The organism is Gellertiella hungarica, from assembly GCF_014197145.1.
GTDB lineage: Bacteria > Pseudomonadota > Alphaproteobacteria > Rhizobiales > Rhizobiaceae > Gellertiella > Gellertiella hungarica.
In genome coordinates this window covers 1-56,188 of sequence record NZ_JACIEZ010000005.1, presented here as the reverse complement: position 1 = coordinate 56,188, position 56,188 = coordinate 1, and the positions used below count along the sequence as shown (strand labels likewise).

Annotated in this window: 53 protein-coding genes (1 of these 53 cut by a window edge); 33 read left to right on the top strand and 20 right to left on the bottom strand. The window is 63.1% G+C overall.

The features are described 5' to 3' along the window. Nucleotides 1-1,504, bottom strand: partial view of an excinuclease ABC subunit UvrC gene (gene uvrC / locus GGR23_RS13515; RefSeq protein ID WP_183366827.1) — the 5' portion only. It extends 533 nt beyond the left edge of the window; the window shows 1,504 of its 2,037 coding nt (coding positions 1-1,504); the start codon lies at nucleotides 1,502-1,504; the stop codon falls past the left edge of the window. Nucleotides 1,505-2,008: 504 nt separating this feature from the next. Between uvrC and GGR23_RS13510 the strand changes: the two genes are divergently transcribed. Next, nucleotides 2,009-2,647, top strand: coding sequence for an outer membrane protein (locus GGR23_RS13510; RefSeq protein ID WP_183366826.1), 639 nt, complete (start codon nucleotides 2,009-2,011; stop codon nucleotides 2,645-2,647). A 78-nt stretch (nucleotides 2,648-2,725) separates the two neighbouring features. Here GGR23_RS13510 and GGR23_RS13505 read toward each other — a convergent pair whose 3' ends face one another. The 3 genes from GGR23_RS13505 to GGR23_RS13495 form a co-directional block, all read right to left on the bottom strand. Next, the gene (locus tag GGR23_RS13505; protein WP_183367052.1) at nucleotides 2,726-3,325 is read right to left on the bottom strand and encodes a glutathione S-transferase family protein; all 600 of its coding nucleotides are present in this window, start codon (nucleotides 3,323-3,325) and stop codon (nucleotides 2,726-2,728) included. 23 nt (nucleotides 3,326-3,348) lie between these two features. Continuing rightward, nucleotides 3,349-4,077 carry a ribonuclease T2 family protein gene (locus GGR23_RS13500; RefSeq protein WP_183366824.1) on the bottom strand — a complete coding sequence of 243 codons (729 nt, stop codon included), beginning with the start codon at nucleotides 4,075-4,077 and terminating at the stop codon, nucleotides 3,349-3,351. 81 nt (nucleotides 4,078-4,158) lie between these two features. Continuing rightward, nucleotides 4,159-5,016: a 23S rRNA (adenine(2030)-N(6))-methyltransferase RlmJ gene (locus GGR23_RS13495; RefSeq protein WP_183366823.1), complete on the bottom strand. Its 858-nt coding sequence runs from the start codon at nucleotides 5,014-5,016 to the stop codon at nucleotides 4,159-4,161. A gap of 81 nt (nucleotides 5,017-5,097) precedes the next feature. On the opposite strand from GGR23_RS13495, the gene GGR23_RS13490 reads away from it, so the two are divergent. Beyond that, nucleotides 5,098-7,221, top strand: coding sequence for a molybdopterin oxidoreductase family protein (locus GGR23_RS13490; RefSeq protein WP_183366821.1), 2,124 nt, complete (start codon nucleotides 5,098-5,100; stop codon nucleotides 7,219-7,221). Next, the gene (locus tag GGR23_RS13485; RefSeq protein WP_183366820.1) at nucleotides 7,218-7,814 is read left to right on the top strand and encodes an NUDIX domain-containing protein; all 597 of its coding nucleotides are present in this window, start codon (nucleotides 7,218-7,220) and stop codon (nucleotides 7,812-7,814) included. The genes GGR23_RS13490 and GGR23_RS13485 overlap by 4 nt, the downstream gene beginning before the upstream one ends. Nucleotides 7,815-7,872: 58 nt before the next feature. Here the strand turns inward: GGR23_RS13485 and GGR23_RS13480 are convergent, their stop codons facing one another. The 3 genes from GGR23_RS13480 to purM form a co-directional block, all read right to left on the bottom strand. Continuing rightward, nucleotides 7,873-8,829, bottom strand: a complete 957-nt coding sequence (locus tag GGR23_RS13480; protein WP_183366819.1) for an omptin family outer membrane protease — start codon at nucleotides 8,827-8,829, stop codon at nucleotides 7,873-7,875. Nucleotides 8,830-8,932: 103 nt separating this feature from the next. Then, nucleotides 8,933-9,517 carry a phosphoribosylglycinamide formyltransferase gene (gene purN / locus GGR23_RS13475; protein WP_183366818.1) on the bottom strand — a complete coding sequence of 195 codons (585 nt, stop codon included), beginning with the start codon at nucleotides 9,515-9,517 and terminating at the stop codon, nucleotides 8,933-8,935. Next, nucleotides 9,514-10,587 (bottom strand): phosphoribosylformylglycinamidine cyclo-ligase, encoded by a 1,074-nt coding sequence (gene purM / locus GGR23_RS13470; protein WP_183366817.1) that lies wholly within the window; start codon nucleotides 10,585-10,587, stop codon nucleotides 9,514-9,516. Before purM ends, purN begins: the two co-directional genes overlap by 4 nt. A 187-nt stretch (nucleotides 10,588-10,774) precedes the next feature. Between purM and GGR23_RS13465 the strand changes: the two genes are divergently transcribed. From GGR23_RS13465 to ppx, 5 genes are all read left to right on the top strand, one after another. Then, nucleotides 10,775-11,332 (top strand): CDP-alcohol phosphatidyltransferase family protein, encoded by a 558-nt coding sequence (locus GGR23_RS13465; protein WP_210296974.1) that lies wholly within the window; start codon nucleotides 10,775-10,777, stop codon nucleotides 11,330-11,332. Nucleotides 11,333-11,371: 39 nt separating this feature from the next. After that, complete coding sequence (locus GGR23_RS13460) at nucleotides 11,372-12,505, top strand: AI-2E family transporter (RefSeq protein WP_183366816.1); 1,134 nt, start codon at nucleotides 11,372-11,374, stop codon at nucleotides 12,503-12,505. A 28-nt stretch (nucleotides 12,506-12,533) separates the two neighbouring features. Beyond that, a complete protein-coding gene (hdaA, locus tag GGR23_RS13455; RefSeq protein WP_183366815.1) occupies nucleotides 12,534-13,226 on the top strand; it encodes a DnaA regulatory inactivator HdaA in 693 nt (230 codons plus the stop codon). 104 nt (nucleotides 13,227-13,330) lie between these two features. After that, nucleotides 13,331-15,517: an RNA degradosome polyphosphate kinase gene (locus GGR23_RS13450; RefSeq protein ID WP_183366814.1), complete on the top strand. Its 2,187-nt coding sequence runs from the start codon at nucleotides 13,331-13,333 to the stop codon at nucleotides 15,515-15,517. 33 nt (nucleotides 15,518-15,550) lie between these two features. Beyond that, on the top strand, nucleotides 15,551-17,065 hold the full coding sequence (gene ppx / locus GGR23_RS13445) for an exopolyphosphatase (protein ID WP_183366812.1): 1,515 nt from the start codon (nucleotides 15,551-15,553) through the stop codon (nucleotides 17,063-17,065). Between the two features lie 16 nt (nucleotides 17,066-17,081). Here the strand turns inward: ppx and rnd are convergent, their stop codons facing one another. The 3 genes from rnd to GGR23_RS13430 form a co-directional block, all read right to left on the bottom strand. After that, nucleotides 17,082-18,227, bottom strand: coding sequence for a ribonuclease D (gene rnd, locus GGR23_RS13440; protein WP_183367050.1), 1,146 nt, complete (start codon nucleotides 18,225-18,227; stop codon nucleotides 17,082-17,084). A 94-nt stretch (nucleotides 18,228-18,321) separates the two neighbouring features. Further along, entirely contained in the window at nucleotides 18,322-19,719 is a 1,398-nt protein-coding gene (locus tag GGR23_RS13435; protein WP_183366811.1) for a multicopper oxidase family protein, read from the bottom strand. A gap of 123 nt (nucleotides 19,720-19,842) precedes the next feature. Next, nucleotides 19,843-21,078, bottom strand: a complete 1,236-nt coding sequence (locus tag GGR23_RS13430; RefSeq protein WP_183366810.1) for an MFS transporter — start codon at nucleotides 21,076-21,078, stop codon at nucleotides 19,843-19,845. Nucleotides 21,079-21,303: 225 nt separating this feature from the next. Here GGR23_RS13430 and aspS point away from each other — a divergent pair, with 225 nt between their 5' ends. Continuing rightward, the gene (aspS, locus tag GGR23_RS13425) at nucleotides 21,304-23,094 is read left to right on the top strand and encodes an aspartate--tRNA ligase (protein WP_183366809.1); all 1,791 of its coding nucleotides are present in this window, start codon (nucleotides 21,304-21,306) and stop codon (nucleotides 23,092-23,094) included. Between the two features lie 153 nt (nucleotides 23,095-23,247). Here the strand turns inward: aspS and GGR23_RS13420 are convergent, their stop codons facing one another. Then, nucleotides 23,248-24,426 carry a hypothetical protein gene (locus tag GGR23_RS13420; protein WP_183366808.1) on the bottom strand — a complete coding sequence of 393 codons (1,179 nt, stop codon included), beginning with the start codon at nucleotides 24,424-24,426 and terminating at the stop codon, nucleotides 23,248-23,250. 327 nt (nucleotides 24,427-24,753) lie between these two features. Here GGR23_RS13420 and parC point away from each other — a divergent pair, with 327 nt between their 5' ends. Next, nucleotides 24,754-27,009, top strand: coding sequence for a DNA topoisomerase IV subunit A (parC, locus tag GGR23_RS13415; RefSeq protein WP_183366807.1), 2,256 nt, complete (start codon nucleotides 24,754-24,756; stop codon nucleotides 27,007-27,009). A 380-nt stretch (nucleotides 27,010-27,389) separates the two neighbouring features. Here the strand turns inward: parC and GGR23_RS13410 are convergent, their stop codons facing one another. The 4 genes from GGR23_RS13410 to hemB form a co-directional block, all read right to left on the bottom strand. Further along, nucleotides 27,390-28,256, bottom strand: coding sequence for a DMT family transporter (locus tag GGR23_RS13410; protein WP_183366806.1), 867 nt, complete (start codon nucleotides 28,254-28,256; stop codon nucleotides 27,390-27,392). Between the two features lies 1 nt (nucleotide 28,257). Continuing rightward, entirely contained in the window at nucleotides 28,258-29,028 is a 771-nt protein-coding gene (locus GGR23_RS13405) for an arginyltransferase (RefSeq protein WP_183366805.1), read from the bottom strand. Between the two features lie 112 nt (nucleotides 29,029-29,140). After that, complete coding sequence (locus GGR23_RS13400; RefSeq protein WP_183366804.1) at nucleotides 29,141-29,617, bottom strand: RDD family protein; 477 nt, start codon at nucleotides 29,615-29,617, stop codon at nucleotides 29,141-29,143. A gap of 91 nt (nucleotides 29,618-29,708) precedes the next feature. Then, nucleotides 29,709-30,722 carry a porphobilinogen synthase gene (hemB, locus tag GGR23_RS13395; RefSeq protein ID WP_183366803.1) on the bottom strand — a complete coding sequence of 338 codons (1,014 nt, stop codon included), beginning with the start codon at nucleotides 30,720-30,722 and terminating at the stop codon, nucleotides 29,709-29,711. A gap of 126 nt (nucleotides 30,723-30,848) precedes the next feature. Between hemB and GGR23_RS13390 the strand changes: the two genes are divergently transcribed. The 7 genes from GGR23_RS13390 (at nucleotide 30,849) to GGR23_RS13360 (ending at nucleotide 37,336) form a co-directional block, all read left to right on the top strand. Beyond that, nucleotides 30,849-31,283 (top strand): DUF6163 family protein, encoded by a 435-nt coding sequence (locus GGR23_RS13390; protein ID WP_183366802.1) that lies wholly within the window; start codon nucleotides 30,849-30,851, stop codon nucleotides 31,281-31,283. Nucleotides 31,284-31,412: 129 nt separating this feature from the next. Further along, on the top strand, nucleotides 31,413-31,928 hold the full coding sequence (gene ldtR / locus GGR23_RS13385; protein ID WP_183366801.1) for a transcriptional regulator LdtR: 516 nt from the start codon (nucleotides 31,413-31,415) through the stop codon (nucleotides 31,926-31,928). A 354-nt stretch (nucleotides 31,929-32,282) separates the two neighbouring features. Then, nucleotides 32,283-33,587 carry a L,D-transpeptidase family protein gene (locus GGR23_RS13380; RefSeq protein WP_183366800.1) on the top strand — a complete coding sequence of 435 codons (1,305 nt, stop codon included), beginning with the start codon at nucleotides 32,283-32,285 and terminating at the stop codon, nucleotides 33,585-33,587. A 196-nt stretch (nucleotides 33,588-33,783) separates the two neighbouring features. Further along, on the top strand, nucleotides 33,784-35,079 hold the full coding sequence (glyA, locus tag GGR23_RS13375; RefSeq protein ID WP_183366799.1) for a serine hydroxymethyltransferase: 1,296 nt from the start codon (nucleotides 33,784-33,786) through the stop codon (nucleotides 35,077-35,079). Nucleotides 35,080-35,154: 75 nt separating this feature from the next. Continuing rightward, complete coding sequence (gene nrdR, locus GGR23_RS13370) at nucleotides 35,155-35,634, top strand: transcriptional regulator NrdR (RefSeq protein WP_183366798.1); 480 nt, start codon at nucleotides 35,155-35,157, stop codon at nucleotides 35,632-35,634. A 2-nt stretch (nucleotides 35,635-35,636) separates the two neighbouring features. Next, a complete protein-coding gene (gene ribD, locus GGR23_RS13365; protein WP_183366797.1) occupies nucleotides 35,637-36,719 on the top strand; it encodes a bifunctional diaminohydroxyphosphoribosylaminopyrimidine deaminase/5-amino-6-(5-phosphoribosylamino)uracil reductase RibD in 1,083 nt (360 codons plus the stop codon). Next, nucleotides 36,719-37,336: a riboflavin synthase gene (locus GGR23_RS13360; protein WP_183366796.1), complete on the top strand. Its 618-nt coding sequence runs from the start codon at nucleotides 36,719-36,721 to the stop codon at nucleotides 37,334-37,336. Before ribD ends, GGR23_RS13360 begins: the two co-directional genes overlap by 1 nt. On the opposite strand, the gene GGR23_RS13355 is transcribed toward GGR23_RS13360, so the two are convergent. Together GGR23_RS13355 and GGR23_RS13350 are read right to left on the bottom strand one after the other, a co-directional pair. Next, on the bottom strand, nucleotides 37,266-37,835 hold the full coding sequence (locus GGR23_RS13355; RefSeq protein WP_246365417.1) for a GNAT family N-acetyltransferase: 570 nt from the start codon (nucleotides 37,833-37,835) through the stop codon (nucleotides 37,266-37,268). The two genes, GGR23_RS13360 and GGR23_RS13355, sit on opposite strands and share 71 nt — an antisense overlap. Before the next feature lie 35 nt (nucleotides 37,836-37,870). Next, nucleotides 37,871-38,368, bottom strand: coding sequence for a cupin domain-containing protein (locus tag GGR23_RS13350; protein ID WP_183366795.1), 498 nt, complete (start codon nucleotides 38,366-38,368; stop codon nucleotides 37,871-37,873). Nucleotides 38,369-38,566: 198 nt separating this feature from the next. Here GGR23_RS13350 and ribH point away from each other — a divergent pair, with 198 nt between their 5' ends. The 4 genes from ribH (at nucleotide 38,567) to GGR23_RS13330 (ending at nucleotide 43,117) form a co-directional block, all read left to right on the top strand. Continuing rightward, nucleotides 38,567-39,022 carry a 6,7-dimethyl-8-ribityllumazine synthase gene (gene ribH, locus GGR23_RS13345; RefSeq protein ID WP_183366794.1) on the top strand — a complete coding sequence of 152 codons (456 nt, stop codon included), beginning with the start codon at nucleotides 38,567-38,569 and terminating at the stop codon, nucleotides 39,020-39,022. A 3-nt stretch (nucleotides 39,023-39,025) separates the two neighbouring features. Next, the gene (nusB, locus tag GGR23_RS13340; protein ID WP_183366793.1) at nucleotides 39,026-39,526 is read left to right on the top strand and encodes a transcription antitermination factor NusB; all 501 of its coding nucleotides are present in this window, start codon (nucleotides 39,026-39,028) and stop codon (nucleotides 39,524-39,526) included. Between the two features lie 21 nt (nucleotides 39,527-39,547). After that, entirely contained in the window at nucleotides 39,548-40,777 is a 1,230-nt protein-coding gene (locus GGR23_RS13335) for an MFS transporter (protein WP_183366792.1), read from the top strand. 201 nt (nucleotides 40,778-40,978) lie between these two features. After that, complete coding sequence (locus GGR23_RS13330) at nucleotides 40,979-43,117, top strand: sodium-translocating pyrophosphatase (protein ID WP_183366791.1); 2,139 nt, start codon at nucleotides 40,979-40,981, stop codon at nucleotides 43,115-43,117. 127 nt (nucleotides 43,118-43,244) lie between these two features. Here GGR23_RS13330 and GGR23_RS13325 read toward each other — a convergent pair whose 3' ends face one another. After that, on the bottom strand, nucleotides 43,245-43,751 hold the full coding sequence (locus tag GGR23_RS13325) for an outer membrane protein assembly factor BamE (RefSeq protein ID WP_183366790.1): 507 nt from the start codon (nucleotides 43,749-43,751) through the stop codon (nucleotides 43,245-43,247). A gap of 247 nt (nucleotides 43,752-43,998) precedes the next feature. Here GGR23_RS13325 and GGR23_RS13320 point away from each other — a divergent pair, with 247 nt between their 5' ends. From GGR23_RS13320 to GGR23_RS13285, 8 genes are all read left to right on the top strand, one after another. Beyond that, on the top strand, nucleotides 43,999-44,544 hold the full coding sequence (locus GGR23_RS13320) for a ubiquinol-cytochrome C chaperone family protein (RefSeq protein WP_183366789.1): 546 nt from the start codon (nucleotides 43,999-44,001) through the stop codon (nucleotides 44,542-44,544). 3 nt (nucleotides 44,545-44,547) lie between these two features. After that, nucleotides 44,548-45,111: a YceD family protein gene (locus tag GGR23_RS13315; protein WP_183366788.1), complete on the top strand. Its 564-nt coding sequence runs from the start codon at nucleotides 44,548-44,550 to the stop codon at nucleotides 45,109-45,111. Between the two features lie 100 nt (nucleotides 45,112-45,211). Continuing rightward, nucleotides 45,212-46,258, top strand: coding sequence for a phosphate acyltransferase PlsX (plsX, locus tag GGR23_RS13310; protein ID WP_183366787.1), 1,047 nt, complete (start codon nucleotides 45,212-45,214; stop codon nucleotides 46,256-46,258). 19 nt (nucleotides 46,259-46,277) lie between these two features. Then, nucleotides 46,278-47,249, top strand: coding sequence for a beta-ketoacyl-ACP synthase III (locus GGR23_RS13305; protein WP_183366786.1), 972 nt, complete (start codon nucleotides 46,278-46,280; stop codon nucleotides 47,247-47,249). Nucleotides 47,250-47,478: 229 nt separating this feature from the next. Next, nucleotides 47,479-47,817 carry an integration host factor subunit alpha gene (locus GGR23_RS13300; protein ID WP_183366785.1) on the top strand — a complete coding sequence of 113 codons (339 nt, stop codon included), beginning with the start codon at nucleotides 47,479-47,481 and terminating at the stop codon, nucleotides 47,815-47,817. 190 nt (nucleotides 47,818-48,007) lie between these two features. Beyond that, nucleotides 48,008-48,544, top strand: a complete 537-nt coding sequence (locus GGR23_RS13295) for a MerR family transcriptional regulator (protein ID WP_183366784.1) — start codon at nucleotides 48,008-48,010, stop codon at nucleotides 48,542-48,544. After that, on the top strand, nucleotides 48,544-49,035 hold the full coding sequence (locus GGR23_RS13290; RefSeq protein WP_183366783.1) for a GNAT family N-acetyltransferase: 492 nt from the start codon (nucleotides 48,544-48,546) through the stop codon (nucleotides 49,033-49,035). Before GGR23_RS13295 ends, GGR23_RS13290 begins: the two co-directional genes overlap by 1 nt. Before the next feature lie 29 nt (nucleotides 49,036-49,064). Next, nucleotides 49,065-49,454 carry a DUF1801 domain-containing protein gene (locus GGR23_RS13285; RefSeq protein WP_210296971.1) on the top strand — a complete coding sequence of 130 codons (390 nt, stop codon included), beginning with the start codon at nucleotides 49,065-49,067 and terminating at the stop codon, nucleotides 49,452-49,454. A 47-nt stretch (nucleotides 49,455-49,501) separates the two neighbouring features. On the opposite strand, the gene GGR23_RS13280 is transcribed toward GGR23_RS13285, so the two are convergent. Beyond that, nucleotides 49,502-50,572: an ABC transporter substrate-binding protein gene (locus GGR23_RS13280; protein WP_183367048.1), complete on the bottom strand. Its 1,071-nt coding sequence runs from the start codon at nucleotides 50,570-50,572 to the stop codon at nucleotides 49,502-49,504. 167 nt (nucleotides 50,573-50,739) lie between these two features. Next, the gene (locus GGR23_RS13275; RefSeq protein ID WP_183366781.1) at nucleotides 50,740-52,890 is read right to left on the bottom strand and encodes a bifunctional diguanylate cyclase/phosphodiesterase; all 2,151 of its coding nucleotides are present in this window, start codon (nucleotides 52,888-52,890) and stop codon (nucleotides 50,740-50,742) included. Nucleotides 52,891-53,361: 471 nt separating this feature from the next. Here GGR23_RS13275 and GGR23_RS13270 point away from each other — a divergent pair, with 471 nt between their 5' ends. From GGR23_RS13270 to GGR23_RS13255, 4 genes are read left to right on the top strand one after another with little or no spacing between them, the layout of a single operon-like run. Further along, entirely contained in the window at nucleotides 53,362-54,594 is a 1,233-nt protein-coding gene (locus GGR23_RS13270; RefSeq protein WP_183366780.1) for a tyrosine-type recombinase/integrase, read from the top strand. Further along, the gene (locus GGR23_RS13265; RefSeq protein WP_183366779.1) at nucleotides 54,594-55,079 is read left to right on the top strand and encodes a hypothetical protein; all 486 of its coding nucleotides are present in this window, start codon (nucleotides 54,594-54,596) and stop codon (nucleotides 55,077-55,079) included. The genes GGR23_RS13270 and GGR23_RS13265 overlap by 1 nt, the downstream gene beginning before the upstream one ends. Before the next feature lie 10 nt (nucleotides 55,080-55,089). Then, complete coding sequence (locus tag GGR23_RS13260) at nucleotides 55,090-55,350, top strand: helix-turn-helix transcriptional regulator (RefSeq protein ID WP_246365414.1); 261 nt, start codon at nucleotides 55,090-55,092, stop codon at nucleotides 55,348-55,350. Continuing rightward, nucleotides 55,347-55,928: a DNA N-6-adenine-methyltransferase gene (locus GGR23_RS13255; RefSeq protein ID WP_183366778.1), complete on the top strand. Its 582-nt coding sequence runs from the start codon at nucleotides 55,347-55,349 to the stop codon at nucleotides 55,926-55,928. Before GGR23_RS13260 ends, GGR23_RS13255 begins: the two co-directional genes overlap by 4 nt. Nucleotides 55,929-56,188: the final 260 nt, after the last annotated feature.

The window sequence follows — 56,188 nt, the reverse complement described above, 5'->3', positions numbered from 1 at the left end:
TGAGAAGCCGGGAAAAGCGCCGCGTCATCACCTCGCGCATCATTCCGAAGTCGTCACCGGGGGTGATGTCGGTCGATTTGATGTTGAACTTCCGGTACTGATTCTTCACGAAGCCTTCCGGCCCGGCGACCACCATGCCCCCGACCGCATTGGTGCCCATGATGTGGGAGTTGTCGTAGATCTCGATGCGCCGCGGCACGTAGGGCAGCTTGAAGGTTTCCGCGAGCCCCTTGAGCAGCCTCTCCTGCGAGGCCGTTTCGGCAAGCTTCCGGCCATGGGCCTCGCGGGCGTTGCCGAGGACGTGATCGACCACATCCTTCTTTTCGCCGCGCTGCGGCACGGTGATCGAAACCCGGTGGCCGGCGCGCTCGGAGAGCGCCTGCGCGAGCAGTTCCATCTCCTCCACCGTCTCGGACAGAAGGATCTGCCGCGGGCAGGGCTTGTCGTCGTAGAACTGCGCCAGAAAGGCGTTCAGCACCTCCGCGCCCGTCAGCTGCGGATCGGCCTTCGGAAAATAGGCGCGGTTGCCCCAGTTCTGCCCGGTGCGGAAGAAGAAGACCTGGATGCAGGAAATGCCGCCCTCGTGGTGGATGGCGAAGACATCCGCCTCCTCGACGCTGGCAGGGTTGATGCCCTGATGGCTCTGGACATGGGAGAGCGCGGCAAGCCGGTCGCGGTAGACGGCGGCCCGCTCGAAATCGAGATCTTCTGCCGCTTCGTTCATCGCGGCGGCAATCGTCTGCTTCACTTTCTGGCTGCGGCCAGACAGGAAATCACGGGTTTCGGAAACCAGCTGCGCATAGGCCTCGTCGCTGATCTCGTGGGTGCAGGGGCCGGCACAACGCTTGATCTGATAAAGAAGGCAGGGACGTGTGCGGGTCTCGAAGACACTGTCCGTGCAGGTGCGCAGCAGGAAGGCGCGCTGCAGCGAGTTGATGGTGCGCCCGACCGCGCTCGCCGAGGCGAAGGGGCCGAAATAATCTCCCTTGCGCGCTCTTGCGCCGCGGTGCTTGACGATCGCCGGCGCCCGATGGTCGCCCGTCACGAGGATGTAGGGAAAGGACTTGTCGTCCCGCAGCAACACGTTGAAACGCGGCCGCAGGCGCTTGATCAGGTTCGCCTCGAGCAGCAGCGCTTCGGTTTCCGTCCGGGTGGTGACGAATTCCATGTGCGCGGTTTCGCGCACCATGCGGGCGATCCGGTTGGAGTGAACCCGGCCCTGGGCATAGTTGGAGACGCGCTTCTTGAGACTGCGCGCCTTGCCCACATACAGCACGTCGCCCGCCTCGTTCAGCATGCGGTAGACGCCGGGTCCATTCGGCAGGCGCTTGACGAACTCGGCGATCAGATCCTGTCCGCGAAGGCCGTTCTCGGCAGCCGATCCCTCGTTCCAGTCGATGTCCAGCTGCGACGGCGACTCGGGCGCCGGGGAAATGTCTTCCTCGTCGTCCAGCGATTCGTCATCGAAGAGAATGCCGCCATCGGGCAGCTTCCGTGCAGTCATCTCGAACTCCGGCAGGGCAAATCACGCGTCCACACGCATCCCTCATTTGGGGCTTTCCGGGGCGGGTGTCAAAAAGAAAGAACAAAGAAAAAACATGGACGCTTCCATGTTTTACCGGTTTCTTTTCAAGTGCGGATTGCCCGCATTTTGCACTGCACACAGAAGGCAGACCTTGCCCTGTCTGGCAGAATACAGGATGCAACGGGGCAGGCGCGAAGCCGGAATAAATATAAAAATCCGGACAACTAAGTAAGCATAAAATTTAACCAGTCGTTTACCATGAATTATTGTTGTTAATGTTTCGGTATGGTTAACAAATATCCTGTGGCAAACAAGCAACGTCAAGATTCGGGCCGCTGAATGCCACATTTAAATCACAATTTCGCTCTTCCATTTCCCAAATTAGATAGCATTTTAACTTTCGAGCCACACAGGCAAACGGATTATCCTGCAGACGAGCGGCCCGCGATGGCTTCGGTTCCGCAGGATCGAAAGGAGAAAGAAATGCGTAAATTTGTAGTCTCTCTCATGGCTTCCTCGGTCGCTGCCATGACCTTCGCCGCTGCAGCACAGGCAGCTGATGCCATCGACTCGATCCCGGAAGCACCGCAGGCCTACGAACAGCCGGCCGCTACCGGCAACTGGGGCGGTGCCTATGTCGGTGGCGCTGCCAACTACAACTTCGGCCGCTTCGACAGCAACGGCTACGACGACAAGGCCTTCGGTGGTCAGGTCTACGGCGGTTACAACGTCCAGGACGGCCAGCTGGTATACGGCGGTGAAGCTGACCTCGGCTACTCCGGCAACGACAACGTCACCGCCGGCGTGAAGACCAAGCAGGGTGTCAACGGCTCGCTGCGCGGCCGCCTCGGCGTCGATACCGGCCCGGTTCTCGTCTACGGTACGGCCGGTGTTGCCGCTTCGCGCCTGAAGGGCTCGGATGCAACCTCGTCCGACACCCGCAACGCTCTCGGCTGGACTGCCGGTGCCGGTGCCGAAACCATGATCACCGACACGATCTCGGCCCGCGCCGAATATCGTTACACCGACTACCAGAACAAGAACTTCAACCTCGCTTCCGGCGTTGCCGAGCGTGGCTATGACGAGCACAGCGTGAAGCTCGGCGTAGGCGTCAAGTTCTAAGACGCGTTTCGCAAGGAACGATCCAGAAGCCGCCGGCTTGCGCTCTCGCAGCCGGCGGTTTTCTTTTGTCCGCTGTTTTCAGGGCTGCTGCGGCTTCATGGCGCCGTAATGGGGAAAGCGGTCGGCGAATTCGAGGGCCCAGGCGACCAGCTTCGGATGATCCTCTTCCCACTGGCCCGCAAAGCGCAGCCCGAGATAGCCGAGCGTCGCGGCAAGGGCGAAATGGCCTCCATGCAGCCTCTTGCCGATCTTCGGCGGGTTCTTCTCCAGCATGTCGAGCGCGCGCCGCGCCTTCTCCCACTGGCGCTCCGTCCAGGGTGCATGCTGCTTTTCCTCCGGGCGCATCCGCTTCTCGTAGACGATGGCCAGAAGGCAGTCGCAGATGCCGTCCGCAAGGGCTTCCAGGATTTCCGCCTCGGTGCGCTTGCGGTCTTTCTCGGGATAGAGCTTGCCGTCCGACTTGCGGTTCAGGAACTGCATGATGGCGCGGCTGTCATAGACGGCCTTGTCCTTGCCATGCAAAAGGACGGGGATCTTGCCCAGCGGATTGTTGTCGGTCAGTTCGGCGGGACCCGCCACCGTATCCACCATCACTTCCATGTAGCGGAAGCCGAGATGCCGGGCCGCCATGCGTACCTTGGCTGAATAGGGGGAGGTCGGGGAACACAGGATCTTCATCATGGCCATCGCCTTTCGCTCGTCTAGGATGGGGGAAGAACGGTGATTGTCGCCGAGCAGGAGCGCCGCGTTCCCTCGGGGCAGGGACGGCCCGAAAGCGAGGCATCGAGGCACAGCCGGATTTCCTTGAGCACGCCACCCTTGCCGCACTGGAGCGCGACTGCCGAGGTCGGCAGGCCCGGATTGGCCCTGGCGATCATGTCGAGAAGCCGGTTCCGCTCCAGGCGCTGGTCCCGGGTGGCGCGGGAGAGCGGTTCTGGCTGGCGGAACGCGTCCCAGGCGCGCTCGGTCGCCGCGAAATAGTCCCGCTGGGAAAGGCCGGAGCAGGTGCCATGCTTTTCCCATTCATGCCGGGCAAGGCCGACGCTCGGCATGTAGCGCATCACCTGCCGCGCAATGTCGTCGCGAAGCCGTTTCGGCTCGGATGTGTCGCAGTATTCGGCGCGCCCGTCCGGCCAGAGGCCGTGCACCACGAGGCCGCGCATCGCGCCCGTCTCGCACTGGTCGCTCTCGCCCTCGGGATCGCTGCTGGCGCAGAAAGCAGGAGACCAGCTGAGCGCCAGGATATATCCGGCTGCGCCTGCGGGGATGGTCCGGGCCGTTTCGCCTTCCCGCTTCCTTGCCGGTGGCTGAGGGGAGGTATCCTGCTGCGGAGTATTCCCCTTGGGCGGGGTAGAAAGCGGAGCGTCCTTGAGGAACAGTCCCGCAAGAGCGAGTGCGGCGATGAGAAGGAAACCGAGAGAGCGGCGCATGGGGCGTGTTCATCCACGTCTTGCCGGCCGGGCCGGCTGAGGGGCACGCCTTTCTTAAGCGATGCGCCGCGCGGGCGGAAGCTATTTCTTCTCCTCGCCGCGCAACCAGAAGACGCGTTGGGATGCGTAGCGATCCACGGCGAGGCGCTCCCTGAGAACCGGCAGCAGCACATGCAGCTCGTCCTTCAGCGTGTAGGGCGGATTGACGATCACGAGGCCGGAGCCGTTGAGGCCCGTGGCATCGCGGTCGCTCATGACCGTCAGCTCGGCGCAGAGCATCTTGGGGATTTCCAGCGCCTTCAGCGCCTCGTGGAAGGCGGCGACCGGCGCCCCCTTCTTCATCGGATACCAGAGGCAGAAGGTCCCGCCGGAAAAGCGGCGGTAGCCTTCCGCAAGCCCCTTCACCAGCCGTTCGTATTCCCCCTCCTGCTCGAAGGGCGGGTCGACGAGCACGAGGCCGCGCTTCTCCTTCGGGGGCAGGTGGGATTTCAGCGTCAGCCAGCCGTCCAGTTCGGTCACGCGTACCTGGTGATCGCCCTCGAAGAGCCGCGCGAGGGCACGGGCATCCTCCGGGTGCAGCTCGATGGCGGAAAGCCGGTCCTGCGGGCGGAAAAGGGCGCGGGCAAGGGCCGGTGAGCCCGGATATTTCCGCAGGCCGCCCTCGGGATTGAGCGCGCGCACGGCCGTGAGATAGGGCTCGAGAAGCGCGGAGGCTTCCGGCGGCAGCTCGGCATCGATCAGCTTTCCGATGCCCGTCTGCCACTCGCCGGTCTTCTGGGCTTCCACGGAGGAGAGATCGTAAAGGCCGATCCCCGCATGGGTATCGAGCACCCGGAAGGCGCCTTCCTTCTTCTGGAGGTAGCGCACGAGCAGGGCCAGCACCGCGTGCTTCAGCACATCGGCGAAGTTGCCTGCATGGTAGATATGGCGATAGTTCATCTGCCGTGATGCCTCGATGAAATCTTTTGGGGCTGGCCGGCAGGCCTTCTGCCCCGGTCCCGTTTGTCCTATACAAAGGACATGAACATTGCGACCCCCGACCTCACAAAATCCCGCATCGGTCATACGGCCTGCCCGCATGATTGCCCCTCAACCTGCGCGCTGGATGTGGAGATCGGCCCCGATGGCCGGATCGGCCGCATGCGCGGCTCGGCGGACAACAGCTACACGGCCGGCGTCATCTGCGCCAAGGTCGCGCGGTATGCAGAACGCCTCTACCATCCGGAGCGGCTGCTGACGCCGCTGCGCCGGCGCGGCGAGAAGGGGAGCGGCGACTGGCAGGAGATCGGCTGGGATGCGGCCCTCGACGAGATTGCGGAAGCCTTCGTCAAGGCGGAAGCCCGCCACGGATCGGAAGCTGTCTGGCCCTATTTCTATGCCGGCACGATGGGCTGGGTGCAGCGGGATTCCATCGAGCGGCTGCGCTTTGCCAAGCGCTATTCCGGCTATTTCGATACCGTCTGCGTGAACATGGCCTGGACCGGTTTCGTCATGGGCACGGGTTCGCTGCACGGGCCGGACCCGCGCGAGATGGCGAAATCCGATTGCGTGGTAATCTGGGGTACCAATGCGGTCGTGACCCAGGTGAACGTGATGACCCATGCGATCCGCGCCCGCAAGGAGCGCGGCGCCCGGATCGTCGTCATCGACATCTACGACAATGCCACCATGAAGCAGGCGGACCTGGCGCTCGTCGTGCGCCCCGGCACCGATGCCGCGCTGGCCTGCGCCGTGATGCATGTGGCGTTCCGCGACGGTTATGCCGACCGGGCCTACATGGCCCGCTATGCCGACGATCCCGCGGGGCTCGAGGCCCATCTGGCCACCCGCACGCCGGAATGGGCTGCGGCGATCACCGGCCTTTCTGTTGCCGAGATCGAGGCCTTCGCAAGGCTCGTGGGAGAAACGAAGCGCACCTATTTCCGGCTTGGCTACGGCTTCACCCGGCAGCGCAACGGTGCCGCCGCGATGCATGCCGCAACGTCCATCGCCACAGTCCTCGGCTCCTGGCAACACGAGGGCGGCGGCGCCTTCCACAACAACGGTCAGGCCTATCGCCTGGACAAGTCGGAACTGATGGGCACCGCCATGGAGGATCCCTCGATCCGCGTGCTCGACCAGTCGCAGATCGGCCGCATCCTGACCGGGGATGCCGAGGCGCTCCGGCACGGTCCGCCCGTGACGGCGATGCTGATCCAGAACACCAATCCGGTCAATGTCATGCCGGAGCAGCGGCTCGTGAAGCAGGGCTTCCTGCGCGACGACCTCTTCACCGCCGTGCATGAACAGTTCATGACCGATACGGCAAGGCTTGCCGATCTCGTCCTTCCCGCCACCATGTTCGTCGAGCATGACGACATCTACAGGGGCGGGGGCCAGAGTCATCTCCTCTTCGGACCGAAGCTCGTCGAGCCGCCGGCAACGGTGCGCACCAATCTCTTCGTCATCGAGGAGCTCGCCAGGCGTCTCGGTGTCGCCGACCGGCCGGGTTTCGGCTACACGGAACGGGAGATGATCGACCGCATCCTCCGACGGAGCAACATGGGTACGCTCGCGGATTTCGAGGCAAACCGCTGGATCGACTGCCAGCCCGATTTCGAGACCGCGCATTTCCTCAACGGCTTTGCCTATCCGGACGGGCGCTTCCGTTTCTCGCCCGACTGGAGGAACGGCCCGTCCCCCGTCAAGCCGCCGGAAAGCCTGGGCGCCATGGGTCCCTATCAGGGCCTGCCCGCCTTTCCGGATCACGTGGAGCTGATCGAAAGCACCGATGCCGATCATCCCTTCCGCCTCGCGACCTCGCCGGCGCGGAACTTCCTGAACTCGACCTTCACGGAGATGCCGACATCGCGGCAGAAGGAGGGGCGGCCCGAGCTTCTGATCTCGCCGGCGGATGCAGCCGCGCACGCCCTTGCCGACGGTGACGTCGTGCGGATCGGCAATCCGCGCGGCGAAGTGCGCCTTCATGTCCGCCTGTCGGAAACAGTGCGCCCCGGCGTCGTCATTGCCGAGGGCCTGTGGCCCAATTCGTCCCATCTCGATGGCGAGGGCATCAATGTCCTCACCGGCGCCGATGCGGTTGCTCCCTATGGCGGGGCGGCGGTCCACGACACGAAGGTATGGCTGAGGAAGGACGCTCCATGAGCGGGCGAAAGAGGGCGGAGATAACCGTCGTCAGCGACGAGACGCTCTCCCGCAACTGGTATCATCTCAGCAACGTCACCTTCGATTACACGGGCTCTGACGGAAAGACGGTGCGCCTCAAGCGGGAGGTCTATGACCGCGGCAACGGGGCGACCATCCTCCTGCGCGACCGCAAGCGGGACCGGATCGTGCTGGTCCGGCAGTTCCGCATGCCCGCCCATCGCAACGGGCATGACGGATGGCTCCTCGAGACGCCCGCGGGCCTGCTCGACGGCGAACATCCGGAAGAGGCGATCCGGCGCGAGGCGATCGAGGAGACCGGGTACCGGGTCGGCGAGGCGCGTTTTCTCTTCCGCTCCTTCATGTCCCCCGGCGCGGTGACCGAAACCATCGATTTCTTCGTGGCGGATGTGGATCTTTCGGACCGCGTGGCGGAGGGTGGCGGCGTGGCGGACGAGAACGAGGATATCGAGGTGGTCGAGGTCTCCCTGGACGAGGCGCTTGCGATGGTCGAGAGCGGCGCGATCTGCGATGCCAAGACGGTGATGCTGCTTCAGTGGGCGGAGATCGAGCGTCTCAGGGGACGCTGGTAGGGCAACAAAAAACCGGGCTTCAGGCCCGGTTTTTCGATTCAGGATCAAGCGGAAGGCGTCAGAACTTCATGTTGACGCCGAAGGAGATCTGCATGGAGCGGAAATCCGCGCCGCTTGCATCGGAGGTCTTGGCGGAATCGCCCGTGACGGTGTTGATGGTCTCCACGTCGCCGCGGGCATGGAAGATCTTTTCGAAGCCGCCGGCCAGATAGAAGCTGGTGTTCTCGTTATAGTGATAGGAGGCCGAGAGGTCCGCACCCAGCATCGGTGCCGCCTTCATGTCGTCGTAGAAGCGAAGGTCCCGCAGCCAGTGATCGTCGGTATCGCGGATGCCGAGGGAGAGACCGCCCTTCAGCGCCCCGCCGAGCGTCCAGTTGCCCACGTCATGGCTGACGCCCGCGGTGGCGTAGAGCACCGGGATCTGCTGCCGGTAGCTGATGACCTTCTCGTTCGGGCCGAAATTGTCAACGGTGTCGCGGAAGGCGCTGCCGGAATAGATGTAGCTCCCGCCGACGGCCGACCACTTCACGTCCGTATACTTGAAGCCTGCGCCGAGGCTGAGACGGGTGTCCTCGGTGGCATAGACCTGCTTGCCGATTTCGAGGCTGCCCGACCAGTAGTGGTCAAGCTCGGTATCCGGATGCTGCGAGCGGTCGGTCCAGTCGTCCGGACCGTTCGGGCCCGCATTGTCCGGGTAGATCCAGTCGTAATCGGTCATGTGGTTGTTGCCCTTGATCCCGGTGCTCAGGGAGGCCTTGAGCAGGAAATCATGGGGAAGCTCCGCTTCGCCATTCAGGGTGAAAAGCACGACGCCGCGGCTTTCCCAGTCGAGACGGGAGATGGTGTAGTCGCCGTCATAGACGAACTCGCCGGCATCGATGTTCATCAGGCCGATACCGCCGGAAAGCGAGAAGCTATTGTCCGCATTGGTGTAAACGGTGGCGTCCGCGGCAAGGGCGGCGGTGGCCGACGCGCCGAGCGCCACTGCACCGGCAAGGGCAGCAAGTCTGTTCATGGCATGGTTCCCCGAAACAAATGTTGTCGTAAATGACAATTAGTCGAGGAATCGCTGACGCCGCAACCGGCGCTTGCCGCCAAAATTTGGGATGAGTCCTGGCTTATACAAGGTCTTCCGCGAATGCCCTGAGGGTCGCGGGATAGAGCTTGTGTTCTTCCACAAGCACACGGGCGGCGAGGGTCTCGGCGGTGTCTCCGGGCAAAACCGGCACCCGCGCCTGCGCCAGAACCGGGCCTTCGTCCATGCCTTCCGTCACCACGTGCACCGTGCATCCGGCTTCCGTCATGCCCGCGTCGATGGCGCGCTGGTGGGTGTGGAGGCCCGGAAAGAGTGGCAACAGGGAAGGGTGGATATTGAGGATGCGGCCCTCGTAATGGCGGATGAAATCTGCCGAAAGCAGGCGCATGTAGCCGGCCAGGCAGAGAAGGTCCGGCGTCAGCCCTTCGAGGCAGGTCAGGATCGCCCGTTCATGGGCCGCCTTGCTGTCGAAATCCCCGCGCTGGAATGCGAAGGTCGGAATGCCCATGGATGCAGCCTTTTCCAGGCCGCCGGCATCCGCCTTGTCGGCGATGACGCCGACGATCTCCACGGGGTAGCCGGGCGTCTGTGCGGCGCGGGCAAGGGCCACCATGTTCGATCCGCCACCGGAAATGAAGACGACGGCGCGCTTGCGGGCCGGGCTCATAGGGCGAGCGTGCCCTTGTAGATCGTGCCGGCGCCGCCTTCTGCCCGGGCGACCATGCGGCCGAGCCTGACGGGGGTTTCGCCCTCTGCGGAAAGTGCCGCAATGACCTCGTCCGCCCGCTCGGCAGCCGTGACGACAATCATGCCGATGCCGCAGTTGAAGGTCCGGAGCATTTCCTTCTCGGCAACGCCGCCGGTGCTTGCAAGCCAGGAGAACACGGCGGGCGGCCTGATGGCTTCGAGGTCGATCTCGGCGGAGAGATGCTTCGGCAGCACGCGCGGAATGTTCTCCGGGAAGCCGCCGCCGGTGATGTGGGCCAGCGCCTTGAGCGCCTTCGTCTTGCGGATGGCGGCAAGCAATGGCTTCACGTAGATCCGGGTCGGCGTGAGGAGTGCCTCGCCGAGCGTCTTCGAGTCGTCGAAGGGCGCCTTGTCGTTCCAGCCGAGGCCGGACCGCTCGACGATCTTGCGCACGAGGGAGTATCCGTTCGAATGCACCCCGGAGGAGGCGAGGCCGAGGATGACGTCGCCTTCCGCGATGTCACCGGAGGGCAGCAGTTCGCCGCGTTCGGCAGCGCCGACTGCAAAGCCGGCGAGATCGTAGTCGCCGCCCTTGTACATGCCGGGCATTTCCGCCGTTTCGCCGCCGATCAGCGCGCAGCCCGCCTGACGGCAGCCCTCGGCAATGCCTTCGACGATGGCCGCGCCCTGATCTGGATCGAGCTTGCCGGTGGCGAAGTAATCGAGGAAGAGCAGGGGCTCCGCGCCCTGCACGACGAGATCGTTGACGCACATGGCCACGAGGTCGATGCCGACGGTATCATGCCGGTCTGCATCGATCGCGATCTTGAGCTTGGTGCCGACGCCGTCATTCGCCGCGACGAGGATCGGATCCCTGAAGCCGGCGGCCTTGAGGTCGAAAAGCCCGCCGAAGCCGCCGATTTCGCCATCGGCGCCCGGGCGACGGGTCGAGCGTACGGCCGGCTTGATCTTCTCGACCATGGCGTTTCCTGCGTCGATATCCACGCCCGCGTCGCTGTAGGTCAGACCGTTCTTTTCCGACTGGCTCATGCTCTCGTCTCCTGCCGTAATCTGCGGCTGGCATTCGCATGTCGCACCGCCTTATGCAAGGCCAAACCGCCAATTTTCAGGCTTTTCTGGACCTTGCGGCGCTGTACGTTCCCGGCGCGATCCCCGATTTCGGCGGTCTGGTAACCGGACAGTTTAACGCCCATATTGGGAAGCAAGGAGAACCGTCTTGCCGATCACCATACCCAACATCATCACCATCGCGCGGTTCCTGCTGGTTCCGGCCGTCATCTATGCGCTTGCCCATGGCGAGATGGTGCTGGCCTTTGCGCTCTTCGTCACGGCCGGCGTCTCGGATGCGGTGGATGGCTTCATTGCCCGTCACTTCAACCAGCGCTCGGAACTGGGGGCCTGGCTCGATCCGCTCGCGGACAAGCTGCTCCTGGTTTCCGTCTTTGTGATGCTCGGGGTGTTGGGAGAGCTTCCGGACTGGCTGATCTTTCTCGTGGTTTCCCGGGATGTGCTGATCATCGGGGCGGTCGTGCTGGCGAGCGTCATGGATCAGCCGATGGAGGCCGATCCGATCCTGGTGTCGAAGGCCAGTACCGCCGCGCAGATCACCCTTGCGGCGGTGGCGCTTGCAGCGCCTGCCTTCGCACTGGAGCCCGGCGTGCTGCTGACGGTCCTGATCGGCCTCGTCGCCGTCTTGACCACACTCTCCGCCGCATCCTATTTCCGTATATGGATGCGGCACATGGGCGTTTCCGGACGGTCGTCCGGAGAATAGCCGCGCCCGAGCGATCATCGAGCAGAACCAGGGGACAACATGGTCACGCACATCACCGGCAGCCACCTGAAGCGCCAGCTGCTTTTCTGGATCGTCATCCTGGTGCTGTTCTATCTGTTTCTCACGACCTTCAGTTCGGTGCTGCTGCCCTTTGTGGCCGGCATGGTCCTGGCCTATTTCCTCGATCCGGTCGCCGACTGGCTGGAGCGGCGCGGCCTGTCGCGGCTGATGGCAACGGTCGTGATCCTGATGGGCTTTCTCGTGATCTTCGTCGCGGCGCTTGTCGTGATCATCCCGATGATCGTCACCCAGGTCTCCGATCTCGCGGCCCATGCGCCGGAATATGTCCGCAAGCTTCAGAGCGAGGTTTCCGCCGAAAGTCTCCAGCGTCTGCCGAAATGGGTGACCAGCCAGATTGCCGTGGTGAAAGCCAATGCCACCAAGTTCCTGGGGGAGGGGGCCGCTTTCGCGACAGCCGTTTTCGGCCAGATCTGGAGTTCGGGCAAGGCCATCGTCGACCTCGCGTCCCTGCTGGTCATCACGCCCGTGGTCGCCTTCTATGTCCTGCTCGACTGGGACCGCATGGTGGCCAAGGTGGACAGCTGGATCCCGCGCGACCACGTCGACTCGGTTCGCCTGATCGCCCGCGAGGTCGACCAGGCAATTGCGGGCTTCGTGCGGGGACAGGGTTCGCTCTGCCTCATCCTGGCGGTCTATTATGGCGTGGCGCTCACCCTGACGGGGCTCAATTTCGGCCTGCTGATCGGCTTTTTCGTCGGGATGATCAGTTTCATCCCCTATATCGGCTCCATGGTCGGGCTTGCGCTTTCGCTGGGCGTTGCCGTCTTCCAGTTCTGGCCGGACTACTGGATGCCGGCGCTTGTGCTCGGCATCTTCCTGTTCGGGCAGTTCATCGAGGGGAACGTTCTCCAGCCCCGTCTGGTCGGCAAGAGCATCGGGCTGCACCCCGTCTGGCTGATGTTCGCGCTGCTTGCCTTCGGTGCGCTTTTCGGCTTCGTCGGCCTGCTCGTCGCCGTGCCCGCCTCGGCCGCCATCGGGGTACTGGTGCGCTTTGCGATCAACCGCTACCTTGAGAGCGATCTCTATCATGGCCATCCGGCGCTGCGCGCGCCAAAGGCCCAGGCCCGGATCGGTTCGGAACCTGAAGCCTGATCGTCAAACCTGTGGTATCCTGTGCGTCATGCGTGATTTGAGTGCCCGTAAGAATGAACAATTGCCGCTGGAATTGCCCCACGATCCGGCAACCGGCCGCGACGACCTTGCCGTGGGCGGACCGCTGGCGGCGGCCGTTCAGCTGATCGACCGCTGGCCCCACTGGCCATCGCCCGTCGTGGTGCTGGTCGGCCCGGCGGGGTCCGGAAAGAGCCATCTCGCCGAAATCTGGCGCGAACGCTCCGCCGCTGCCGCAATCCTGCCGACCGCCAATGACGATGCAGCCCTGACCGCTGCCGGCGGACCCGTGCTCTTCGAGGACGCCGACCGCCACGATTTCGACGATGCGGCCCTTTTCCATGTCATCAACAGCGTGCGCCAGCACGGCCAGACCCTGCTGATGACCGCGCGCACCTGGCCCGGCATGTGGGATGTGTCCCTGCCGGACCTCCGTTCGCGCCTCAAGGCGGCCACGGTGGTGGAGATCGGCGAACCGGATGAGGCGCTGCTTGCGCAGGTCATCGTCAAGCTCTTCTCCGACCGACAGCTGCAGATCGAGCCGAAGCTGGTCGACTACATGGTCCAGCGCATGGAGCGCTCGATGGAAATGGCGCAGAAGATCGTCGACCGCATCGACTTCCTGGCGCTGGCCCGCGGCAGCCGCATCACCCGCCCGATCGTCCAGGAGGCACTGGCCGAGCCCGCCCTCGGGGAGGATTGACTGTCACGGAAGTGTCGTAAAACTGTAATAGGCGGTAGCCATCCATGTGGCATCTGCCATGGGCGGCAGGAAGCCGAAGCAAGGGCGAGGGAAGAGCGATGGACATGGCGGCGGCAGAAGGCGCTGAGAAGACGGTTCCGGCAGGCGAGGAAGGGCTGGAACTTCTGTCCAGTCCCGAGCGCTTCATCAACCGGGAATTCTCCTGGCTGCAGTTCAACCGACGCGTTCTCGAGGAAACCCTGAACGAATCGCATCCGCTTCTGGAGCGGGTCCGGTTCCTGTCGATCTCGGCCACCAATCTCGACGAATTCTTCATGGTGCGCGTGGCCGGCCTCGAAGGCCAGGTCCGGCAGGGCGTGACGATGAAGAGCCCCGACGGCAAGGCTCCCGCCGAGCAGCTCGAGGACATCCTCAAGGAAATCGACAATCTGCAGATGGAGCAGCAGGCATCGCTTGCCGTGCTCCAGCAGTATCTCGCCCGCGAGGACATCTACATCGTCCGCCCCTCCGCGATCTCGGAGAGGGACCGCGAATGGCTGGCGGAGGAGTTCGAGCGCTCGATCTTCCCGGTGCTGACGCCGCTTTCCATCGATCCGGCTCACCCTTTCCCCTTCATTCCCAATCTCGGCTTCTCCATGGGGCTTCAGCTCGTGAGCAAGCGGACGGAAGAGCCGATGACGGCGCTGCTGCGCCTTCCGACCGCCCTCGACCGCTTCGTGCGCCTTCCCGACGCCGGCAGCGCCCTGCGCTACATGACGCTCGAGGACGTGGTCGGCATGTTCATCCACCGGCTCTATCCGGGCTATGAGGTGAAGGGTTTCGGAACCTTCCGCATCATCCGCGACAGCGATATCGAAGTGGAGGAAGAGGCCGAGGACCTGGTGCGCTATTTCGAGACCGCCCTGAAGCGCCGCCGGCGCGGCTCGGTGATCCGCATCGAGACCAACGCGGAGATGCCCGCATCGCTGCGCCAGTTCGTGGTGCAGGAGCTCGGCGTTCCGGACAATCGCGTGGCGGTCCTTCCCGGTCTTCTCGCGCTCAACACGATGAGCGAGATTGCCAAGGCGCCGCGAGACGACCTGCGCTTCCAGGCCTACAATGCCCGCTTCCCCGAGCGCGTGCGCGAGCATGCGGGCGATTGCTTCGCCGCCATCCGGGAGAAGGACATGGTTGTGCATCACCCCTATGAATCCTTCGACGTGGTGGTCCAGTTCCTTTTGCAGGCCGCCCGCGATCCCGATGTTCTGGCGATCAAGCAGACTCTCTATCGCACCTCGAACGACAGCCCCATCGTGCGCGCGCTCATCGATGCGGCGGAAGCCGGCAAGTCCGTCACCGCGCTCGTGGAGCTCAAGGCGCGCTTCGACGAGGAGGCAAACATCCGCTGGGCGCGCGACCTGGAGCGGGCGGGCGTGCAGGTCGTCTTCGGCTTCATCGAGCTCAAGACCCACGCGAAGATGTCGATGGTGGTGCGCCGCGAGGACGGAAAGCTGCGCACCTACTGCCACCTCGGAACCGGCAACTACCATCCGGTGACGGCGAAGATCTATACCGACCTTTCCTTCTTCACCTGCAACGACAAGATCGCCCATGACATGGCGAATGTCTTCAACTTCATAACCGGCTACGGCGAGCCGGAGGAGGGGATGAAGCTTGCGGTCTCTCCCTACACGCTCAGGCCGCGCATCCTGCGCCATGTCGAGGAGGAGATTGCCCATGCCAAGGCCGGCAGGCCGGCGGCGATCTGGATGAAGATGAATTCGCTCGTCGATCCCGACATCATCGATGCACTCTATGCAGCGAGCCGCGCGGGCGTGAAGGTCGATCTCGTGGTCCGCGGCATCTGCTGCCTGCGGCCACAGGTGCCCGGTCTTTCGGAAAACATCCGTGCGAAATCGATCGTCGGACGCTTCCTGGAACACAGCCGCATCTTCTGCTTCGGCAACGGTTATGGCCTGCCTTCGGAAAAGGCGCTCGTCTACATCGGCTCGGCCGACATGATGCCGCGCAACCTCGACCGCCGCGTCGAGACGCTGGTGCCGCTGCTCAACAAAACCGTGCATGAGCAGGTCCTCTCCCAGATCATGCTGGGCAACCTGATTGACAACCAGCAGAGCTACGAGATACTGCCCGACGGCACCTCGCGCCGGATTGGCGTGAAGCCCGGTGAGGAACCTTTCAACGCGCAGCATTACTTCATGACCAATCCCAGCCTGTCCGGCCGTGGCGAGGCCCTGAAGTCCAGCGCTCCGAAACTGATTGCGGGCCGCGTCTCGGGTTTGAGAAGCTGAGCGTCCCGGCAGAAAAGCGTGTAAAGAAATTGCATGGTTGAATCAGAAGCCCAAGGGCGCCTGCCGGGGATCGCCCCCGTTTCGGTGGTCGATATCGGATCGAACTCGGTCCGGCTGGTGATCTACGAGGGCATGTCCCGTGCTCCGGCCATTCTCTTCAACGAGAAGGTCATGTGCGGCCTTGGCCGCGGCATTGCCACCACCGGCCGCATGGACCCGGAAGCCATTGCCCGGGCGCTTTCGGCGCTGAAGCGCTTCAAGGCGCTGAGCCGCCAGTCCCGCGCCAGCGACCTGCACGCGGTCGCAACCGCCGCTGCCCGGGAGGCTTCCAACGGCCCGGATTTCATCCGCCAGGCCGAGGCGATCCTGGGAACGCGAGTGCGGGTGCTTTCGGGCGAGGAGGAGGCCTACTTTTCCGCCCTCGGCATCGTCTCCGGCTATCATCATGCTGATGGCATCGTCGGCGATTTCGGCGGCGGGTCGCTGGAGCTCATCGACGTGCATGAAAGGGATACGCGCGACGGCCTGACGCTGCCGCTGGGCGGCCTGCGCATCGCCGACGAGGCCGACGGTTCGCTGGCAAAGGCGAAGTCCTTCATCCAGCATCACCTGCAGCGCGCGCCCGTGATCCTGCGCGGGCAGGGGCGCACCTTCTACGCCGTCGGCGGAACCTGGCGCAACATCGCGAAACTGCACATGGAAGCCCGCGATTATCCGCTCCACATGATGCAGGGTTACGAGGTTTCCTTCGACGAGATCATGCCCTTTCTCGACGGGCTCATCGCGGCCAAGGATACCAAGGCGCTTTCCGCCGTTTCCAAGAACCGCCGTGCGCTGATCCCCTACGGCGCGCTTGCCATGCGCGAGGTGATCGCGCGGATGAAGCCGGCGCGGGTTTCGTTTTCGGCGCAGGGGGTCCGCGAGGGCTACCTCTACGCCCTCCTGCCGCCGGCCGAGCGCAACCGCGACCCGCTGATTGCCGCTGCCGGAGAACTGGCGATCCTGCGGGCCCGCTCACCGGAGCACGCCCGCGAGATCGCGGAATGGTCCGGCGACATGCTGCACTTCTTCGGCATCGACGAGACCGAAGACGAAAGCCGCTTCCGGCAGGCGGCCTGCCTGCTTGCCGACATCAGCTGGCGCGCCCATCCCGATTACCGCGGGCTGCAGGCGCTCAACGTCATTGCCCATGGTTCCTTCATCGGGATTACCCATCCGGGCCGGGCCTTCATCGCGCTGGTGAACTACTATCGATACGAGGGGCTGTCGGACGATCACCTGTCGGCACCGCTCGCCAATATCGCGACCCCGCGCCTGCTCGAGAGGGCGAAGCTGCTCGGCGGGCTCCTCCGGGTCGTCTATCTGTTCTCGGCTTCCATGCCGGGCGTTGTGCGCAACCTCACCTTCGCGAAGTCCTCCACGCCGGGCATCGATCTCGATTTCCTCGTCCCGGAAGCCTATCGGGATTTCGGCGGAGAGCGGGTAGAGGGCAGGCTTCAGCAGCTCGCCAAGCTCACCGGCAAGAAGCTGCAGTACAGGTATCTCTGAAGCAGCGGGCGGCGGATCAGAGCTCCACCGCCTCCACCTTCCGGTCGATGAAACGCAACCCGACATCGCCGCGGATCAGCTTCAGCGCCACCTCTCCGAAGAGGTCCCGGCGCCAGCCGTGCATGGCCGCCACGTCGGCATTCTCGCCGTCTGCGGCAATCCTCTCCAGATCGTCCGTATTGGCGATCACCTTGGCCGCCACGCCGTGCTTGTCGGCGATCAGCTTGAGGAGAACCTTCAGCAGTTCCGTCGCGGCGGCGGCACCTTCCGGTGCCTGTACATGGCGCTGCGGCTGGGGCATCTCGGCGCGCGGCAGCGCCAGCGCCCGGTTGACGGCTTCCACCACGGCCTGGCCGGAAGAGGAGCGCTCCCAGCCCTTCGGCACGGTGCGCAGGCGTCCGAGCGCTTCGGTGTCCTTCGGCTGCTGCTGGGCGATCTCGTAGATCGTGTCGTCCTTCAGCACCCGGGAGCGCGGCACGTTGCGGCTGCGCGCTTCCCGTTCGCGCCAGGCGGCGACCTCGCGCAGCACGGCAAGCTCCTGAGGCTTCTTCAGCCGCATCTTCAGCCGCAGCCAGGCATCTTCCGGCGGCATGTCGTAGGTTACGGGCGATTCCAGAACCGCCATCTCTTCCGAGACCCAGAGCGTCCGGCCCTCGCGCTCCAGCTCCTCGCGCAGCACCTTGTAGACATCCCTGAGATGGGTCACGTCCGCCAGGGCATAGGCGAGCTGCTTTTCCGAAAGCGGCCGGTGGCTCCAGTCGGTGAACCGGGAGGACTTGTCGATGGAGACGCCCTTTGTGCGCTGGACGAGCTGGTCGTAGGAAACGCTGTCCCCGAAGCCGCAGACCATGGCCGCCACCTGCGTATCGAAGATCGGGTGGGGAATGATGCGGCCGAGATTGTAGATGATTTCGAGATCCTGCCGGGCGGCATGGAAGACCTTGGTGACGCTCCCGTTCGACATCAGCTCGAAAAAGGGGGCAAGGTCGATGTCCCGGGCCATGGGGTCGACCAGGACCTCCATGTCGGGGCTCGCCATCTGGATGAGGCACAGCACGGGCCAGAAGGTGGTCTCGCGCAGGAATTCGGTATCGATCGTGATGAAATCCGATTGCGCCAGTTGCTCGCAGGCTTTGCGAAGGGCGGCGGTGGTATCGATGATCTGCATGAAGGGGACCGGTCAGGCTTCGAAATGAAAGACCTGTTTTCCTTTCCCGTTCAAGTCCGGATGTCAATAAGGCGACAGCCGCTTTGGCTCAAACCACCCGCAAATAGGTGGTCATCCCGCTCTTTTGATGCTCGATGATGTGGCAGTGAAACACCCAGTCGCCGGGGTTGTCGGCGACGAGGCCGAGCTCCACCTGTTCGTCGGGCAGCATCAGCCAGGTGTCCGTGACGAAGGATTGCACGGGCCGCGCGCTGGAGGACAGGACCACGAAATTCATGCCGTGCAGATGGATCGGATGCGCGTGCGGCGTGGGATTTGCAAGCCGGATGCGGTAGCTCCTGCCCTGTTTCAGCTCGGCCAGCGGTGCCGTGGGATCGGTATCGCCCGACCAGGCAACGTTGTTGATTGCCCAGAACGTATAGCCGAGCGTTCCGCAGATGCTCGTCTTCGGGGCCGTTTCCGCCGTGGCGGACAGCTTCATGTCCAGGGATGCCGCTGCCGATGCATCGAAGGCCGGCACCGGATTGGCGGTCAAGGGGCCGAGATCTCCAGGGGCCCGCCTGAGCGATGGTCCCGTGGCGCGGAAGGAGGCAATTGGCTTCGGCTGGCTGCCACGGATATCCATGAGCCGTGCAATGGCGCCTTCCGCATCCGGCATCCGCAGCGCAAGATCGAGCCGCTGCCCCGGCCCGACCATCAGCGTATCCAGCGCAAAGCGCCTGGGTACCGGATTGCCGTCGATGGCGATGACGGTGGCCTGCGCGCCCTCGAGCTGCATCGTGTAGATCCGGGTGACGTCGGCTGCCAGAAGTCTCAGCCGCACAAGACCGCCTGCGGGCGCATCGATCTGCGGCTCCTTCTGCCAGTTGGCCGTACGCAGCGTTCCATAGGTGCCGGCCTTGGCTGCATCGCGTGCCTTGAAGGGGGCGATGAACTGCCCGTCGCCGCCAAGCCGCCAGTCGCGCAGCATCAGCGGTATTTCCGCATCGAACACCGGATCGTCCTTGCCCTCGACGATCAGCATGCCCGCAAGGCCGCGCCCCATCTGCTCCAGCGTGTTGCAGTGGGGATGGTACCAGAAGGTACCCGCATCCGGTGGCGTAAAGGCGTAGTCGAAGCCATCGCCGGGATAGACATAGGGCTGGGAGAGCAGCGGAACGCCGTCCATACCCACCGGCACCCGCACGCCGTGCCAGTGAATGGTCGTCGGTTCCTCGAGCGCGTTGACGAGGCGCGCGGCAAAGGCCTCTCCCTGACGGGCGCGGAGGACCGGGGGAACCGGTCCCTCGCCATAGGTCATCATGCCCCGTGTCGCGCCCTTGCCGGTGATGTCGACCTCGATCGCTCGCGCCTTCATCTCGACGGGAGCGGCTGCGGCAAAGGCCGTTGCCGGCAGTCCGAACCGGCCGGCCAGCAGGCCCGCAGCGCCCGCGGTGCCGAGAAGGGCTGAGGCTTTGAGGAGCGAGCGACGGTTGAGTGCGGTCATGACAGATATCCCGGGTTTCGCGATCCAATCTCATAAGTGGATAAGCGTTATCAAGATAAAAACCGCCGTCGCAACCCCTTGCTACACTCGGTCGCGGCGGCACTTGATGTCCGTCAGGTCAGGTCAGGGCTCGCGCTCGTCCGGCGGGGTTGCGAGCTTGTTGAAGAAGATGGAGGTGCGCAGGAGGCTGCGAAACCGCCCGTGACGCTTCTCCACCGGCACCGCGCGGCGCGTGGCCATGCGGTTCAGCGTGTAGAGCATGAACAGGAAGAAGATGAAGGCCAGATAGAGAAACAGGCTTTCGGCACCGAGGTGATCGATCAGGACCGAGGCCACCATCGGCCCGAAGGTCGCGCCCACGGACCAGAAGAACAGCGTTCCGGCCGAAACCAGCGCATGCTGCCCTTCCTGCGCATGATCGTTCGCATGGGCCGAACAGAGCGAATAAAGCGGCATGGCAAAGGCGCCGAAGAAGAAGATGCCGAGATAGTTGTAGATCAGCTGGTCCCGGGCAAAAAGCCCGATGAACAGGCAGGCTATCATCGCGCCGCCGCTCGACACCAGGATCATCAGACGCCGGTCGAGCCGGTCCGAGTAGTGGCCGAGGGGATACTGGAGCACCACCCCGGCGAGGATGCCCACACTCATGAAGGTGGCAATGGAGGTGACCGACATTCCGATGCCCTTGCCGTAAATCGGGCCAAGGGCGCGAAAGGCGGAGTTGGAGAGGCCGATGGCGATGCAGCCCGCGGTGGCGAGAGGCGATATGTTCCAAAGCGCCCTTACATCGAAGCGGATCGCCTCAGGCAAGGCCGGGCTCGACTTGTCGGCAAAGGAGATCGGCACCAGGGAGAGCGTCAGCGCCATGGAGATGATGGCGAACAGCGCGAAGCCGTCGATGCCCACGGACGGGATCATGTATTGCGCGAGCGTGACCGAGCCGAGATCGACGAACCGGTAGATGGACAGCGTGCGCGCGCGGGTCGCGTTGGTCACCTTTGCATTCAGCCAGCTTTCCATCACCGCAAAAAGGCCGGCAAAGCAGAGGCCCGAGATCAGGCGAAGGATGAACCATGACACCGGGTCGATCAGCAGGGCCATGGCGAGCGCTGCCGCCGAGGCGATGGCCGCAAGCGCGGAAAAGGCGCGGATGTGCCCGATCGCCCGGATGACCCGGGTGACGTAGATGCAGCCGATGGCGAAGCCGATGTTGTAGCCGGTCCCGACAAGCCCGATGAGCGAGGTGGAAAATCCCTCGTCCAGCGCTCGCAGCGCGATGAAGGTCCCCTGCAAGCCGTTGCCGCCTATCAGGATGCCCGCGGTGACGAGGAGGGGAATGAGCGGCCGGAGCTGATTCATGGAAAGACCAACGGAGGAGGGAAGGGAGCGAATCCCTATTTGTACGCCTGTGCAATGTCTTGTATCCAAGGGCAACCCGGAAAAACAGTGCAAGAAGCCACGAGGCGGCGCCAAGCCTTGACAAACGCGCGCGCACATGCGCTTTTCCCCGCGATTTGACGCCGGTGCAGGGCTGTCCTGAAGGGACGAGTCGTGGCCGGGTTTTCGACATTCAGGAACATTCCGATGCATCGTTACCGCTCCCACACCTGTGCCGCCCTCCGAAAGAGCGACGTCGGCTCGACCGTTCGCCTGTCCGGCTGGGTCCACCGCGTCCGCGACCATGGGGGCGTGCTGTTCATCGACCTTCGCGACCATTACGGCATGACGCAGGTCGTCTGCGATCCGGACAGCCCCGCCTTCAAGACCGCCGAGACCGTGCGCGGCGAGTGGGTGATCCGCATCGACGGCCTCGTGAAGGCCCGTACCGAGGAAACCGTCAACAAGAACATGCCGACCGGCGAGATCGAGCTCTATGCCCGCGAGATCGAGGTTCTTTCCGCAGCCAAGGAATTGCCGCTGCCTGTCTTCGGCGAGCCGGACTATCCGGAAGACGTGCGTCTGAAGTACCGCTTCCTCGACCTGCGCCGCGAAACCCTTCACCGCAACATCGTCAGGCGCACCCAGATCATCTCCGACATGCGCCGCCGCATGGGCGAGATCGGCTTTGCGGAATATTCCACGCCGATTCTGACGGCCTCCTCGCCGGAAGGCGCGCGCGACTTCCTCGTGCCGAGCCGCATTCACGAAGGCAAGTTCTTTGCCCTGCCGCAGGCGCCGCAGCAGTACAAGCAGCTGCTGATGGTGGCCGGCTTCGACCGCTATTTCCAGATCGCGCCGTGCTTCCGCGACGAAGACCCGCGCGCCGACCGCCTGCCGGGCGAATTCTACCAGCTCGACCTCGAAATGAGCTTTGTCGAGCAGGAGGACGTCTGGAACACCATGGAGCCGGTGCTGCGCGGCGTTTTCGAACAGTTCGCCGAAGGCAAGCCGGTCACCCAGACCTTCCCGCGCATCGCCTATGACGATGCGATCCGCAAGTACGGTTCCGACAAGCCGGACCTGCGCAACCCGATCGTCATGGAAGCGGTAACCGAGCATTTCGCCGGTTCCGGCTTCAAGGTTTTTGCCAACATGATCGCCTCCAACCCGAAGGTTGAGGTCTGGGCGATCCCGGCCAAGACCGGCGGCTCCCGCGCCTTCTGCGACCGCATGAACGCCTGGGCGCAGAGCCAGGGCCAGCCGGGCCTCGGCTACATCTTCTGGCGCAAGGAAGGCGAGAAGCTGGAAGGTGCCGGTCCGCTCGCCAAGAACATCGGCGAAGAGCGCACCGAAGCCATCCGCACCCAGCTCGGCCTCGGCGATGGCGACGCCTGCTTCTTCGTCGCCGGCGATCCCGCCAAGTTCTACAAGTTCGCCGGCGAAGCCCGCACCCGCGCCGGCGAGGAGCTGAACCTCGTCGACCGCGACCGGTTCGAACTGTGCTGGATCGTCGACTTCCCCTTCTACGAGTGGAACGAGGACGAGAAGAAGATCGATTTCGCCCACAACCCCTTCTCCATGCCGCAGGGTGGCATGGACGCGCTGGAAAACCAGGATCCGCTGACGATCAAGGCCTACCAGTACGACATGGTCTGCAACGGCTTCGAGATTGCTTCCGGTTCGATCCGCAACCAGTCGCCGGAGCTGATGGTCAAGGCCTTCGAGAAGGTGGGCCTGTCCCAGCAGGACGTGGAAGACCGCTTCGGCGGTCTGTACCGCGCCTTCCAGTACGGCGCGCCGCCGCATGGCGGGATGGCCGCCGGGATCGACCGCATCGTGATGCTGCTCGTCGGCGCCAAGAACCTGCGCGAAATCTCGCTCTTCCCGATGAACCAGCAGGCCCAGGACCTGCTGATGAACGCTCCCGCGCCGGCCACGCCGGCCCAGCTCCGCGAACTGGCGCTCCGGGTCGTCCCGAGCGCGAAGAAGGACTGATCTCGTCGAAGACGAGCCTGGACAGGAAAGAACCCGGTCTCAGCGCCGGGTTTTTTGTCGACCGGACTTTGCTCCCGGCTTTTGGAACCCGAAACGAAAAAAGCCCGGCACGATGCCGGGCTTTTCCCTGTTTTCCGTTTTCTGCGCGAAGGATCAGTCGTTCGCGGAAACCTTGACCGACAGCATCTGCGGGATGGTGTTCGGTGCGCCCATGGCAGCGCCCATGATCATCGGGAAGGCGACCGGAGCGGACGGCTTGGCGGAGACGGTGAAGCTCTTCGGGTCGTCCAGATAGGCCGAAACAGCCGAAGCGACTGCGTTCTGCAGTTCCGGCACGTTCAGCTGGGCGAGCATCAGCGGCGCCATGGCCTTCAGCGACTCGGCGAGCTGCTGGCCGGTGACGCCCTGCTGCTGGCCGGCATAATCCAGGGCGCGCTTGGTGATCGAGGCATCCTCGAAGCGGATTTCCGCGCCCACGAAGGCCAGCTGCTGCATGAGGCCCATGAACTGCAGGTTGGCTGCATCCTTGGTGGCCGGATCGTTCATCTGCTTGCTGGCGTCCTCGATCTTCTGGATCAGATCCAGCGTCATGCCCGACAGGCTGAAGGACATGTTGAGCTTGCCGACATTCTTGAAGTCAAGCGTCAGGGCGTCGATCGCCATGGTGCCCTTGTCGAGCGCCCAGGAGGAGGCAATCTCGATATTGCCTTCCAGCGTCTGGAGACCGAGCTTCTCGACGGCGTCCTTGGTCTTCGGGTCAGGGCTCTGGCTCAGGTCGGCCTTCAGGCCCTCCGCCTTCCAGCTGTAGTCCACGCCGCTTTCGTCCTCACGGACGGTCGCGGTCGCTTCCATGCTTTCCATGGAGAAGACTTCCTTGCCGTTCTCGCTGACGGTGATCTTGCCGGAATTGGCGCTCTCGAAGGGCGCGAGCGTGTCGACGGTCTTCTGGGTCGGATCGGCGGGGATGAACACGCCGGAGAGCGACAGGCCGGTTGCCGTGACGGTCGTCGTCTTCTCGGTCGAGCTGATGTCCGGGAAGGTTACGTTCTCGACCGTGTAGTTGCCGTCCTCGTCCTCTTCGACGCCGGTGAAGTTAACGTCACCCACGGTAACTGGCTTGGCGCCTTCGCCCGGGGGCGTGTAGCTGACGCCGGTCATGGTGATGTCGGAGCCGTCCACCTCGATGTCGGTTGCGGCAACCTTGGTTCCGCTGGTCTCGTAGGACTTGTTGATGGCGGCGAGGAACTCGTCACCGTCAAGCGCAAAGGCCGATCCGGCGAGAGCAAGGAAGGTCGTGCTCGCAAGCACCAGGCGGAGAGGCAGTTTCTTCATGGAACGGGTTCCTCTAGAGGTGGCGGACCGTCTGGTCCTTCTGGCGGTGGGGCACCATACCGCGTTTCGCGGGATTGGTGCAGGGCAGGATGAGTGTCGGGCATAAAAATATCGAGCCGTTAAAATTGAGTTGCAATGCCCGCTTCGCTCAAGGACGCCCTAGTTCATGGTAAATATGACGCGGTGATGACGAAGGCCGCCGAAATGATCCGAGCGACGGGAATTCCTGCCGCAAGCCAGCAATTCCAGCGCTTTCCGGGCTGATTTCCACAAATCGGCGTGGCCGATTCCTTGCCGTCGGGACAAATGTCCTTTAACCAGCAAATCATGGGAAAAGAACTTTTGCCGCCCGGGGGCGGGGACGACGACAACATCCTTCCGGTCGATCTGAAGGCAGCGCTCGAGGAGCGTTACCTTGCCTATGCGCTGTCGACCATCATGCACCGTGCGCTGCCCGACGTGCGCGATGGCCTGAAGCCGGTGCATCGCCGCATCATCCACGCCATGAGCGAGATGGGCGTGCGGCCGAATTCCGCGCACAAGAAATGCGCCCGCATCGTCGGCGACGTCATCGGTAAGTTCCATCCCCACGGCGACCAGTCGGTCTACGACGCGCTGGTGCGCCTCGCACAGGACTTCTCGCAGCGCTATCCCGTGGTCGACGGGCAGGGCAACTTCGGCAACATCGACGGCGACAGCGCCGCCGCCTATCGTTACACCGAAGCGCGCATGACCGATGTCGCGGTGCTGCTGCTCGAGGGCATCGACCAGGATGCGGTCGATTTCCGCCCGACCTACAACGAGGAGGACGAGGAGCCGGTCGTGCTTCCCGGCGCCTTCCCGAACCTGCTCGCCAATGGCGCGTCGGGAATCGCGGTCGGCATGGCGACCTCCATTCCGCCCCACAATGTTCATGAGATCTGCGATGCCGCGCTGCATCTGATCAAGCATCCGGATGCGACGGTCGAAAAGCTCGTCGAGTTCATTCCGGGTCCTGACCTGCCGACCGGCGGCGTGATCATCGATGGGCGCGACTCGATCATCGACGCCTACAAGACCGGGCGCGGCGGCTTCAGGGTCAGGGCCAAGTGGCAGACGGAAGATCTCGGCCGCGGCGGCTATCAGATCATCGTCACCGAAATCCCCTTCCAGGTGCAGAAGTCCCGGCTGATCGAGAAGATCGCCGAGTTGCTGATTGCGCGCAAGCTGCCGCTGCTCGAAGACATCCGCGACGAATCCGCCGAGGACGTGCGCGTCGTGCTGGTTCCGAAGAGCCGCACGGTGGATGCCACCCTGCTGATGGAATCGCTCTTCCGGCTGACCGAACTCGAAAGCCGTATCCCGCTCAACATGAACGTGCTTTCCATGGGGCGCATTCCCCGGGTGATGGCGCTCAACGAGGTGCTGCTGGAATGGCTGGCACACCGCAAGGACGTGCTGATCCGGCGCTCGAAACACCGGCTCGCCGCCATCGACCGCCGGCTGGAAATCCTGGGCGGCCTGCTGGTCGCCTATCTGAACCTCGACGAAGTGATCCGCATCATCCGCGAGGAGGATGAGCCGAAGCCGGTTCTCATGGCGCGGTTCAACCTTACGGACATCCAGGCCGAAGCGATCCTCAACATGCGGCTCCGCTCGCTGCGCAAGCTCGAGGAATTCGAGATCCGCACCGAGTTCGACCAGCTGTCGAAGGAGAAGGCGGACATCGAGGCCCTGCTGGCGTCAGAAGACAAGCTCTGGCAGGCGATTTCCTGGGAGATCGGCGAGGTCAAGAAGAAGTATGCCAAGGCCACCGAACTCGGCAAGCGCCGGACGATCTTCGCCGAGGCACCGCAGGCCGACGACGATGCGATCAGCCAGGCCATGATCGAGAAGGAGCCGGTCACGATCGTGATCTCGGAAAAGGCCTGGATCCGCGCCCTGAAGGGCCATATCTCCGATACATCGACACTCTCCTTCAAGGAGGGCGATGCGCTGAAGGTGGCTTTCCCCGCCCAGACAACGGACAAGATCCTGATCGTCACGACCGGCGGCAAGGCCTACACGATCGGCGCGGACAAGCTGCCGGGCGGACGCGGCCATGGCGAGCCGCTGCGCGTGATGGTGGACATGGAGAACGATCAGGACGTGCTGACGGCCTTCGTGCACGATCCGCAGCGCAAGCTGGTGCTCTCCTCGGCCGCAGGCAACGGTTTCGTCATCGTCGAGACGGAGATGGTCGCCAATACCCGCAAGGGCAAGCAGATCATGAATGTCTCCATGCCCGATGAGGCCAAGCTGGTCGTTCCGGTAAAGGGCGATCACGTCGCAGTCGTCGGCGAGAACCGGAAGATGCTGGTCTTCCCGCTCAACCAGCTGCCGGAAATGACGCGCGGCAAGGGCGTGCGGCTTCAGCGCTACAAGGATGGCGGCGTCGCCGACATCAAGTGCTTCGCGATCGCCGACGGACTTTCCTGGGAAGACAGCGCCGGACGCAGCTTTACCCGCACGAAGGACGAGCTCATCGAATGGCTCGGCGACCGGGCCGGGGCAGGGCGTACGGTGCCGAAGGGCTTCCCGAAGAGCGGCCGCTTTACGGGCTGAGCCTGCTTCAGCTCCAGCGGCACGCAATGCCGGCCGCCATGCTCTTCCAGCCGATCGTCATGGACGATATCGACGTCCTGCCGGCGAGGCGATCATCAAGCCGCCAGTTCGCGCGGGAGCGATCTTGTATGCCTGCATGCCGATCCGTGCCGCTTCCCGTCTCCGGGGAATCGGTTCCCAAAAGCTTGAGTTTGATCGTGTCCCTTTCAGCCTTCCGCTGAAGGGTATCGCATGGCCTCAGGCCGGGCCCTGAAGAACGTCCTTCGGAATGTTCACGCCCCACGAGCTGCCGGTTCTTCGGATGTGGCCTTCACGGGTTTCCTCGTGTTGCAACGAGGTCATCACATGAAGCGTCCGCGGATGCAGCAGCCATCCATGCCTCAGGCGTCCCCACGTCTCCGCATCTGCGCCGCGGAATAGGCGACCAGCGCAAGGGTGATGATGAGGCCGCCGACAAGGCTCTGGGTGGTGGGCACTTCCGAAAAGATCAGCCAGACCCAGATCGGCGCGAGCACCGTTTCCAGAAGGTAGAACATGCCTACTTCCGCAGCCTTCAGGTAACGAGGCCCGGTTGCCAGGCAGAAGAAGGCAAGCGGGATCATCACCATGCCATCCAGCGCCAGCCAGAAGGGGTCCGGCAGGGAAAAGCCTGTCGGCCAGGCGAAGACCGCTGCAATTGCCGCCGGCATGATCGCGCCGATCAGCGGCACGAAGCCCATCTCCTGACGGGTTGCGCGGCCTATGGTGATGGCGCCCGCCAGCAGCAGCGCGGCGCCCATCGCCAGCATGTCCCCGAAGAGGTGTCCCCCCTCGAGGCTGCCCTGAACGATCACGCCGACACCGACGATCATCACCGCCATTGTCAAAAGCGTCGCGGACGAGGGACGTTCCTTCAGGAAGATCCAGGAAGCAAGGGCGGCAAACATCGGATTGAAGGCGATGATGAACACCACGTTCGCCGTCGAGGTGTGGAAGACGGCGCCAAGAAAGAAAATGGTGGAGATGCCGTAGAAGATGCCTGCCACCAGGGCCCCGCGCCCCGGCACCAGCAGGGGTTTCTGCCGGGTGAAGAGCCGCAGAGCGGCATAGAGCGCAAGCGCGGCGGCGAAGGTCATGATCGAGCGCAGCGCGATGACCTGCCAGGCGGAACCCCCGGACAGGCGCACGAGCGGAACGTCGAACGAGAGGGCGAGCCCGCCGATGAAGGTGATCAGCAGGCCCTTTCGATGCGGAGAAAGAAGGGGCAATTCAGGTATCCAGTGGAGGGGTCCGTTCGGGGGTGTAACGTTCCCAGCCGGTGGCCATCAGATGTTCCTGAGGCTGGAAGCGGGTCTTGTAGTCCATCTTGCGCGATCCCTTGACCCAGTAGCCGAGATACACGTGCGGAAGCCCCATGGTATGGGCGCGCCGGATATGATCGAGGATCATGAAGGTGCCGAGGGAGCGCCGATCGAGCTTCGGGTTGAAGAAGGAGTAGACCATCGACAGCCCGTCGCCCATGAGATCCGTCAGCGCGCAGGCCACCAGTTCGCCCCGCGTGCCACCGATTCCGGAGCCCTCGGTTCGAACGCGATACTCGATCACCCGGGTGTTCACATGGGTGTCCTCGATCATGACAGCATAGTCCAGGCTGGACATGTCCGACATGCCGCCCTTCTGGTGCCGATCGTCAAGATAGGCGCGGAACAGGGCAAACTGCTCCGCAGACGGGCGGGCGGCCGTTTCCGTGCCGACGATGTCGCTGTTGAGCGCCTGGATCCGCCGCATGGAGCGCGCGGGCGAGAATTCATGGGCGAGGATGCGCACCGAGACGCAGGCCCGGCAGGCCTCGCAGGCGGGCCGATAGGCAATGTTCTGGGAGCGACGGAATCCCCCCTGGGTGAGGAGATCGTTCATGTCGGAGGCGCGAGGGCCGACCAGATGGGTAAAGACCTTCCTCTCGGTCTCGTTGGGCAGATAGGGGCACGCGGCAGGGGCCGTCAGGTAGAACTGGGGTGATGGCGCACTCTGTGTATTCATATGCCGGGCCTCTCGTCAGGAAGGCAGCGATGCACCCAGAATTGTCGAACTGTAAAAAAGGTCAACTCCATAACGTGAAAATTCTCTTAAGCGTGAAATATCTGAACAGAAATCAATATCCCGCCTGATAGGCGGCCCGGTCCGCCATGGCGGTGCCGAGAAGGATGTCATGCAACAGGCGGTTGCGATTTGTAAAGAGCGCCACCAGCAATACGAAAGGTGTCAGAACGGAGTTGAACAGCCAGAACAGCACGAGGTGCACGACCGCCGTCAGGAAGTCGATGGGCCGGCCGCTCTGCTGCACCAGCATGAGGCCCATCATCCGCATGCCCGGGGATGCCTGGTTGGCCCCGCCGATGGTCGATCCGAAATAGATCATGGCCACCAGGAAGCCCAGCACGGGGTAGATGAACCAGGCGAGCCCCAGCGTGATGATGCCCAGGAAGAATACGACGAGCCCGGCCGCGAGAATGAGCAGCGCGATCAGGAAATAGTCGATCAGGAATGCGAAGACCCGGCGCGCCAGCGTGCCCTGAAATGCAGCTTCGTTGATTGCTCCCGGGGCATAGATGTCGCGCGCGTCGCTCATGGCGTTCTCCTTATGCATCTACTATAGCATATGGGCGCGCGCGGACCGGATTCAACTGCAGCCTGTCCCTCGTTTTTCAGGGAGAGGTGTGTCAGCGCTTCGCCAGTATGCGTGCCACCTCCGGCGCGAAATAGGTGAGGATGCCGTCGCAACCCGCGCGCTTGAAGCACAGCAGGGTTTCCATCATCACCCGCTCCCCGTCGATCCAGCCATTCATCGCGGCGGCCTTGATCTGGGTGTATTCGCCCGAAACCTGATAGGCAAAGGTCGGAAGGCCGAAGGCTTCCTTCAGCCGCCAGCAGATGTCGAGATAGGGCAGGCCGGGCTTGACCATCAGCATGTCGGCGCCTTCCTCCACATCCATCGCCGCGTCCCGCACCGCCTCGGTGCCGTTCGCCGGATTGATGTAATAGCTGTTCTTGTCGCCCTTGAGCAGGCCGCCCGTGGAGATCGCCTCCCGGTAGGGACCATAAAAGCCGGATGCGAACTTCGTGGCATAGGACATGAGCCCCACCGACTGATGCCCGGCGGCATCGAGCGCGCGGCGGATGGCGCCGATGCGTCCGTCCATCATCTCGGAAGGAGCTATGATGTCGGCGCCTGCATCCGCCTGCATCACCGCGGCGCGACAGATCTGGTCCACCGTCTCGTCGTTGACGATTTCGGCACCGCGCAGGATGCCGTCATGGCCGTGGCTGGTGAAGGGATCCAGCGCGACGTCGGTGATGATGCCGACATTCGGCACGGCCTTCTTGATGGCGGCGGTCGTCTGGTTGATCAGGTTGTTGGCTTCGAGCGAGTTTGAACCGGTTTCGTCGCGCAGGTGCATCTCGATGTTGGGGAAGGTGGCGATTGCCGGAATGCCGAGATCGGCGGCTTCCTTCGCCGCTTCCACCGCCTTGTCGACGGTCATGCGGTTGACCCCCGGCATCGCCGGAATGGGATCGACCACGCCCGTGCCGGGGATGAGGAAGATCGGCCAGATGAGATCGTCCACGGTCAGGCGGTTCTCCTGCACCAGGCGGCGGGTCCAGTCGGCCTTGCGATTGCGGCGCATGCGGCGGTGACCGGTGATTTCGTCCACGAGATGGGTCTTGTCCTGCATGAATCCTGTCCTCTTTCGGTTCGGCCTCTGGCCTGCCGGTCTAGCGCCCGCATCCGGCTGGCGCAAGACGACACATTTGTCCATGCCGGCTGGCAGGGGAGGGCGCTTGCCTATAGTGTCGCCCGCATGGAACCTGATTCACTCACCCCGCCCAAGCGTTCAATGCTGGACATCGGCTTCATGATCTTCCTGAGGCTGGTGGCGCTCGCCTGTCTCGTTTTCGGAATTCAGTACTGGGGCCTGCTCACCGGTTACCTGCTCGACGGACGGGCCCGCTTCGACCTCCTGAACCTGCCCTGGCGGGTGGCGGGATCGGCGCTGGCGGTTCTTTTTCCGGTGGCTGCACTCGGCCTATGGCTGACCGTTTCCTGGGGGCCGGTGGTCTGGCTGATCGCTGCCGGTGGGCAGCTGGTGATGTATACGGTGTGGCCGGAAATCTTCGGCACAAACTGGCTCATCGTCGCGCTGAACGGGGCGATCATGGCGGTGTTCGCTGTGCTGAGAACCCTGCTTTTCCTGCGCCGCCGACGCATGCGGCAGGTAAGGTCTGATTCACCCTGATGCGAGGGCTTGTTCGGGTAAGAGCCTGTTAAGCTTGGGGTTTAAGTAGAATTTTATAGGTGTTCGATAGGTTGGCTCACAAGGCGGGAAGCAAACAAAACAACCGCCAAACAAACAGTGAGGCAGACCATGAACACGAAACTGAAGCCGCAGGCGGTTGCGCCGGCTCCGTCGTCCCAGGACGATACCATCCGTTCCCTCTACCTGGAATCCCTGCACCTCGTCGAGCGCCTGCATCGCCGTCTCCTTGACGTCATCAAGGACGAATTCGACCGTCAGGGCCGCAGCGACGTGAACGCCATCCAGGCGCTCCTGCTGTTCAACATCGGCAATTCCGAGCTGACCGCCGGCGAGCTGCGCTCCCGCGGCTACTACCTGGGCTCCAACGTTTCCTACAACGTCAAGAAGCTCGTGGACCTCGGCTTCATCAACCACCAGCGCTCCCGCGTCGACCGCCGTTCGGTCCGCATCAGCCTGACCGATGAAGGCCGCGAAATCGCCGAAACCGTTGCCAAGCTCTACGAGCGCCACATCGGTTCGATCCAGAAGGTCGGCGGTATCGGGACGGACGAATTCACGCAGATGAACAAGCTGCTGCAGCGTCTGGACCGTTTCTGGAACGATCAGATCCTCTATCGCCTCTGATCGCCAAGCCTAAGGCCAGCCCGTTGCCCGGGCTCCCTCGTGAAAGCATGACCTCCACAGGCCGGACGTGTCCCCTGCACGTCCGGTTCCTGCCGTTGGATTGGCCGGCCGCAGCTTGAGCCGCAACCTGTAGCGATCACGAAAGTGTCAGCTGCAACAAGTTGTGTCTTTTGTGACACGAATTGGCCATATTGCTCTGTGAGTGGAGCCATAGGGCGAAGACGCACGTTGATGCGCTCGCAGGCTTGGCGCACAAGCGCCCCCGGAGATTGTCCGTTCACGCGTTTCCATTTGTTAACCATGCAATGGTAGGGCAAGTGTCCAGGACGTATTGATGAATGACGGTGGTGGATTATGGCAAATAACACGGATCACGCATCCTATTCCCGGCGCAAGTTCCTGCGTTCGGCAATCGGTGCCGGCCTCGCTTCGGTCGCCCTCCCGGCCTATGCGCAGACGGCCTTCGATGATGTGATCAATGCACCGCGGCGCGGCAACTGGGATGACCAGTTCGACGCAAACAATGCCTCCCGCACGGCGGCCGTTGTGAAGTCCAACAACCCGATCCTCGGACCGGAAGCCGTTCCGAACATCCAGACCGCAATTCTCGAATACCAGCAGATCGTTGCTGCCGGCGGCTGGCCGCAAGTCAATCCGACCGGGCAGCGCCTGCAGATCGGTGTGATCGATCCGCTCGTGCCGGTCCTGCGCCAGCGCCTGATGGCATCCGGCGACCTGCCGCGCAATGCCGGCATGTCCGATGCGTTCGATTCCTACGTCGATGGCGCCGTCAAGCGCTTCCAGGCCCGTCACGGCCTGCCGGAAGACGGCGTTCTCGGCGAGTTCACCGTGAAGGCGATGAACATTCCCGCCGACGTGCGCCTCCAGCAGCTCAACACCAACCTCGTGCGCGTCCAGTCCATGTCGGGCGATCTCGGCCAGCGTTACGTGATGGTGAACATCCCGGCGGCATACATCGAAGCCGTGGAAAACGGCCGCGTGGTCCTGCGCAACACCGCAATCGTCGGCCGTATCTCGCGCCCGTCGCCCATCCTCAACTCGAAGATCTACGAAGTGATCCTCAATCCCTACTGGATCGCCCCGCGTTCGATCGTCGAGAAGGACATCGTGCCGCTGATGCGCAAGGACCCGACCTATCTGACGCGCAACAACATCCGCCTGATCGACGGCCAGGGCAATGAAGTTCCGCCGGAAACAGTCGACTGGAACGCGCCGAAGGCACCGCCTTACGAATTCCGTCAGGACCCGGGCAAGATCAACGCCATGGCCTCGACCAAGATCAACTTCCACAACGAGCACAGCGTGTATATGCACGACACGCCGCAGCAGGGCCTGTTCAACAAGCTCGCCCGCTTCGAATCGTCGGGCTGCGTGCGCGTGCAGAACGTGCGCGACCTCTCCACCTGGCTGCTTCGCGACACGCCCGGCTGGAACCGCCAGCAGATCGAGCGCGTCATCGAAAGCCGCGTCAACACGCCGATCAAGCTCACGGCGGAAGTGCCGGTTTATTTCGTCTACATCACCGCCTGGTCCGCAAAGGACCGGATCGTGCAGTTCCGCGACGACATCTACCAGCTGGATGGCAATGCCGAGCTGGCGCTGCAGACGACGACGGGAATCGAGCAGGCCGCACAGTAAGGCAAGCCGGTCCCGCCCGGGCCTTCATCGATCGGATAACAGAAAAGCCGCATCCAGGATGCGGCTTTTTGTCGTTTTCGGGGCCCGTGGCCTGCGTGAATCGTAGTTGGCGCACCAAATGTCGCACTTCGTCTTGCCCGCCGCCCCACCGGACGCTAAGACCCAATCCGCGCACTTCCAGTTTAGGAGCCATTCCATGACCTCTGGTACCACCGACGTGTTCTTCTCCCGTACGCTTGCCGATGCCGATCCGGAAATCTTTGGCGCGATCGAGAAGGAGCTGGGTCGTCAACGCCATGAAATCGAGCTGATCGCCTCGGAAAACATCGTCTCGCGCGCCGTGCTGGAAGCACAGGGCTCGATCATGACGAACAAGTATGCCGAAGGCTATCCGGGCAAGCGCTACTATGGTGGCTGCCAGTTCGTCGACATCGCAGAAGAGCTCGCCATCGAGCGCGCCAAGAAGCTCTTCGGCGTGAACTTCGCCAACGTTCAGCCGAACTCCGGTTCGCAGATGAACCAGGCCGTCTTCCTCGCGCTGCTGCAGCCGGGCGACACCGTCATGGGCCTCGACCTGAATTCCGGCGGTCACCTGACCCACGGCTCCCCGGTCAACATGTCCGGCAAGTGGTTCAACGTGGTTTCCTACGGCGTGCGCGCCGAAGACCACCAGCTCGACATGGATGATGTCGCCGCCAAGGCCGAGAAGTACAAGCCGAAGCTGATCATCGCCGGCGGCACCGCCTATTCCCGCACCTGGGACTGGAAGCGTTTCCGCGAGATCGCCGACTCCATCGGCGCCTATCTCATGGTCGACATGGCGCATATCGCCGGTCTCGTTGCGGGTGGCCAGCATCCGTCGCCGTTCCCGCACTGCCACGTTGCCACGTCCACGACCCACAAGTCGCTCCGCGGCCCGCGCGGCGGCATGATCCTCACCAACGACGAGGACCTGGCGAAGAAGCTCAACTCGGCCGTCTTCCCGGGCCTCCAGGGCGGTCCGCTGATGCATGTCATCGCTGCCAAGGCCGTGGCCTTCGGCGAAGCGCTGAAGCCCGAGTTCAAGGAATACGCCGCCCAGGTGGTGAAGAACGCCAAGGCGCTCTCGCAGACCCTCGTCGACGGCGGCCTCGACATCGTTTCCGGCGGCACCGACAACCACCTGATGCTGGTTGACCTGCGCAAGAAGAACGCGACCGGCAAGCGCGCGGAAGCAGCGCTCGGCCGCGCCTACATCACCTGCAACAAGAACGGCATTCCCTTCGATCCGGAAAAGCCCTTCGTCACCTCGGGCATCCGCCTCGGCACGCCGGCCGGCACGACCCGCGGTTTCAAGGAAGCCGAGTTCAAGGAAATCGGCAACCTGATCATCGAAGTGCTCGACGGTCTCAAGGCTGCAAACTCCGACGAGGGCAATGCTGCTGTCGAGGCAGGCGTGCGCTCCAAGGTGGTTGCGCTGACCGACCGCTTCCCCATGTATCCCTACCTCTGAGGGCTTGTCTTTCCGCGATTTCGGGTGGAAAAGGGGTGACCCTTTTTCACCCGATTTCTTTTTGCGAGGATTGGAATGCGCTGCCCCTACTGCGGATCGGAAGATACCCAGGTGAAGGATTCGAGACCGGCGGAGGACGGTTCCTCGATCCGCCGCCGCCGCATCTGCCCGGATTGCGGTGGGCGCTTCACCACCTTCGAGCGGGTGCAGCTGCGCGAGCTGATGGTGATCAAGAAGACCGGCCGCAAGGTGCCGTTCGACCGGGAGAAGCTGGTGCGCTCCTTCGAGATCGCCCTGCGCAAGCGCCCCGTGGAGCGCGACCGGATCGAGCGCGCGGTGTCCGGCATCGTTCGCCGCCTGGAAAGTTCGGGCGAGGTGGAAATCTCCTCCGAACAGATCGGCCTTCAGGTTCTCGAGGCGCTGAAGAGCCTAGATGACGTGGCCTTTGTCCGCTATGCCTCCGTCTATCGCGATTTCTCCCATGCCGAGGATTTCGAAAAGGTCATTCAGGAGATCAACGCCAAGATCGCCCGCGATCCGGGGCTCGGGCACTGACCATGCCTCGGACCGATGACCGGCGGTACATGGCGGCTGCGCTTCGGCTCGCCCGCTGGCATACCGGCCTGACCTCGACCAATCCCTCCGTCGGCTGCATTGTCGTCAAGGACGGCGCGATCGTCGGAACGGGCGTCACGGCAGTGGGCGGGCGTCCCCATGCCGAGACCCAGGCCCTTGCCGATGCGGGGCCGAGAGCCCGCGGCGCGACTGTCTACGTAACCCTCGAGCCCTGTTCCCATCACGGAAAGACGCCACCCTGCGCGGATGCGCTGATCGCCTCCGGCGTTGCCCGCGTGGTCGTTTCGGTGACCGACCCCGATATCCGCGTCAGCGGCCGCGGCCTTGCCATGCTTGCAGCGGCCGGGATTTCGGTCGAGGCCGGCGTGCTCGAGGAGGAGGGCAGGGAGGTGCTGTCCGGCTACCTCATGCGTCAGGTGGAAAAGCGGCCGCATGTGACGCTGAAGCTTGCGGTTTCCGCGGATGGCATGATCGGCCGGACGGGCGCTGGCCAGGTTTCCGTCACCGGCCCGCTTGCGCGCGCGCAGGTCCACGCGCTGCGCGCCGAAATGGATGCGATCCTCGTCGGGGCCGGAACGGCACTGGCCGACGACCCGCTTCTCGACGTGCGCCTGCCCGGTCTGGAAAGCCGTTCGCCGCATCGCTTCGTCCTTGGCCGGGACTTTGTACTGCCCACCGGATCGAAGCTCGCCCTTTCGGCGGATCGGGTACCGCTGACGCTGATCGGTGGTAGGGTGGCCGCAGACGGGAGGAACGCCGCGACCTCCTCGGGCCGCTCCATTTCCCCGGAGCCTGCAGAGGAAGGGGCGCTCCTGCCTCTGCTCAACCGGATGGCGGAGCAGGGGATCTCATCCCTTCTGGTCGAGGGTGGTGCAAAGGCCGCCAGCCGGTTCCTCGACGCGGGTCTGGTGGACCGGATACTTCTCTTCGAGGGGCCGGGCAAAATCGGAGCGGACGGTATTGCCTCCCCTCTCACCCGCACCCATATGCCTGCCGGCTTCCGCCTCGTGCGGAGCGAAATCTTCGGGCCCGACCGGGCCTATCACTATGAGAGAGACAGCTGATGTTCACCGGAATTGTCACCGATGTCGGAACCGTCGAGAGCGTGGAGCCGCTCGCACAAGGGGTGCGGCTCAGGATCCGCACCGCCTATGATCCGGGCGGCATCGACATGGGCGCCAGCATTTCCCATGCCGGCACCTGCCTGACGGTGACAGCCCTGCCGGACAAGGGCAGCAGCGAGCGCTGGTACGAGGTGGAAGCCTGGGAGGAGGCACTGCGCCTGACGACCATCGGTGGCTGGAAACCCGGCACCCGCATCAACCTCGAGCGCTCGCTCAAGATCGGCGACGAGCTTGGAGGGCATCTGGTCTCCGGCCACGTGGACGGCACGGCGGAAATCCTGTCGATCCAGGCGGAAGGCGACGCGGTGCGCTACACCCTGCGCGCGCCGGCGCATCTCGCCCGCTTCGTTGCGCCAAAGGGCTCGGTGGCGCTCGACGGCACTTCGCTGACGGTCAACGCCGTCAACGGCACCGATTTCGACGTCCTGCTCATCCGTCACACGCTGGAGGTCACCACCTGGGGCGACCGGAAGGTCGGCGACCGGGTCAATTTCGAGGTGGATACGATGGCCCGCTATGCGGCGCGTCTCGCGGAGTTTCCGGCATACGGCAAATGATGGTGGCGTGACCGGCATATTCGGTGTGGACCGTCTCGACAAAACCCAGCCGTGCGGCAAGCCGCCGCGACGGCTGGTTTTCCGGATCGATGATCGCGGTCATCTCCAGGTGCGGAAAAGCCCGTGCCGCCCAATCCATCGCCGCCGTCATGACCTCCAGTGCCAGACCCTGGCCCTGCCGATGCGGAAGAAGCATCCAGCCGGTTTCGAGCGTACCCTCGATGCTGGGCGTCATCTGCCGCTTCATGTCGTGGAAGCCCGCCTCGCCGACAAACTCTCCCGTTTGCCTGTCCTCGACGACAAAGAAGCCGAAGCCGAAGACTTGCCAGTGGCCTGTGGTTCGCAGGATGCGTGACCAGCCGGTTTCCCGCGTCAGGGCCGCGCCGATGGTGTAGCGCAGCACGGTTTCGTCCTGCCAGAGCGCGACATAGCGCTCGAGGTCACCGGGTGCGACCACGCGCAGGCGCATGCGTTCGGTCTCGATCACGGGCGTCGACAATGGGCTCTCCTTGCTGTGGTGGCGGAGGCTGGCATTCAGGCGCCCGGCTCCCCATGCCAGTAATCGATGCTGTCGCCTTCGCTGACCATCTGGTTGAAGCGGTACTTGCCGGTCTCCGGATCGATGGTCTTGGCGAGAAACTTGCCGCTGTCGGGGTATTCGCAGATCTCCGTCGCCGCCTTGGTGGAGATGGAGAGGTAGCGCAGCGGGACGGAACCGGTATTGATCAGCTGGTGCGCCGTGTCCGGTCCGCCGGCCGGTGCGCCGAGGACATGACCCGCCCTGACGGGAATGCGCTCGTGCCCGATGCGATAGGTGCCTTCCCCCTCGAGGATGACGAAGAGCTCGTCTTCGACATGGTGGTTGTGGAAGGGACAGCCGCTCTTTCCGGGCGCCACCTCGCTATAGGCGATCCCGAGGTTCCTGAGCCCCAGGAGTGCGCCCAGCCGGACGTCGAGGCCGCCGTAAAGGCTTCCCTGGCTCCATTCCTCCAGCTCGAGGTCGCGCGGGTCGATGACGCGGGTGCGGTCCATGAGATACTCCCATTCAGGGTGAAACTGATGCAGTTTGCCACGTCGCGTGTCGATAGGTAAGATTTTGGGGCAGGCGAGGGCCTCATGCGGCCCGGAAAAACCTGCCATCCTTGAAAAACACTTGCCATTCGCGGTCCGGCATGGTTTGACCGCCGCCTGTCGCTTCGCCGCGCAAATCTCCTAAAAGTCAGGTGCACCATGTCCGATCCGTCCCGTCCGCATATCCTCATTGTCGAGGCCCGTTTCTACGACGACATGGCCGACGCGCTGCTGGACGGCGCAAAGGCGGCGCTGGACGAAGCCGGTGCCACCTACGACATCGTGACGGTTCCCGGTGCGCTCGAAATCCCGCCGGCCATTTCCATGGCGCTCGACGGCCAGGAGAACGGCGGTACCCGTTATGACGGTTTTGTCGCACTCGGCATGGTGATCCGTGGCGAAACCTACCACTTCGATATCGTGTCCAACGAATCCTCCCGCGCGCTGATGGATCTCGCCGTCAGCGAGAGCCTCGCGCTCGGCAACGGCATCATGACCGTCGAGAACGAGGAGCAGGCCTGGGCGCGCGTGAAGCGTTCAGAAAAGGACAAGGGCGGTTTTGCTGCCCGTGCAGCGCTCACCATGATCGCTCTCAAGAAGAAGCTGGGTGGCTGAGCGATGACCGACCGCGACGAACACACGCCTTCCTCCGAAACGCCGGCCGTGAAGCCTGCAAACCAGCGGGGCGCTGCCCGTCTGGCCGCGGTTCAGGCGCTCTACCAGATGGACATCGGCGGCGCCGGCATCCTGGAGGTCGTTGCCGAGTACGAGGAGCATCGGCTGGGCCAGGAGATCGATGGCGAAACCTATCTAAAGGCCGACCCGTCGTGGTTCCGGTCCATCGTGTCGGGCGTCGTGCGCGACCAGCTGAAGCTCGACCCGATGATCAAGGGCGCGTTGCAGGATGACTGGGCGCTTTCCCGCCTCGACAGCACCGTTCGCGCCATCCTGCGCGCGGGCGTCTTCGAACTGCTGGAGCGCAAGGACGTGCCCGTTCCGGTCATCGTCTCGGAATATGTGGAGATCGCAAAGGCCTTCTTCGAGGACGAAGAGCCCAAGCTCGTCAACGCCGTGCTGGATCGTATAGCCAAGCAGATCCGCGGTCCCGCCAAGAAATAATCGACAGACAGGAAGACGATCATGGATGCCCGAAGCGCGAACGGCCTTGACGAACAGCTTCGGAGCGCCCGGTTCAACGTCTATGTGCTCACTGCCGCCCAGGCCGTCCTCGGTGCGGCAGGGCCGATCAGCTTCGCGGTCGGCAGCCTGGCGGGCCACCAGCTGCTCGGGCTCGACAAGTCGCTGGCGACGGCGCCGCTGACGGGCTTCAACATCGGCGTCGCGCTCGGCGCCGTGGCCATTGCGGCGATCAGCCGCCGGTTCGGCCGGCAGGCAAGCTTCATGCTCGGCGGGCTTGCGCTGGCCAGCGGCGGCGCGCTCGCCGCTCTGGCGCTTTACCGTTCCGACTTCTGGATGTTTGCGGTTTCGCTGCTGATCGTCGGCCTTTCCTCCGGCTTCACCCAGAAGATCCGCTTCGCGGCGGCCGATGCATCGCCCTCCTTCTACAAGGCCCGGGCCATTTCCTGGATCCTGGCGGGCGGCATCATATCCGCCATCGTCGGATCCCAGCTGGCGATTCTCGCGAAGGACCTGCTTCAGCCTGTTCTCTTCGCCGGCTCCTTCGTGGCGCTCATCCCGCTCGGTCTTCTTGCCGTCGGCATTCTGTCCTTCCTGAGGCTGCCGCCGCTGACGTCGGGGACGGGCGAGGGTGCCGCAACCGGGCGTCCGCTGAAGGAGATCATCCTCACGCAGCGCTTCATCACCGGCATGATCTGCGGAATTTCCACTTACGCGCTGATGACCTTCATGATGACCGGCGCGCCGCTTGCCATGGTGATCGGCTGCGGCTTCTCGCCCGATCTCGCGACGCTCGGCATCCAGTGGCACGTGCTGGCCATGTTTGCGCCCAGCTTCTTTACCGGCATGCTGATCTCCCGCTTCGGCACGGAAACCATCGTGGCTGCGGGGCTGGTGATCCTGCTTGCCTGCGCCGTCGTCGCCCACATGGGCATCGAACTCTGGAACTTCTGGGGCGCGCTCATCCTGCTCGGTCTCGGCTGGAACTTCGGCTTCATCGGCTCCACGGCGATCGTCGCCTCCAGCTACCGCCCGGAAGAGGCCGACAAGGTGCAGGGGTTCCACGACATCATCCTGTTCGGCACGGTGGCGCTCTCGTCCTTCGCCTCGGGCAAGATCTTCGCCGCCTATGGCTGGGCCGTCATGAACCTGGTCATCTGGCCGATCTCGCTCACATGCCTGGCGCTGCTTGGCCTTCTCGTGTGGCGCGACCGGGCCCGCGGTCGCGCCTGAGGGCGCTTTCGAAACCTTCCTTGTGCCTGGCTTGCGGATCGGCAAGTCCCTCATTTCCATACTGTTAACGGGGCTTGACGCCGCGTTAACCAGCACGCAATCTCCGGATCGGCGTGGGCCCGCGGCATGAGGAGGCAAGCGGCGCCCGGTGCTAATCACAGCCGGGCTGCAAGCGCCGGCGCTATGGGAGGAAATTGCGAAATGACCATTCTATTTGGCGTTATCGCATGCGGGTTGCTTTCGGTGGTCTATGCCATCTGGGCAACCAGGTCGGTGCTTGCCGCCGATCAGGGCAATGCCCGCATGCAGGAGATCGCAGGCTATATCCGGGAGGGGGCGCAGGCTTATCTCACGCGCCAGTACAAAACCATTGCCGTCGTCGGCATTCTCGTCTTCATCGCCGCCTGGCTGCTGCTTTCCGCTGAAGCGGCATTCGGCTTCCTGATCGGCGCCGTGCTGTCCGGCGCTGCCGGCTTCATCGGCATGCATGTCTCGGTCCGCGCCAACGTCCGCACCGCCCAGGCCGCCGCGAGCAGCCTGGCCGCAGGTCTCGACATCGCCTTCAAGTCCGGGGCGATCACCGGCCTTCTCGTTGCCGGTCTCGCCCTCCTGGGCGTCTCCATCTATTACTACATCCTCACGGCCATCCTCGGCCATGCCGGCGGCTCCCGCGAGGTGACCGACGCGCTTGTGGCGCTCGGCTTCGGCGCTTCGCTCATCTCCATCTTCGCCCGTCTCGGCGGCGGCATCTTCACCAAGGGTGCGGATGTCGGCGGCGACCTGGTGGGCAAGGTCGAAGCCGGCATTCCGGAGGACGATCCGCGCAACCCCGCAACCATTGCCGACAACGTGGGGGACAATGTCGGCGACTGCGCGGGCATGGCGGCCGACCTGTTCGAGACCTACGCCGTATCCGTGGTCGCGACCATGGTGCTGGCCTCGATCTTCTTTGCCGGTACGCCGGTCATCGACAGCGTGATGCTCTATCCGCTGCTGATCTGCGGCTTCTCGATCCTGACGTCCATCGTCGGCACCTTCTTCGTCAAGCTGGGCTCGAACGGCTCGATCATGGGCGCACTCTATCGCGGCCTGATCGTGACCGGCGCACTTTCGGTCATCGGCCTCGGCGGAGCCACCTCCATGACCATCGGCTGGGGCGACATCCAGACGGCAACGGCAGGCGAGGCCGTCAACGGCACCTCGCTCTTCATCTGCGGCCTCATCGGCCTGGTCGTCACGGCGCTGATCGTGGTGATCACCGAGTATTACACAGGCACCAACAAGCGCCCGGTGAACTCGATCGCCCAGGCTTCGGTCACCGGCCATGGGACCAACGTCATCCAGGGCCTCGCGGTCTCGCTGGAATCGACTGCGCTGCCTGCCATCGTCATCGTGGCCGGCATCATCGCGACCTTCCAGCTCGGCGGCCTCTTCGGCACCGGCATCGCGGTCACCGCCATGCTCGGCCTTGCCGGCATGATCGTCGCGCTGGACGCCTTCGGCCCGGTCACCGACAATGCCGGCGGCATTGCCGAAATGTCCCATCTGCCGCCGGAAGTCCGCAAGGTCACCGACGCGCTCGATGCGGTCGGCAACACCACCAAGGCGGTGACCAAGGGTTACGCCATAGGCTCCGCCGGTCTCGGCGCCCTCGTGCTGTTTGCGGCCTATTCCTACGACCTGAAATATTATGTCTCGAACGCGGCGCAGTTCCCCTACTTCGCCGACGTGAAGGAAGTCTCCTTCGACCTCTCCAATCCCTATGTGGTTGCGGGTCTCATCTTCGGCGGCCTCATCCCCTATCTCTTCGGCGGCATTGCCATGACCGCCGTCGGCCGTGCGGGCGGTGCCGTGGTCGAGGAAGTGCGTCGCCAGTTCCGCGAGAAGCCGGGCATCATGGAAGGCAAGGACCGTCCGGATTATGGACGCGCGGTCGACATGCTGACCAAGGCCGCGATCCGCGAAATGATCATTCCCTCGCTGCTGCCGGTGCTTGCACCGATCGTGGTCTATTTCGGTGTCCTGATCATTTCGGGCTCCAAGGCCTCGGCCTTCGCCGCACTGGGCGCCTCGCTGCTGGGCGTGATCGTCAACGGCCTTTTCGTCGCGATCTCCATGACCTCGGGCGGCGGTGCCTGGGACAATGCGAAGAAGAGCTTCGAGGACGGCTTCGTCGACAAGGACGGCGTTCGCCACCTGAAGGGATCGGAGGCTCACAAGGCGTCCGTCACCGGCGATACCGTCGGCGATCCCTACAAGGATACCGCGGGTCCCGCAGTCAATCCGGCGATCAAGATCACCAACATCGTGGCCCTGCTGCTCCTGGCGATCCTCGCCTGAGGCACGGTCGCCGCACCGAACCCAAGAAACGCGCCGGGCTTTCCCGGCGCGTTTTTCGTTGGATAACGGGCCATGAAAAAGGGGAGCCGAAGCTCCCCTTTGCGGATTTCAGGTTCAGGCCGCAGTCTTACTGGGTCTGAAGGCCGCTGATGGCGTTGCGCGCAGCCGCTGCACCGGCGCCGCCCGACAGAAGCTGGGCGAGGAAGGTCAGATCCTTGCCGCCGGTCGGCGTGGTGCGGCTGATCATGTCGAACACCTTGCCGTCCTTGAGCGTGTAGTTGGAGCGCTGCTTCACCACGCCATCCTTGTCGAAATAGATCGCCAGGACACTCTGGTCCACGAGGGCCGGCTTCATGAAGGCGGCCGCGCGCTTGCGCTTCTGGGAGATGTAGTAGAACACCTCGTTGTCGAAGGTCGCGGTGGTCGAGGGCGTGCCGAGCGACAGCAGGACCTGCTTGCGGCTCGAGCCTTCGGGCACCAGCGCCAGGGACTGTTCGTCCACGACGTAGCCATTGTTCATGACTTCGCCGACCGAGGAGCAGCCCTGCAGGCCGGTCGCTGCGATGACCGCCGCGAGCGCCACTGTGCCGATCCATTTCATGTCAGTCCTGAAATACCGCTGCACGAACGACATCTCCCTTGAATATCCCAACCGCCGGTTTGCCTGTCGGCTTTCCGGAACCCACAACACAGCATTGTGGCGTTTCGGGGATTTCTTCCCGTCTTTCGCCTCAAGTCCGCCTGCAACCTGCCATCGACCGCCGGGGCGGCCAGAAAGCGCATTGCAATTCATGCCTGCTTCGGTAAACCAGCTTTTCGGTTCATGCAACACGGCCTCCGCGCTGCACTGAGAATTGATGCTGTAAATCTCGGGAAATTCCATGATTTTCGGACTGTTCCGCAACAGGAAACACAATCAGGCGATCATGAAGCGCCAGTACGACGCGCTGACGACGGTGTCGCGCGATCCGGTGTTCTTCCTCGATTACGATGTTCCGGACACGGTCATGGGCCGTTTCGAGATGGTTTCCATCGTCATGATCCTGTTCTTCCGGCGCACGCGGAAGTCCGATACCTCCGGGCAGGAACTCGCCCAGGAGATCGTCGACGCCTTCTTCCAGGATCTCGACCACGCGATTCGCGAGCTCGGGATCGGCGATCCGGCCGTGCCGAAGCGCATGAAGAAGTTTGCCGGCATGTTTTACGGGCGGCTTGAATCCTACGCCAAGGCTCTGGACGAAGGGGATGCGGCAGCGCTGGCCGCGGCGCTGGCCCGCAACATCCATCCCGGCAAAAGCGATGCGCCCGACATGCGTGCACTGGCCGACTACATGATAGAGGCAGAGGCAATTCTGGCCGCCGAGCCCGAAGACAGCCTCGCCACGGGAACCATGCGGTTTCCCGCCCCCGGCAAGAAGGGAGCCTGAACCATGAAGACACCGAAGATTTCCAATGCCGAGACGCCCTTCTCCTACGTGGTGAAGGTGGGTCACATCTCCGCCAATCCCGTCACGGTCACGCTCTCCGCGGACGAGAAGGAACGCGAGGGCCTGGCGCGTCTCTGGCAGGTCGAGAAGGTGGACGGGCTTTCGGCGGAACTCCAGATCGCCCGCTGGAAGAAGGACGGGATTCGCATCAGGGGCACCGTGCGCGCGGATATCGTGCAGAACTGCATCGTGACCCTCGATCCACTTCCGGCCCATATAGAGGAAACGATCGACCAGATCTTCATTCCGGAAGGGTCCAAGCTTGCGCGCATCACCCTCGACGGGCAGGGGGAAATGGTGGTCGATCCCGATGGACCCGATGCGCCCGAACTGTTCCACGGCGATTCCATTGATGCCGGCGAGGTGGTGGCGGAGTTTGCTGCGCTCGCCATCGATCCCTATCCCCGCAAGGAGGGCATCGATTTCAGGGATCACATCGAGGACGACGGCACGAATGACCGCCGGCCATCGCCCTTTGCCGCCTTAAAGGACTGGAAAAAGGACTGAACCGGGTTGGAGTTCCGACATAATTCTGTTGTAAGCAGGGTTGAGACGGTTATTTTGGCCCAATGACGCAGGAATGCCGGCAGACAAGGATCAGGAACGCGTGATCAGAATATCTCTAGACGTCATGGGTGGGGATTTCGGTCCTGATGTCGTCATTCCCGGTGCAGCCATCGCACTCGACAGGCACCCCGACGTGCAGTTCCTCCTGTACGGCGCAAAGGCGCAGATCGACCCTCTGCTCGACCGCTTCCCCAAGCTGAAGGCGAAGAGCACCGTCCACGATTGCGAAGTGGCGATCGGCATGGACGAAAAGCCCAGCCAGGCGCTGCGTCGCGGACGCTATGTGTCCTCCATGTGGCGCGCGATCGAAGCCGTGAAGACTGCAGATGCGGATGTCGCGGTTTCGGCGGGCAATACCGGCGCGCTGATGGCCATGGCGAAGTTCTGCCTGCGGACGATGGCCAACATCGAACGGCCGGCGATTGCCGCCATCTGGCCGACGGCGAAGGGCGAGAGCGTCGTGCTCGACGTGGGCGCCTCGATCGGCGCTGACAGCCAGCAGCTGATCGATTTCGCCATCATGGGCAGCGCCATGGCGCGCGCGCTCTTCGAGGTCAATCGCCCCACGGTGGGCCTGCTGAATGTGGGCGTCGAGGAGGTGAAGGGACAGGAAGAGGTGCGCGAGGCCGGCCGGCTGCTGCGCGAGGCCCAGCTCGAGACGCTCGATTACACCGGGTTCGTCGAAGGCGACGACCTCGGCAAGGGCACTGTCGATGTTGTCGTCACCGAAGGATACAGCGGCAATATCGCGCTGAAAACCGCCGAAGGGACCGCAAGGCAGATCGCCAGCTACCTGCGCGCGGCCATGTCGCGCACCTGGCTTTCGCGTCTCGGCTACATCCTCGCCAAGGGCGCCTTCGACATGCTTCGCGAGAAGCTCGACCCGCGCAAGGTCAATGGCGGCGTGTTCCTCGGCCTTAATGGCGTCGTGATCAAGAGCCATGGTGGTACCGACGCGGAAGGCTTCGCGGCTGCCATCGATGTCGGCTACGACATGGTGCGCAACGGCCTGAACCAGAAGATCGAAAACGACTTGAAAATCTATCATGCCAAGTACCCGCCGCGCGCCGGCCAGGGCGTTGCATGAGCGGCGGAGACAGACAGGAATGATCCGGGCAGTAGTACGCGGTTTCGGCACGGCCTTGCCGAAGCAGGTGGTGACCAATCAGGACCTCGAGAAGCGTGTGGATACGTCGGACGAATGGATCGTCCAGCGGACAGGCATCCGTCAGCGCTACATCGCGGGTGAAGGCGAGACGACGGCCTCGCTCGGTGCCGATGCGGCACGGGCAGCCCTTGCGAATGCCGGCCTCACGGCCGACGACATCGATCTCATCATCGTCGCCACCTCGACCCCCGACAACACCTTTCCCGCAACGGCCGTGAACATCCAGAACCGGCTCGGCATGCATCACGGCTTCGCCTTCGACGTGCAGGCCGTCTGCTCCGGCTTCGTCTTTGCGATGGCGACGGCCGACGGCTACATTCGTGGCGGAATGGTCCGGCGCGCCCTGGTGATCGGTGCCGAGACCTTCTCCCGCATCCTCGACTGGAGCGATCGCACGACCTGCGTGCTCTTCGGTGACGGGGCAGGCGCCGTGGTTCTCGAGGCCACAGAGCAGCCGGGAACCTGCGCCGACCGGGGCATCCTCACCGCGAGCCTGCGCTCCGACGGGGCCCACAAGGAAAAGCTTTACGTCGATGGCGGCCCCTCCACGACGGGCACGGTCGGACATCTGCGCATGGAGGGACGCGAGGTCTTCAAGCATGCCGTCGGCATGATCACCGACGTGATCGTCTCGGCCTTCGAAGCCACCGGCACCACGGCAGACGATCTGGACTGGCTGGTACCGCACCAGGCCAACCGTCGCATCATCGAAGGCTCTGCCAAGAAGCTCGGCATCCCGATGGAAAAGGTCGTCGTCACAGTCGATCTTCACGGCAACACCTCGGCGGCATCCATTCCGCTGGCGCTTGCCACCGCTGCCGCGGACGGGCGCATCAAGAAGGGCGATCTGGTCATGCTCGAGGCCATGGGCGGCGGTTTCACCTGGGGGGCCGTGCTGCTGCGCTGGTAACGCAGCGAGCAAGACCGGCGAGGCGCGGTTGCGGCACGCAACGGTCAGGGCAATGCGTGGCGGCATTCCGCCATGCTGACCGGAGGTTGCGGAGCTCTCGAGCGTGCCATTTCGGCATAAGCCGCCGTGATCATTAAGTGTTTTCCAACAGGCGCTTGACCGTGACGGACAAGGGCAATAATCTTTGCACCGGTTTCACAATCAAAAGAACGAAACTGGGCGGGGAATCATGGCTGGAAAGACAGTAACTCGGGCAGATCTTGCGGAATCCGTGTTCCGGAAGGTCGGTTTGTCCCGGACGGAATCGGCTGAGCTGGTCGAGACGGTGCTCGACGAAATCTGCGCCGCCATCGTGCGTGGCGAAACGGTCAAGCTGTCTTCCTTTGCAACCTTCCAGGTGCGCGACAAGAACGAGCGCATCGGCCGCAACCCGAAAACCGGGGAGGAAGTGCCGATCTCCCCGCGCCGCGTGATGACCTTCAAGGCATCGAACGTGCTGAAGCAGCGGATCCTGAAGGCACATGCACAGCGCAAGGCGAAGCTGAAGCCGCAGAACCCGGCCAGCTGAGACCATCGCACGGCATGGTGCTGGACTGAAAAGACTGGCGTTTCCCGCCGGCCGCCCGGGCCTTTCCGGGTTTTCCCGGACAAGCTTCGGTTCATGCATCGCATAGCGCTTGAATTTTCCGACACAAATCGTTGAAATCAGGACGATTCGACGTGCAGGTGATTTTCTTCGACCGCTTGCCAGGGAGAGGATGTTGGACAAGAGCCCGGATGCTTTTCGTACGATCAGTGAGGTGGCCGACGATCTCGACCTGCCGCAGCACGTGCTGCGTTTCTGGGAGACGCGCTTTCCGCAGATCAAGCCGCTCAAGCGGGGCGGCGGACGCCGCTATTACCGCCCGGATGACGTCGACCTTCTGAAGGGTATCCGTCATCTGCTCTACGATCACGGCTACACGATCAAGGGCGTGCAGAAGCTGCTCAAGACCAACGGCAACAAGTTCGTGGCGGCGATTGCCAATGGCGACCTCGCCACCGTGGAGGCCCTTGCCGCAGCAGGCGAGGAGCCCGCCGCCGAGCCGAAGGTGCATGTGCCCGAAGAAGACCAGATCGTCGGTCGCGCGAAGGCGCCGATCACCCGTCGCTTCTTCAATTTCGGCGGTGGTGACGACGATGTGCCCGAAGTTTCCCTCGGCAAGGGCAGCGTGAACAAGGAGGACCGTGCGTTGCTGCAGGAAGCTCTTTACGATCTGCTGGAATGCAAGCGCCTGCTCGACCAGGTGCGCTGATGACGCTGGACCTGCAGGCGGCAAACCCGGACGACATCGCCTACATCATGGACGTGGAGCGGATGCCCGGTTACGACCGCCTCGTCGGCCGTTGGGAGGCTCCCCAGCACCGGGAGGCGATGGCCGATCCCGGTTACCGCTACTTCATCGCCAGCGAAGCCGGGCGGCGGCTCGGTTTCGTGCTGGTCAAGGGGTGGGGTTCGCCCGACCATGTGACGCTGATCAAGCGCGTGGCCGTGGAAGCGCCCGGCGGCGGCATCGGCAGCCGCATGGTTTCGGCCGCTCTGGCGGAAATATTCGGCGCCACGGACGCCTATCGGGTGTGGATCGGCTGCTTTCCCGATAATCTGCGCGCCCGTCGCGCCTACGAAAAGGCCGGGTTCATTGCCGAAGGTGTCGCCCGTGGCAACGCCTATTTCTACGGCGAGCACCACGACGAGCTGATCCTGGCGATATTGCGCCCCGAATGGGAGGCACGCCACAGGCTCTGAAGAAGACGACGGCAGCGGGGAGGGGTGTCGTGCAGCCGGAATTCAGGGATATCGTTGCCTTGCAGCCGCAACATGCGGCGCTGCTGGAAGCCATCCGCTCACTCGTTCTCCGCCTGCACCCTGATGGCGTGGAGGTCTCGCGGCCGGGCGACAGGGCGGTCAGCTGGGGACTTGGGCCGCGGAAGATGAGCGAGGCCTATGCCGATGCCATGCCCTTCCGCGCGCATGTCAATCTGGGCTTCTATCGCGGGGCGCATCTGCCCGATCCTGACGGACTGCTGAAGGGAACCGGCAAGGCGCTGCGTCATGTGTCGCTGCGTCACGCGGAGGAGGTGGGATCGCCGGCGCTCGCATCACTTGTTGCCGAAGCCATCGAGGAGCAGAAGCGGTTCCTGGCGGCGCGCGCCGAGGGAGCGTGACACGAGGGGCCGGCTTTCGCAGGCCCCCCGTCTTTCCGGGGAAGGAATTACTTGACCTCAGCGCCGACGACCTTGTCCCAGTTCTCGGCAACGATCTTCTTGTTGGCTTCCTGCTGCTCCACGGTGGGGAACACGGCGCGCTCGTAGAACTCCGCCGGCGGCAGCTTGGCGAGAAGATCGGCAGGGATCTTGCCCGCCTTGGACATCGCGTTGAAGCGGGCCGGATGGCAATAGCCCTTCAGCCAGCCGAGCTGACCTTCGTCGGAATAGAGATACTCCATCCAGAGCTTGGCGGCGTTCGGATGGGGCGCATAGGCCGAGATGGCCTGGACGTACACGCCCGCCAGCGATGACGAGGCCGGAATGACGACTTCCATGTCCGGGTTTCCGTTCAGATTGTCGCGCCAGGAAAGCAGGTTGTAGTCCCAGGCGGCAACGATCGGCGTCTGGCCCTGTGCAATGGTCGCGGTCTTGCCGGAGACAGGCACGAAATTGCCCTTCTCGTTCAGTTCCTTGAAGAATTGCAGGCCCTTTTCGGCCGATTCCTGGCCCAGAGCGCCGCCACGGGCAGCGCCCGCGGACATGATCGCGAGAATCGCCTGGTTGGACGTGCGGGGATCGCCGGTGAGGCCGACCGCATTGGCATAATCCGCCTTCAGCAGGTCTTCCCAGTCCTTGGGGCTTTCCTTCACCAGGTCCTTGTTGATGCCGAAGGCCATGACGCCGTAATAGTCCGCATACCAGTAGCCTTCCGCATCCTTCACGTCGGCGGGGATCTCGTCCCAGGTGGAGACCTTGTAGGGCTGGATCAGGCCTTCGGCCTTGGCCTGCGGGCCGAATGCCAGGCCGACATCGATGACATCGGGTGCCTGCGGTCCCATATTGCCCTTGTTGGCCTTGATGGCTTCGATCTCGTCGCCCGAGCCCGCGTCCGGGTTCAGTTCGTTGACCTTGATTTCGGGATACTTGGCCTTGAAGCCGGCAATCACGGCGCCATAGCCGCACCAGTCGTGGGGAAGGGCGATGACGGTCAGTTCCCCTTCCTTCTTGGCTGCGGCTGCAAGCTCGTCAAGGCTTTCGGCGCGGGCCGTGTGGGAGAGGGCGGAGGTGGCGAGCATCGCGGAAACCAGCGTGGCAATGCTCTTCGTCAGGGAATTCGCAGTCATGGGTCATCCTCGGGGAGGGAGAAACGAAGCGGGCCTTTCGGCCGCTCAAGCGCTATAGCTTCGCTTCATTACACCCGCGTGACGCCATGGGTGGTGCTGTCTCCGATGGCGGACACCCCTCAGGAGGCGCGGGCCATCGGTTTTCCGTCTGTCCCGAGGGGAAAATCCCGGAAAACCTGGGATGCCGAAGCCGGCCGGCCGAGCAGGAAGCCCTGGAGCTGATCGCAGCCGGAAAGCGTCAGGAAATCCGCCTGTTCCTGGCGTTCCACGCCCTCGGCGGTGACGGGCACGTCCAGCGCCCGCGCAAGAGCGATGGTCGCCTGTATGACGGCGGCACCATTTTCCGTTTCATCGGCTGCAACAACCAGCGACCGGTCTATCTTGATCCGGTCGAAACCAAACTGGCGCAGCACGCCGATGCTGGCATAGCCGCTGCCGAAATCGTCAAGCGCAAAGCGGATGCCCAGCTTCTTGAGGGCGTGGATCGCGCTGCGCGCCTGTTCCGGATTGGCAATCAGCGCGCCTTCGGTCACTTCCATGGTGAGCTTGTGCGGATCGAAACCGGTCTTGGCTATCAGGTTCTCGACCTGCAACGGGAAGCGGGGATTGCAGAGCTGCAGGGGCGAGATGTTGACCGAGAGGAGATAGTCCTTCCACTTGGCCGCTTCCTCGAGACTCTGCTCCAGCAACGTGGCACCCAGCATGTCCATCAGGCCGGATCGCTCGGCAAGGGCGATGAAGCGGTCGGGCGTGATCGGATCGTGCGGGCGGTTCCAGCGGGCCAGGGCTTCGAAACCGACGAGGGTCCGGGTCTGCGCGTCGACCAGCGGCTGGAAGAACGGGAACACGTCTCCCGTCTCGATCGCATTGCGCAGATCCCGCTCCAGGCGATATTCGGCCGCCTTGGCATCCCCCAGCGCACGGTCGTAGATCACGACGCGCTCCTTGCCGTTTTCCTTGGCGTCGTAGAGCGCGATATCGGCCCGCCGCAGCATCTCCTCGGTCGCGATTCTACCGTCGCTATCGGCAATTCCGATGCTGACGCCGACCTTTATCGTGAGGCCGCGGACGGTGAACGGTTGCCGGAAAAGGGAAAGAACCACGTCGCCGATCTCGGCGGCCCTGTCAGCCGCATCCGTGTAGAGCGCGAATTCGTCTCCACCGAAACGGGCGACCAGGCGGATGTCCGGGTGGCAGTTCGAAAGCGTGGCGGCGACCTCGCGGATCAGCGTGTCGCCGACCGGATGTCCCCAGTTGTCGTTCACCGCCTTGAAGCCGTCGAGGTCGAGCAGGAAGAGGGCGCCGGGGGCTCTGCCGTCCGCGCCGCGCCTGTCTTCCACCATCGCCAGGAAGCCGCTGCGATTGAAGAGCCCGCTGAGCGAATCATGGGTTGCGAGTGCCCAGGCCCGCCGCGCCGACCGGCTGAGGCGCTGGCTCTCGTCGTAGGCCATGTAGGCCCCGGCGCAGACAAAGAGCACGAGCACCAGGATGGAAAGCGCCACCAGAGGCTTCGCTCGCTGATAGAGCAACTCTCCGGGATCGGCGCTGCGCCAGGCCAGATAGGACAGGACCTCGCCGTCGGCGCCGCTGATAGGCATCGACAGCATGCCGTTGGCGGGCTTGCTGGAGACGCTGAGCTCGAGAAGGCTCTGTTCCTGCCTGATCTCGCTGATCACCTCCGGGCCGAGCAGCTTGTAGAAGGCAAGCACCTTGTCGCTCGCGCTTATGGGGCCGCCTTCCTCCCGCTGGATCACCTGCATGCCGGTGACTGCAACGCCGCTCACCGTCGAGGCGAAGGCTGTCACGGCCTTTTCGGGATGCGCATAGGCCTGTGCCACCTGTTCGCTGAGGGAGGACCGGAAGACCGCCTCGGGCGCCCCGGCCTTGCCCTTGTGATAGGCGATGACCGGTTTTGCCGATCTGTCGAAGATGACGAGGCCGTCATAGAGCGGATAGCTGCCGCTGACGGCGCCCCAGTTCTCCTCCACCCATCCGGCCACCGTATCGGAGTGGATCGCATCGTAGGCATCCGCCCAGACCGCGTTGTCCTGGACGGTGCCGCCGATGCGGGTCTTCAGGGCGAGCAGGGCCATGCGGGCGGCGAGTTTGGAGCGATTGTCATCGATATTTGTCGCGGAGCGGATTATATCGGAGAACATCAGCGTTCCCACGCCCGTCAGCGCCAGAACAAAGGCAATGAAAAGGGCCATGGCCACGACAACCCGCCTGAAGCGGGGCTGTGGGCCTTCCATGCCATTGCGTTCGATCATCGGTCCGCTCGCTCGGTTTCGATGCGGAACTCCGGCCACGCGGCAGGACGCATCTCCTTGACGAGAAGTTACCGCTAATTGTTAAGCCATGGCTTAAGTTTCGGAGTAAACACCGGGTTAACGTCATCCCCCAATTTGGGGGATCGTTATGTGCACCAGTAGACACAAGGATATCGGATACGGAAGCTCCACGGGAGCAGACCGTTCCAAGTCATTGGTTTTCAGGAGAAGAGATCGACGAGCTGGGGGCTCGTTCGATCCGGAATTAAATGGTCGGGGTGGCCGGATTTGAACCGACGACCCCTTGACCCCCAGTTTTATTGAGGCTGTTTTATAGCCATTCATGGTCGTTCATGAAGCGTAAAAATAATAGATAATCCAACAGCATGAAACATAAGGCCCCTTGACTAATTCGAGTGCGCATCCAAAATGCTGGCTACAATATGGCTATAAATTTCTTGGAGGTATGGTTTGAGCGACCTGAAGATTACCGCCGAAACCGTTGCGGAGCTCATGAAGGCGGCGCCATTGAATAAGACGAAGTTCTATTTTGATCGAGAGCTGCCCGGTTTCGGTCTGTACAGGACGCCAGGCGGCACCGGGACTTACTTCGCCGAGTTTCGCCCTGTTGCGGGGGGCGCGAAGAAGCGGATCAAACTCGGGCGCGTCGGCGTGCTCAAGGCCAATGAGGCGCGCGAAGCGGCCCGCCGAGCCATCGCCATGGCTGGGCTGGGAAAGGATCTGGCGAAGGACCGCGCCGATGGCCGCGCCAGCATGACTGTGGCCGAGCTGGTCGAGGAGTACATCTCAGGGAAGGAAATGAAGGAGTCCTCGCGGGCCTTTTACAGGACAACTCTGAAGACGCAGATCGTGCCCCACATTGGATCGACTAAGGCCGTCGCCTTGATGCGGATCGACGTGCAGAGGGCGCACGACAAAATGAGCCGCAAGGCCAAGTACTCCGCAAATCGCGCCATGGCACTGCTTTCGGCTGCTTTCGTATGGGGGGCGAAGCGGGGCCTCGTTCCAGAAGGCATGAATCCGGCATCAGGCATCGACAAGAATAAAGAGGTGAAGCGCGAGCGCTATCTGACGGAAGATGAAATGGCTCGTTTGGGAGATGCGCTGCGTGAGGCGGAGACGGTCGGCATCCCCTACAAGGCATCAGACAAAAAGCACGCCACGAGAAACAGCCGTACCGTTTACGGTCCGCACGTCACAGGTGCAATCCGGCTGCTGATGCTGACGGGTTGCCGCCTGCGCGAGATCCTGAACCTAAGGTGGACAGAATACGATTCAACTCGCGGTCTTCTAAACTTGCCGGATTCAAAGACCGGACGAAAAACTGTTGTCTTGTCAGAAGCGGCGCAAGGCGAGATAAACAGCATCCCGCGGGTAGGCATCTACGTGATTGCCGGCCAATCTGCTGCGCTGCCGGACGAGAAGCCGCGTGCCGATCTAAAGAAGCCATGGGCGGCGATTTCAGCACGCGCCGGCATCAACGATGTTCACATCCACGACCTTCGTCACACATTTGCATCCGTTGGCGCTGGCGATGGAATGTCACTATTGACGATCGGCAAGCTGCTCCACCATGCGGATGCGGCCACTACTCAACGCTACGCTCACGTGGACGTGAATCCTCAAAGGGCGGCTGCGAATATGATCGCTGGGAAGATAGCAACCGCGATTGGAGGGACGTGATGGAAGAGGATCCAGAGTGGGTCGAAGTCCTTGGGCGCCCCCCGATGGCGGTAACGGAGCACACCGATGAAACCGTGCTTGCTGGAGAGATGGCCGAACGCCTCGATGCACTTCTTCGTGCGCACAACGGCCTAGAGCCGAACGCTGAAGGATGGCGGCAACTAGCGCTGGAATTGGCGCTGAAGCATGAGCCGCTATTCAAGATTGAAACGCCCGTAGATCGCGATAGTGTGGGCGGGCGACCAGTTGGGATGGGTAACTTTATCCTGCGATCGCGAATGAAGAGTGAGATGCGCCAGGCCAAAACCCAGTCGGAAGCGGCCCGTACGATCGAGCGACAGTCCAAGGGCGAGATTTCGAAAAAAACCGCTTTGAATAGCCTTTCTCGAAAAGCCCCAGTTGCTGACGAAATTCGACGGCTGCCGTTTGAGTGGAAAGCCGAGCGCGCGATACAGATGGCTGCTAGAAAACTGTCCCGGGAATGACCCAGTATTAATGGGAAACAAGAAGGTCGATATATCTCCGTGCAATCCGCAAGCACAGGAGGAAAATATGAAAAACCTACGAGCACCACAGGCCGCCGAATACCTAGGAGTTTCAAAATCGCTACTGGACAAATTCCGCTGCTACGGCGGCGGGCCGACATTCGTCAAGATTGGTCGCACCGTTGTTTATACTACTGATGACCTGGATGCCTGGATCGCGACCAAACGCATTGCGGATAATGACAATGGCAAGGCGAGGGCGGCGGCATGAGTGGGTTCATCCACGCGGCAAACAGCAACGAGCCGGGACCCCGAGTCTACCAGCCTAAATTCTCCGGCGACAACGAATGGTACACGCCGGCACGCTACGTTGAAATGGCGCGTGAAGTTATGGGCGCGATTGATACAGACCCGGCCAGCAACGCAACGGCGCAGCGCACGGTTCGCGCAGCAACCTACTACACGGCGGAAACAAACGGTCTGGATAAGGATTGGCACGGCAAGGTTTGGATGAATCCACCTTACAGTCGCGACCTCATGCCGAGGTTCGCATCCAAGCTCATTTCCGAGTATAGGTCAGGGCGCGTCACGGAGGCAATTGTGCTGACGAACAATGCCACCGACACGGCATGGTTCGCGTCTTTGTTCGATTCTGCAGGCGCCTTCTGCTTCACACGAGGGCGCATCCGCTTCGAGTCTCCGACGAAACGAAACGGAGGTACGCTTCAGATGGGACAGGTCTTCACCTACTTTGGTGACAAGCCCGCAAGATTTTACTCAGTCTTCTCTGAAATAGGTCACTGCATGTACGCCGCGATGCCGGCACAGCAGCTCACCGTCGCAGCCTAACCACCCTCCCCCCCACAACCAAATCACCAACCAGTGACACCCCGCCGACAGATGTCGGCGGCGCGCCGTCATGCGCCTAAAAGGGAGAATGAATGAAAATATTAGCGATGCGACCTGCACCGCCTGGCGGCAATGCCTTGGCAAGGTTTGATGTGCAGCTTGAAGGCATGCGCCTTTTCAACCTGTCGCTCAAGAAGACCGGCGCCGGCATGAGGGTCTTCGCGCCTTCCGCATTTGGTTCTGCTGCCGTCACCTTCACA

Coding starts and splice junctions, on each gene's coding strand:
- GGR23_RS13390 (WP_183366802.1), top strand. CDS start 30,849: ATGGAACCTGATTCACTCACCCCGCCCAAGCGTTCAATGCTGGACATC.
- GGR23_RS13330 (WP_183366791.1), top strand. CDS start 40,979: ATGACCATTCTATTTGGCGTTATCGCATGCGGGTTGCTTTCGGTGGTC.
- GGR23_RS13420 (WP_183366808.1), bottom strand. CDS start 24,426: ATGAAGAAACTGCCTCTCCGCCTGGTGCTTGCGAGCACGACCTTCCTT.
- aspS (WP_183366809.1), top strand. CDS start 21,304: ATGCATCGTTACCGCTCCCACACCTGTGCCGCCCTCCGAAAGAGCGAC.
- ribD (WP_183366797.1), top strand. CDS start 35,637: ATGCCTCGGACCGATGACCGGCGGTACATGGCGGCTGCGCTTCGGCTC.
- ldtR (WP_183366801.1), top strand. CDS start 31,413: ATGAACACGAAACTGAAGCCGCAGGCGGTTGCGCCGGCTCCGTCGTCC.
- GGR23_RS13260 (WP_246365414.1), top strand. CDS start 55,090: ATGGGAAACAAGAAGGTCGATATATCTCCGTGCAATCCGCAAGCACAG.
- nrdR (WP_183366798.1), top strand. CDS start 35,155: ATGCGCTGCCCCTACTGCGGATCGGAAGATACCCAGGTGAAGGATTCG.
- GGR23_RS13485 (WP_183366820.1), top strand. CDS start 7,218: ATGAGCGGGCGAAAGAGGGCGGAGATAACCGTCGTCAGCGACGAGACG.
- GGR23_RS13335 (WP_183366792.1), top strand. CDS start 39,548: ATGGATGCCCGAAGCGCGAACGGCCTTGACGAACAGCTTCGGAGCGCC.
- GGR23_RS13295 (WP_183366784.1), top strand. CDS start 48,008: ATGTTGGACAAGAGCCCGGATGCTTTTCGTACGATCAGTGAGGTGGCC.
- nusB (WP_183366793.1), top strand. CDS start 39,026: ATGACCGACCGCGACGAACACACGCCTTCCTCCGAAACGCCGGCCGTG.
- GGR23_RS13360 (WP_183366796.1), top strand. CDS start 36,719: ATGTTCACCGGAATTGTCACCGATGTCGGAACCGTCGAGAGCGTGGAG.
- GGR23_RS13405 (WP_183366805.1), bottom strand. CDS start 29,028: ATGAATACACAGAGTGCGCCATCACCCCAGTTCTACCTGACGGCCCCT.
- GGR23_RS13305 (WP_183366786.1), top strand. CDS start 46,278: ATGATCCGGGCAGTAGTACGCGGTTTCGGCACGGCCTTGCCGAAGCAG.
- glyA (WP_183366799.1), top strand. CDS start 33,784: ATGACCTCTGGTACCACCGACGTGTTCTTCTCCCGTACGCTTGCCGAT.
- GGR23_RS13430 (WP_183366810.1), bottom strand. CDS start 21,078: ATGAATCAGCTCCGGCCGCTCATTCCCCTCCTCGTCACCGCGGGCATC.
- GGR23_RS13350 (WP_183366795.1), bottom strand. CDS start 38,368: ATGGACCGCACCCGCGTCATCGACCCGCGCGACCTCGAGCTGGAGGAA.
- GGR23_RS13315 (WP_183366788.1), top strand. CDS start 44,548: ATGAAGACACCGAAGATTTCCAATGCCGAGACGCCCTTCTCCTACGTG.
- GGR23_RS13460 (WP_183366816.1), top strand. CDS start 11,372: ATGGTCACGCACATCACCGGCAGCCACCTGAAGCGCCAGCTGCTTTTC.
- GGR23_RS13495 (WP_183366823.1), bottom strand. CDS start 5,016: ATGAACTATCGCCATATCTACCATGCAGGCAACTTCGCCGATGTGCTG.
- GGR23_RS13300 (WP_183366785.1), top strand. CDS start 47,479: ATGGCTGGAAAGACAGTAACTCGGGCAGATCTTGCGGAATCCGTGTTC.
- hdaA (WP_183366815.1), top strand. CDS start 12,534: ATGCGTGATTTGAGTGCCCGTAAGAATGAACAATTGCCGCTGGAATTG.
- GGR23_RS13265 (WP_183366779.1), top strand. CDS start 54,594: ATGGAAGAGGATCCAGAGTGGGTCGAAGTCCTTGGGCGCCCCCCGATG.
- GGR23_RS13255 (WP_183366778.1), top strand. CDS start 55,347: ATGAGTGGGTTCATCCACGCGGCAAACAGCAACGAGCCGGGACCCCGA.
- GGR23_RS13480 (WP_183366819.1), bottom strand. CDS start 8,829: ATGAACAGACTTGCTGCCCTTGCCGGTGCAGTGGCGCTCGGCGCGTCG.
- GGR23_RS13510 (WP_183366826.1), top strand. CDS start 2,009: ATGCGTAAATTTGTAGTCTCTCTCATGGCTTCCTCGGTCGCTGCCATG.
- GGR23_RS13320 (WP_183366789.1), top strand. CDS start 43,999: ATGATTTTCGGACTGTTCCGCAACAGGAAACACAATCAGGCGATCATG.
- GGR23_RS13380 (WP_183366800.1), top strand. CDS start 32,283: ATGGCAAATAACACGGATCACGCATCCTATTCCCGGCGCAAGTTCCTG.
- ppx (WP_183366812.1), top strand. CDS start 15,551: ATGGTTGAATCAGAAGCCCAAGGGCGCCTGCCGGGGATCGCCCCCGTT.
- GGR23_RS13450 (WP_183366814.1), top strand. CDS start 13,331: ATGGCGGCGGCAGAAGGCGCTGAGAAGACGGTTCCGGCAGGCGAGGAA.
- ribH (WP_183366794.1), top strand. CDS start 38,567: ATGTCCGATCCGTCCCGTCCGCATATCCTCATTGTCGAGGCCCGTTTC.
- purM (WP_183366817.1), bottom strand. CDS start 10,587: ATGAGCCAGTCGGAAAAGAACGGTCTGACCTACAGCGACGCGGGCGTG.
- GGR23_RS13325 (WP_183366790.1), bottom strand. CDS start 43,751: ATGTCGTTCGTGCAGCGGTATTTCAGGACTGACATGAAATGGATCGGC.
- GGR23_RS13400 (WP_183366804.1), bottom strand. CDS start 29,617: ATGAGCGACGCGCGCGACATCTATGCCCCGGGAGCAATCAACGAAGCT.
- GGR23_RS13490 (WP_183366821.1), top strand. CDS start 5,098: ATGAACATTGCGACCCCCGACCTCACAAAATCCCGCATCGGTCATACG.
- GGR23_RS13290 (WP_183366783.1), top strand. CDS start 48,544: ATGACGCTGGACCTGCAGGCGGCAAACCCGGACGACATCGCCTACATC.
- parC (WP_183366807.1), top strand. CDS start 24,754: ATGGGAAAAGAACTTTTGCCGCCCGGGGGCGGGGACGACGACAACATC.
- purN (WP_183366818.1), bottom strand. CDS start 9,517: ATGAGCCCGGCCCGCAAGCGCGCCGTCGTCTTCATTTCCGGTGGCGGA.
- hemB (WP_183366803.1), bottom strand. CDS start 30,722: ATGCAGGACAAGACCCATCTCGTGGACGAAATCACCGGTCACCGCCGC.
- GGR23_RS13435 (WP_183366811.1), bottom strand. CDS start 19,719: ATGACCGCACTCAACCGTCGCTCGCTCCTCAAAGCCTCAGCCCTTCTC.
- GGR23_RS13500 (WP_183366824.1), bottom strand. CDS start 4,077: ATGCGCCGCTCTCTCGGTTTCCTTCTCATCGCCGCACTCGCTCTTGCG.
- GGR23_RS13275 (WP_183366781.1), bottom strand. CDS start 52,890: ATGATCGAACGCAATGGCATGGAAGGCCCACAGCCCCGCTTCAGGCGG.
- GGR23_RS13505 (WP_183367052.1), bottom strand. CDS start 3,325: ATGAAGATCCTGTGTTCCCCGACCTCCCCCTATTCAGCCAAGGTACGC.
- GGR23_RS13280 (WP_183367048.1), bottom strand. CDS start 50,572: ATGCTCGCCACCTCCGCCCTCTCCCACACGGCCCGCGCCGAAAGCCTT.